This window comes from Desulfovibrio inopinatus DSM 10711 (assembly GCF_000429305.1).
In the GTDB taxonomy this organism is placed as follows: Bacteria; Desulfobacterota; Desulfovibrionia; order Desulfovibrionales; family Desulfovibrionaceae; genus Alteridesulfovibrio; species Alteridesulfovibrio inopinatus.
This window is the reverse complement of the sequence record NZ_AUBP01000021.1, coordinates 1-57671: the sequence shown is the minus strand read 5'-3', so window position 1 is coordinate 57671 and position 57671 is coordinate 1. Positions and strand designations below refer to the sequence as shown.

Genomic DNA, 57671 nt, shown 5'->3' with positions numbered 1-57671 from the left:
TCGCATCCATTGGGTTTGGTGATTTTTTTCGACAGGAATTTGCCGATCATTTTGTAAAAGCGGGCTTTTTTGAAGCCATTCTGCCCGATTATGTCGAACCGATGCACGAACAGGCAGGTATTATCGATCCGGCAGGCCACTATGTGATTTATGGCCTCACACCGTATATTTTCCTCGTCGACATGAAACGCCTCGGCGATGTTCCGCCCCCCACACAGTGGAGCGACCTCCTCGATCCTCGTTATCGGGGACATATCAATATGTGCGGAGACGGCGACGATATGGCCGATGCCGTCCTTATCAACTATTATAAAGAGTATGGTTGGGAAGGTATCGAACGCTTTGCCGAAAACGTCTACGGGCTCATGCATTCGTCGCATATGGGGAAATCCGGCGGTGTGTCGAATGCCGGTGGAATCTATATCATTCCGTATTTCTTTGCCGAAAGTTCCAAACACCCCGACCATATGCGTGTCATCTGGCCTGAGGATGGAGCCGCTGCCAGCCCGCTCTATTTTCTCGTGAAAAAAAGCGAAGCAGAGCGATTGAAACCGCTTGTGTCCTTTCTCAATAGTGGGTTCGGCCAGATTGAAAGCGCCCGCTGGTTCCTGCCGCTTTCCGGTCCCCTGCCGGAAGGACTCGACAAGAACGCCCGTATCAAGTGGGTGGGTTGGGATTTTATTGCAGAACGCGACATCACCACGGTCCGCGACGAACTCAATGACCGCTTTCGCAAACTTGTGCAGGTGAAATAATGCGACTGATTACCGTTGCCGGACCGCCTTCATGCGGCAAGACATCGGTGCTTCTCCGCACCTGTGCCGCTCTCAAAAAGAAAGGTGTTGCCTGCGCCGTCATTAAGTTCGACTGCCTCCAAACCCGCGACAATCTCGCCTATCATGACGCGGATATTCCGGCCACGGCGGTTCTGTCCGGCGGGCTTTGTCCGGACCATTTCTTTGCCACGAATCTTGAAGAAACATTCGAGTGGGCCAAGAACACCGGTGCTGAATGCTGCGTCATCGAAACAGCTGGACTCTGCAACCGCTGTTCTCCGCACCTGCGCGGTGCTTTGGGGCTGTGTGTCATCGATAATCTTATGGGGATCGATGCCCCGCAGAAAATCGGTCCCATGCTCAAACTGGCCGACCTCGTTCTTGTCACCAAAGGCGATCTTGTTTCTCAGGCAGAACGCGAAGTCTACCGACACCGCATCCGCCAGATGAATTCTCGCGCCATTATCCGGCATATCAACGGCCTGACCGGTCAAGGATGTCAGGAGCTGGCCACCGTGCTTGCCATGGCCCCGGATATTGTCTCCGTCACCGACATGCGATTGCGGTTTGCCATGCCGGCGGCCGTCTGCTCGTACTGCCTCAGCGAAACACGTATCGGCAGCCGGTACCAGAAAGGAAATGTGAAAAAAGCCGAATTTGGAGACGCCCATGTCGTCTGATATGACCACACTCGACAGCCTCACGGTGACCGCGGGCAGTGACAAATCCGGCAACTCGGCATGCCATGATATTATTTTTACTCCCGGTGAAATCACGGCGCTGCTTGGACCGACCGGGTCCGGGAAAAGCCGGTTTCTCTCGGATATCGAATCGCTTGCCGATAATGACACCCCGTCCGGCCGGAAAATCCTACTCAATGAAACCCCGCCCGACCCCGATCAACGTTTTGAACTACAAGGACGGCTCGTTGCGCAGCTGACACAGAACATGAATTTCGTCCTCGACATGGCTGTTGACGATTTCATCCTGACGCACGCCAAAAGCCGCGAGGTTCCCACCCCGGAAGAGACGACCGAAAAGGTCATTGCCGCAGCCAACGATCTGGCCGGAGAACCGTTCGCCCCAAGAACCCAACTGACACAACTCTCGGGCGGACAATCGCGCGCGCTGATGATTGCCGACGCGGCCCTGCTCAGTTGGTCGCCGGTCTTGCTCATCGACGAAATTGAAAACGCGGGCGTCGACAAACTCCGCGCGCTCGACCTCCTCGTCAAGAGCGACAAAATCGTCGTCATCGCCACCCACGACCCCGTTCTCGCTCTGTCGGCCACTCGCCGCCTCGTGTTCGAACACGGCGCGGTCCACGCCGTCCTGTCACGTACCCAGGAAGAGCAAGACATTCTTGCCCGACTCACCGACCTCGAAAACACCTTCTCCCATGTTCGAAGTCAACTGCGATTGGGGAAGCCGTTGACAATAGGAGAACGCTAAACAAGACGGATGAACGTATACTGAGCCTACGGAGAGAAAGCAGTAACCATGAACTCAGGCGATTGGGGAGCCCCCTTCCCAATCGTTTCTTTCAAGATACAGAAACATTGTTATAGCTTCCCTCGATAACCAATATTTCTTAAACTGCTCAGAATCCTGGAAGGAATTTCTTCGATGCAGTATAGAAAGGAAAAAGCAACACCTCTTAAAGCACAAATCGTCTACACGACATTCGCACTTGCCTTCTTTATCGGCATCAACACCGTTGCCCCTCTTCTTTAATGTCCAAAGACCAAAGCAACGTTGCCGAAATCTCACAACAACATTACATTATTTACCAAACAATAAAGGAGCACCTGTCCATCAAGACAAGTGCTCCTTTTTCTTTTGCAAGAGAAACAGACGTTCTGTCTTTTCTCCTTATCGCTGAAAACGATTATCCCACGTGGTCGTAGCCGGCTTGAAGGGCTTCGGAGTTTTTGGGGATGAGATGTTTGTAGTGAGCGGAGATGACATTTTCGAGGCTATCTTTGACAACATCAAGCGGCATGACATTGCTTGCCTTGATGTAGGCCCCGAGAGCGACCATGTTGGCCATGCGGGTGTTGCCGATTTTGTCGGCAATGTCGACCGCCGGCACAGCAAAAACGGAATAGCGATCTTTCTCCGCCAACGTCGGATCAACAAGCGACGAGTTGATGACAGCGACACCACCGTCTTTCAGGCTCGGACCAAATTTGTCGAGCGATGGGCGATTCATAATGATGACGGACTCAGGCGATTGAATAATGGGAGAACCGATTTCTTCGTCCGATACAACAACGGTGCAGTTCGCCGTTCCCCCACGCATTTCCGGACCATAGACCGGAATATAGGTCACATTCAGACCGTGATTCATGCCGGCGTAGGCCAGGAGATTGCCGATCAGCATTACGCCCTGGCCGCCGAAACCGGCGATGATGACGTCTTTATACAGGCTCATCAGCATCCCTCCCCTTCATTCAAACGGTCTTTGTAGATTCCCAGGGGGAAGTAGGGAATAAGTTCGCACTCAATGCGCTCATTGGCCGCAACCGGCGTCATTTTCCAGTTGGTCGGACAGGTTGCAAGCACTTCGACAAACCCGAATCCTTTGTTGTCGATCTGCGCTTGGAAAGCATGCTTGATCGCTCTTTTTGCTTTCACCAAGTTCTTCGCGTTGTTCACCGCCACGCGGGCGCTATACGCAACTCCACCAAGTCCGGCGAGAATTTCAGCCATCTTGAACGGCTGCCCTTCTCGTTCGGCACACCGGCCACCAGGACACGTCGTGGTTTTCTGGCCAATCATTGTGGTTGGAGCCATTTGTCCACCGGTCATGCCATATACCGTATTATTAACGAAGATAATGGTTACACGCTCGCCGCGGTTGGCGCAGTGCATAATTTCGGCCATACCAATGGAGGCCAAATCTCCGTCGCCCTGGTAGGCAAGAACGATATTGTCGGGTTTTGCTCGTTTGACGCCCGTTGCCACGGCAGGTGCACGACCATGCGGCGCTTCAACCGAGTCGACAAGCAAATAGTTGTAGAGAAAAACGGAGCAGCCGATGCTTGTCACGGCAATGGTTTTATCGACAACACCAAACTCTTCCAGACATTCGCCAACAAGCCTCTGGGCGACACCATGCTGGCAGCCCGGACAATAGTGCGTGGCACGATCGGCGATAACTTCAGGCCGGTCAAAAACGAGTTGTTCGGTCATGAGGCGCTCCTTTCAAGGGCCGACAGGATCGGCGCTTCAAAGTCGTCAGGACTTGGGATGGACCCGGGCATGTGGCCGTGAAAATCCGAGTCGGCCAAGCCGATCATGCTCAGTTTGACGTCCTCGACCATCTGGCCCAGATTGTGTTCGATGGTTAAGAACCGCTTTCCTTTCTGTGCCAGTTCGCGCAGTCCCTGAGCCGGAAAAGGAAACAGCGTAATGGGACGATACAGGCCAACTTTTTTCCCCTGCTTGCGCAAATTGCGAACCGCACTTTTCACAATACGACCAATGGAGCCATAGGCTACAACGACGAGTTCAGCGTCGTCGGTCTCAAACGATTCGGCTCGAATCTCGGCTTCCATGGCTTTATAGGTATCGCGCAGGCGGATATTTTGTGCGGCCAACGCACCGTCTTCAAGATACAGCGATTTAATAAGCCGCATGGGACGACCTTTGGCCCCTGTCAGTGCCCAGTCAGACGCTTCGTTGGAATCCACCGGCGCTGGCTTCCAGGGGATGACCGGTTCTTTCATTTGACCGATAATGGCATCACCAAGAATCATGACGGGATTTTGGTATTTAAACGCAAGATCAAAAGCGAGAATGGTCAAATCATATGCTTCTTGGCAGGTCGCCGGTCCAAGGACGAGCAGACGGTAATCGCCGTGCCCTCCGCCTTTGACGGATTGAAAATAATCGCCCTGTGACGGACCAATATCTCCAAGACCGGGACCTCCACGGTTCATGTTGACAATAACGCCGGGCAAGCGCGAGCCTGCCATATAGGATATTGCTTCTTGCTTGAGTGAAATCCCCGGACTCGAAGATGAAGTCATGGCCCGGGTACCTGTTGCCGCAGCACCGAGAAGCATGTTCGCCGCAGCGACTTCGCTTTCAGCCTGAACAAAACTTCCACCGGATTCGGGCATGAGCTTGGACATAAGCTCGGGAATATCGTTCTGGGGCGTGATGGGATACCCGAAATAGCAGCGGCATCCCGCAGCGAGAGCGCCGTGAACAACGGCCTCATTGCCTTTGACGAAGATACGGGATTCACTCGCCATGTGCCGCCTCCTTCTTGGCTTTTTGGGTACGCCAAACTGTAATGGCGATATCGGGACACATTTTGCCGCAAGCGGCGCAGCCGGTACATTCATCGGCCTTGTCCGGATCCACTTCGGCGACTTTGTAACCCTGCTGGTTGAACCTGTCGGCCTGACGCAAGATTTCCTTTGGACAGGCGGTGACGCAAAGTAGGCACCCTTTGCAGAGTGCCTCGTCAATTTTCACGTGGGACATGATCGCTCCTTGAAATTGCGCCCCTGGTGAGCGCGCTCTGACGACGCCTTATGGGCATTTTGTACGAAGAAGCATAGCGTCGCCGTACGAGAAAAAACGATACTTCGACGAGACGGCATGGGAATATGCTTGAAGCACCGTGTCTCGTCCGGCCAGGGCCGACACCATAATCAGCAGCGACGATCCTGGCAAATGGAAATTCGTCACGAGATTGTCAACAACATGAAACTGATAGCCTGGACGGATAAAGATATTGGTGTCCCCAGAAAAGGGGGCGATTTCCCCACATCGTGCAAACGCTCCCTCAAGGATACGCGTCGAAGTCGTTCCAATAGCCGTTATCGGGCGTCCTTCTTTCTTGGCACGGGAAAGCACACTGGCGGCTTGTTCGGATACTTCACCGTATTCGTTGTGCATGACATGTTCCCGGATATCATGGCAACGCACCGGTGAAAAGGTGCCGTAGCCGACATGGAGCGTGACGTCGACCCATTCGATACCGCGTTCCGCCAGCTTCTCACGGACATCGTGCGTCATGTGCAAACCGGCAGTTGGCGCAGCGACTGATCCCGTCTTGTCCGGTGCAGCATAGACGGTTTGATAACGAGTTTTATCATTCAACGTATCGCTTCGCCGAATATACGGGGGGAGAGGCATGTGGCCGAGGCGATCGACAATATTTTGTAGATCCCCTTGCCAATGTAATTCAACGTCACTTTTTCCGAATTCCCCACGTTCAATGACTTCGAGCCAAAAGTCAGGAGCAAAATGGATAACCTCTCCTGGGCGCGGTCCCTTGGAGGCTCTGAGCAAACCATTTGCACGTGCTTGCCACCAATTTTCAGACGTCTCAATTGGTGTCAGCCGAGAGAGAGGCGTTAATAAAAGGAGTTCAACTTTTCCCCCTGTGGATTTTGCACCCAAAAGACGTGCAGGCATAACACGAGAATTATTCGCTACAACAACTCCATTTCGCGGGAGAAATTCAGCAATATGCTCAAACACCGTCTCATGGACGACACCATGTCCTCTATCAACAACCATAAGCCGAGAGCCATCACGCTTTGTAAGAGGAGTTTGGGCAATGAGTTCTTCGGGAAGATGATACTGATACGCATTCAATTCATGTTCATTCATAACAACGATTCACTGCTCTTTTACACCCAATAGCAGCTTTTATGAACAAAAGAGGTGGGTTGGATTAAATTTCAAAGAAGATATATCCTCCCACCTTGCGTCCTTTGCATATCTGCCTTATTGATGTTGTAAATTGTAGAGATTACGACATCACAATATTGATGTCCCAATGACCGCTCTCGCAAGCGAAAAACCTTCTATATGCACAGGAGTCTCATATGATGGCATTGTTGGCTCGGCAAACAGTTTTACCGCCGGTCATAACTTTCGTTTTGGTTGCAATGTTCTTTACTCTGGCCACTCCTGCGCTGGCCGAGGAGAGTATCCCGTATTTCAAACCTGAAGGCAAATTGTCGTACAAACTCGATCTGTTGTCCCAGACACGATTTCGGAGTAAATCGCGCTCGACCCAGGCGAAGATGCTTGGGATTATGGACACGACCAAACCCACTCCCGGTGGTTTGATGCAGACCACCGATGGCAAAATTGTTGTCGACCTGTTTGTCACAGATACCGACCAAGCAACACTCGATGCAATTGCTGAAGCCGGAGCCGATATCCTGCATGTTTCAGCGCGATATGCAGTCATTACCGCTGCCGTCGCGACAAACCAACTCGACGCCATTGCAGCGCTCCCCGCAGTCAAAAATATAACGGAATCCCCTATACCAATCCGGAACCAAGCCGATTGCGCAAAAGCAACGACGACCGACGGTGATGTTCAGCTTAAAGCCGACTTGCTTCGGGATGCAATGAACATTGACGGCACCGGTGTCAAGGTTGGCGCACTGTCCGATTCTTTTGATTCCGCCACGAACAACCCGCCCACCAACGCATCCGACGATATCGGAACAGGTGATTTGCCGGGCCAGGCTAACCCATGCAACCGTCTGACAGATGTTGTCGTCCTTCAAAGCGAAGGCGGAGCGAGTTCGCCAACGGATGAAGGGAGGGCCATGTTGCAAATCGTGCACGACATCGCCCCTGGAGCGCAACTTGGATTCGCTTCGGCATACCCTTCGATATACACTTTTGCCGATAACATTCGCGCCCTGCGCGACACATTCGGAGCCGACGTCATCGTCGATGACGTCAACTACCTCTACGAGCCCATGTTCCAGGAAGGACCAGTCTCAACTGCAGCACAAGAAGTTGTCAATGATGGTGCGGTGTATTTCGCATCTGCCGGGAACTTCAATGTAGAAGTGGATGTGAACGGACAATCCCAGGCTATTGGCTCGTATGAAACGGCTAATTTCCGTACAACGCCATGTCCCGCGACGATTGCTACTTTAGGAAAGTACAACGCATGTCATGACTTTGATCCGGGAACGGATGCCGACAACACCTCGGGATTCACTTTGTCGAGTGGTGGGTATATCAGCTTCAACTTCCAGTGGAACCAACCCTGGTTTGGAGTCACCGAAGACCTCGATATATTCATGCTTGATAATAGCGGAAACATTCTGGCTCAAAGCACCAATACTCAGCTGATATACCCATACGAAGGTTTTACAATCCAAAATACTACAGATGCGGATCTCGTTGTGCGGTTTGTCGTTGCCCGAGCCAATGGAACAACATCGACCCCACGGTTCAAGTACATCATGTTCCAAAGCTCCGGCATTGAAAGTGCAGAATGGACCGGCGCCAAGAATACGACAGATATGTTTGGCCCTACACTCTTTGGACACAATTCATCGGCTGCGGTCATGAGTGTTGCCGCCATGAGCTTCCAAGAATCGCAGGTCGAGAGCTTCTCATCACGTGGCGACTCGACATTGTACTACAACCCCGTCAATGGCCAAACACCAGCGACTGCCTTGCCTGCACCTGTGACAGTACACAAGCCTGACTTTACTGCCACGGATGGAGCAAAAAACACATTCTTCGGTTCTCCGGGTAATGGCGCATACTACTTCTTCGGCACATCAGCTGCGGCTCCTCATGCCGGTGCTGTCGCCGCTCTCCTTCTTGAAGTTGCCGCAAACACAGGACAAACGCTTGACCAGGCGGGGATGGAAGAATTACTCGAAAATACGGCGACCACAATTGATGGCAACCCCAAAGCATCGGGTGCTGGATTAATCAATGCATTAGCTGCCGGGGAAAGCCTGCAATCCGGTGACCCTCTGGTTGCTCTGCTCTCAGTCTTAATCATCTTATTGAACTAAATAAGCTCATTCTCAACTATTGAATAATTCACGCCGCCGTTCCTGGTTTGCAACTGGAACGGCGGCATTTTACGCTCATCCAATGTCCTCTTGCTGTTTGCATAATGCCAAGTAGACATTGAACAATTGCCATAGCGGGCCATTCCTCTCCACACCAGCTATCCTGAGCATTGATGAATACATACGGCTCCATAAGCCATTTTCATCGGCCCATTGTATTCATTGAAGATATCATACAAAAAAATTTCTATTGCTTTTCCTTGCCCTCGTTGCATTCATCCAGCATACTTAAACCGTTGCCATGTCCCCTTTGTTGTGTGCAACAATAACCCCCTATAAAATCATGACATTCGTTTTTTTGCACGGTCTCGCCGGCGACCCCGATGATATTTTTCATGCCTCGGCCCATCTCCCGTCGCACCGATTTATTGCACCACGTATTCCGTATTTTGAGGACGAAATGGCCTCTGTCACTGACTTGGCCGATGTACTCATTCCAGAAATCAGGCGCTCCAATCCCGGGAAGACACCAATTCTCGTTGGGAACTCACTTGGTGGCATGGTCGCCCTTGCCCTTGCAGACACATTCCCCCAGGCTCACCTTACTCTGGTTGGCACGCACATGGTCACGACCAGCCGTCCAGTACACCGTACAGGAGGAGGGTTTGACCGAGAACTTGGCTTCATCTTTCACAATCGCTCCGCTCTCACGGAAACCCGAAAAGCCCGATATCGAAAAAAATGGATGGATTTCACATCGTCTCGCAAAGGTATCCGTCGTTTGCGAACGATTAAAGCCCTTGCTTCAGCATTCGATATCGCGTCCCGGTTTGAACGCTTTCAACATCGCATCACTTTAGTCTGCGGTCGAAATGATCAGATTAGTTCCCTCCATCAATTCACAGAGCTCCATCGTCACCATCGAGGCTTGCGCATACATATCATTGAAGAATGTGGGCATGCGATTCCGTTGGAACATCCTGCCTGCCTTGCCCGAATCCTTGCAGGCCAAATTCATACTGACTCTACCTCAAACGAATTTTGACTTGAAAATCAATCCGCTTTCCCCTACTTGTTCAATCTTGGAAAGGAACTCTTTCAACCAATATCCCATTGGTGCATAATTTTCAAAAACGTAAATTTTGCGAGATGGAGGGATTTCTTTTCAGACTGAGTTACGGTAGGAACTATTCCTTGTCGTACACATTAACGTATATGTATGGATTCTTGAGGAGGAAGGAAATGAAGAAAATTCTGATTGGCCTTGTCGCACTGACATTTGCCATGACAGGTCTGGCCCATGCCGCAGACGACACCATCAAACTCGGCTTTGATATTCCGCTGACCGGCGACATCCCGGATGTTGGCGAATCGGCAAAGAATTCAGCCGAAATGCTCAAAGAACAGATTAATAAAGACGGCATCAAGGTTGGCGACAAGACCTATAAGGTTGAATTCATTTACGAAGACAACGAATCCAAAGCTGAATCTGCTGTTTCCGCAGCCAACAAACTCATCACGCAGGATGAAGTCCTCGGAATGGTCGGCCCCCAGTCCTCGAAACAGGCCGTTCCTGCTGGTGAAGTGGCTAACAACCTGAAGACTCCCATGGTCTCGCCCTGGTCCACGAATCCCAACACGACCTTAGACCGTCCGTATGTCTTCCGTGGTTGCTTCCTCGATACCTTCCAAGGACCAACTGCTGCCAAATTCGCTACCCAAGAATTTGGTGCCAAGAAAGCCGCCGTGTTGTACGACATTGCCAGCGACTACCCCAAAGGGCTTGCTGAAGACTTCAAGAAAGCGTTTGAAAAAATGCATGGCGAAGGTTCAGTCGTTGCTTTTGAAACCTTCACCACCAAAGACGTCGACTTCTCCGCTCAGCTGACCAATATTGTTAAATCCGGCGCTGAAGTTCTGTTCGTTCCCCAGTATTATAACGAAGTGCCGCTTATCGTGAAACAGGCCAAAGCACTTGGCTGGGATAAGCCTATCCTTGGTTCCGACTCCTGGGGTGGCGGCGACTTGATGGGCCTGTGCGGCGACGACTGCAAAGGCTATTTCTTCGTTACGCACTACGCTGCCGCTGGCGCGAAAGGAAAAACCAAAGATTTTATCGACGCGTACAAAGCCAAATATAACAAGACTCCTGACGACGTGGCCGCGCTGACCTGGGACTCCACCAACCTTATGCTCCAGGCCATTAAGGACACGGGCGGTTTGACCGGCAAAACTGGCAAAGACCGCAAAGCCATCATGAAAGTGCTGGGAACAGTGAAAGATTTCGACGGTATCACCGGAAAAATGTCTTTCACGCCTGAAGGCGATCCCATCAAATGCGCCGTTGTTGTCAAAATCGACGATGCTGGCAACTACAGCTTCTATGAGTCGGTCTGCCCGTAACCGACATCTGCGCATGATCTCACAATGCGCCGGGGTGATTTCATCCCGGCGCATTGATTGAGAACATCAAGCGTTGACCTCAATTTTCACGTAAGGGAAACTCATGGATTTTGCCGGCATCATCCAAAATATTTTGAACGCTTTACAGTGGGGGAGTTTTTACTCTCTTATCGCACTCGGGTATTGCCTGGTGTACGGCGTTCTCCTCCTCATCAACTTCGCCCATGGCGATATTTTTATGGTTGGCGCCTACATTTCACTTTTCGTCGCCACATTACTTCTTGGCCAGTTCGGTGGTATTCCTGGTATGCCCGGCTGGCTTGTTCTGACTCTGGCCGTTCCCCTTGTTATGATCCTCACATCATGTGTAGGCGTCACCCTCGAGCGCATCGCATATCGGCCACTCAGACGAAAAGGCGCTCACCGTCTCTATGTTGTCATTACCGCACTCATGTGCGGTCTCATTCTTGAGAATGGGAACCTGGCCCTGTTCGGGGCCTCGCGGCGCAGCTTCCCGACACTTGTTGAAACACATGTTTTCGACGTTTCCGGTGTCGCCGTCACAAATATTAAGCTCGCTGTCATTCTCGTCGCGATTATCGCATTTCTCTTTTTACGATTTGTCGTGGTGAAGACCAAAATCGGTATGGCCATGCGTGCCATTTCTTACGACAAATTTGCCGTTCCGCTCATGGGTATTCCCATCGATACGGTTATCGTATTCACGTTTGTCCTTGGGTCAGGCTTTGCCGGCCTCGCCGGCCTCATGTTTGCCATGACATATCCGGTTTTGGACCCGTACATGGGAGCTATGATCGGATGGAAGGCCTTTATTGCCGCAGTTGTCGGAGGCATTGGTTCCATCCGAGGCGCTTTTGCTGGCGGTTTCCTGCTCGGGTTCGTTGAAATCATGGTGGTGGCCTTCTTCCCCTCCACTTTGCGCGACCTGATCGCCTTCAGTATCCTGCTGTTTATTTTATGGCTCAAGCCAACAGGACTGTATGGCGTGGCCCGGCGTACCAAGATCTAATTTCGGAAGATGCGAGTAACCATGAGAAAGCTCACTGTTCCTATTCTATTGACCATGTTGCTAGTTGGTCTCGGTTGGATCTCCTACAACGAAGACCTGAACCTATACTGGCAATCCGTTATCATGTTTATGGGCATCAATATTATGATGTCGTCCAGCCTCAACATCGTCAACGGCTACATGGGCGAATTTGCCTGTGGTCACGCCGGTTTCATGGCAGTTGGGGCATATGTATCATCAATTCTTTCGGTCTGGTTGTTTGCCAATGATCGAGTCCTTGGCGCTGCAGTATTACCGCCGGAATCTTCAGTGTTTCTGTTTCCGGTCGTATTACTCATTGGCGGAATTGTTGCGTCGTTTTTTGGCCTCCTCGTCGCCATCCCCTCTTTCAAAACTCGCGGCGACTATTTGGCCATCATCACTATTGCAGCCAACTATATCGTCAAAAGCACCATTGAAAACGTTGACGCGGTCGGGGGTGCACGCGGCTTCATGGGCATGGGGAAAGTCATTTCAGCGATGGAGAAGGTGGCTGAAATCCCATGGATGATGATATGGGTGTTTGTTGGCACGATATTCACCATCGTCATCATTCGCCGATTTGTCACCTCTACGTACGGTAAAGGCATCATCGCCATCAATCAGGATGAAATCGCAGCTGAAATCATGAGTGTGAACACGAACAAAATGAAAATTATCGCGTTCATGCTCTCTGCAGGCTTGGCAGGCATGGCCGGCGCCCTGTTTGCGCACGTACTGGGTTACGTCAACCCCGGCTCCTTCACCATTATGAAGTCCACAGAGGCTCTCGTTATGGTCTATCTCGGCGGTATGGGATCACTGACAGGCTCGGTCCTTTCGGCGATTCTCTTTACGGTCATGATGGAAGGCTTTCGGTTTGTTTTCCCGGTGCTCAACGACTCTTTGCACTATATCAATCTGCTTCCCGACGGGTACGACATTACTCAAGTATGGAAGTGGGTGCTCATCCCGCTCCTGCTTGTTTTGCTTATGCAATTTCGTCCCGAGGGCATCATGGGCAACCGGGAATTGTCCGATATCTTTCCCAAGCTCAAACGCTTCTATTCCTTCAAGTAAGGACTCATCATGGCGCTTTTGGAAGTTACCAAGCTCACGCAATACTTCGGTGGCCTACAAGCCGTTTCGGATTTCAATATATCCTTTGAGGGACGCGAACTCATGGCCCTCATCGGTCCGAATGGCGCGGGCAAAACCACGGTTTTCAACCTCGTCAGTGGATTTTATAAACCATCTGCCGGGTCTATCGTCTTCAATGGCACACATCTCGGAAACCTCAAGCCGCATAAAGTCACCACCCTTGGCATGGCCCGCACCTTCCAGAACATTCGTCTCTGGCACGATATGACGGTTCTGGACAATATTCGAATATCACAGCACTTCAACCTGGGATATGGGCTGCTCGATTGTTTCTCACGTAGTAAACGCTACATGAAGCGTGAAAAAGCTATCGAAGATTGGGCCATGGAAATTCTCGACGCTCTGGATTTGGCAGACGTGGCTCATGATTTTCCGAAAAACCTGCCGTACGGCGTCCAACGTCGTATCGAGATCGCTCGTGCGCTCTCGACCAAACCCAAACTGTTGCTTCTTGACGAACCCGCAGCCGGTCTCAACTCGGCCGATGTGGAAGGGCTCATCCGGCTGATCCGATGGATTCACGAAAAATTTTCTATCGCCATCTGGATGATCGAACACCAAATGGACGTCGTCATGAGCTTATGCTCCTGGATCAAGGTGATCGACTTTGGTTCTACCATTGCCGAAGGAACCCCCGAAGACATCCAGCAAAACCCGGACGTCATTAAAGCTTACCTGGGAGACGATACGATCTGATGCTGCTCCAAGTTGAAAATCTCTACGTCAAGTATGGCAATATCGAGGCGCTGCATGGCATCTCTTTCAATGTTAATGAAGGAGAAATTGTGACGCTTATCGGTTCCAACGGAGCCGGAAAGACAACATCGTTGCACACCATCATGCGTTTGCCTCCTCCGGAAGCTCCCAAAGTCGTTTCTGGAAACATCCGGTTCAAAGGACAAAGCATCCTTAAAACTGAACCTCATGACGTCGTTCGCAACCTCCATGTGGCCCTTGTTCCGGAAGGACGACATATTTTCGGCAACTTGTCCGTCATGGAAAATCTGACTTTGGCGACGTATGCCCGTAAGGACTCGACGGAAGACATCCAGCGCGATCTGGATTTTGTTTTTTCGCTGTTTCCGCGATTAGCCGAGCGCAGAAAACAACGCTCCGAATCACTGTCGGGTGGGGAACAACAAATGCTTGCCATGGGGCGGGCATTGATGTCCAAGTGCACATTCATTCTCCTTGATGAGCCATCAATGGGGTTAGCGCCACTGCTCGTCTATGAAATGTTTCGGACATTAAAGAAACTAAATGAAGAAGCCGGCATGACCATTCTTCTTGTTGAACAAAATGCGAACCTCGCCCTCAAGTTCTCACATCGCGGTTATGTCCTCGATACCGGCGAAATCCTCACGCAAGGCACGTCGGAAGAATTGATGAACGATCCAATCGTGAAAAAAGCCTACCTCGGTGGCTGATACAAAACATATCGACACTGCATCATCAAACAATGCCCGGAACTTTTCCGGGCATTGTTTTTTTTGAAGAACAAACGATACAAAGAAAACATGCTCTTTTGCTCTCCCATTCTTTCGTGCTACAGACACGGGAGGACTCCGGAGTGCCAAACACACAGGCTCCAGCTGGAATGCCATAGCACGACGAGTGTAGGTGAATTCTATATTCAAGAGAAAGCTACCCACCGTGAGACGCCTTAAAGAAAAATTATGAAAGAATATACTCAGGCTGTTGTAACAATTCTGGCTCTGATCAACCCTTTGGTATGTACAGAGATCTTTACACGTATTGCTGGGCATTTGCCTCGAAAAGATAGAATCAAGGAAGCCGTGAAAGCAACCGCGGCAATAGGTATTGTACTCTTTGCTTCATCCTTTTTTGGAATGGCGATTCTTTCAGCATTTGGGGTTTCAATTATTGCGTTTTCGTGTGCAGGTGGCGGTATTCTTGTTTGGATCGGAGCGAGTATGTTGATACCAAAGTCAAACGACACGACGAATATCCCTTCGACGGAACACAAGAGCGTATCGCTCACCCCCCTCATCCTCTTTGCAGCCAGTCCCGGGACGATTACAGCCGTCATCACCATTGCTGCAGCGCATAACAAACAATTTTTGCCGGTAACTGCCATAACCGGAGTTGCTGTTTCTCTTGTTGTTTTGGGGGCTGCGTTGCTGTTGGCAGCTAAATTTTCGAAGGGAGAGCGTCGAAGAACTGGAATGCAAAAAATGATTTCAAGCTATATGGGAGTACTCATCATCGCGATGGGAATACAATTCATGCTTACCGGAATCAGTAAATTCATCAATAAATAAACGATATAGAACCTGGAACAGACGCAAAGAATTTTTTTCCACTTCTTCACGCACAGGTGTCGTCCACATTGACCATCTCACGTATGAATTGAAAAACGACGGGGCAAAAACAAAAGGAAATAATCAAGGCCCCAATTTGATGTGGCTGGAGATAGCCATGGGATGCCGATCAGGGCAAACATTTCAGGCTGAATTGAGTTGTGCCAGAATCTCATCAACATCGTTTTGTGAAACTTTCCTACTCACTTCTTCTTGAAGCTTTTCAAGATGTTCGTCTGGTGCCATTTCTTTTGCTTTGATGATCATACCCGTGGACATATACAAATCCTGAATCATTTCACGGACTTTCCCAACAGAAGAAATGACACGTTTAATTCGCTGACCGGTCAAATCCTGAAAACTCAGGGTCGTCAATATTTCAATCATATCGTTATTCAACACATTGCACGATTGGAGAAGGGCCGCTCGGAGATTTTCATCTTCTATGGATTTAAGAGTCGTCGTGATGTTTTCAAGTACCTGAAGATTACTTTCCACGATATCCATAATGCGAAAGGTCGCCTTTTCCGTCGCTTGGATGATTTCGTCGAGCCGATCAGTCACGTCTTTAATCATGGAGCCTGCCTGCTCCACATTCTCCATATCACCTTCACCGACACCGAGCGCCATCCCCTGGATATTGGATACCTCTCGATAAATGGTACTCAATTTCTCCATAATGCCCTCATTGAGGCGTTTGAAGAAATGATTCTCCTCAATATTCGTACTTGTTATGAGCAACGCTTCTTCACGAAGTCCTTCGCGAAGTGATTGCTTAATAACCAGACCGAGTGAATCCGATACCTTCTCGATAAGGAATTCAAGATCAGCGTTGTTTGTGGGGTCAACGGACATGGAGCTTCCTTACGGTGATTACAAAAGGCAAAACAGTTTTAGGCAACCGGACCATCCACCACCAGAAGGCGGTATCCGGCAAGCGACGCGGTAAGAGTTTTTTTTGCAGAACCACATTGTATTCAAGAAAAAATATCGCCCTCACCAAAAAAAGCATACCCATTTTTGCCTGATTTTTTTGCCAAATACATGGCATCATCAGCTTTCTTTAAAAGACCTTCCGGGTCATCGTCATGCGTGGGACATACAGCAACGCCCAAACTTGCACTTACTCCAATCAAATGTTCGCCCCATTGTAAAGGCTGTGTTATTGCCTTGATGAGACGATTGGCTGTTAATCCGGCATGCAAACCATTTTTGAGTTCATTGAGCAGTATAATAAACTCATCACCACCGATGCGAGCGACCATATCACAATCTCGAATGGTTTCCTGCAATGTTTGCGCGACGCTTACAAGTACGAAGTCTCCACATTCGTGGCCGTATGTATCATTGATTGGCTTGAATTCGTCGAGGTCAATAAAGACGACAGCCATAAAAAGATTGTTTAGCTTTGCCTGGGCTATGGACTGCTTGAGGCGATCAGTCAGTTGTGCTCTGTTCGGCAGACCAGTCAAAGGGTCATGGAGTGCCTGGTGCTCCATCTCTCGATCGGCCGGCATGTCCTGCATAGGTCTCATTACAAAAAGCCTATGACGCTTATTATGGATCAGACACGCTTTGATCGCCACAGGAAGCAGACGCCCATCACATAATCGTATGTTGGACGTAACATAAATCTTGTCGGCAGCATGAAGCTGCGTTTCCAAATCACGCAAAGCTTCTGGGCCAATAATATCTTCAAAAAATACGTCGGACCCTATTTTACACATATAGCCAGTCAGGTTGCCAAATGCTTCATTGGCAAAAACTATAATTCCCCTTTCATCAATAAGACAAATTGGGTCAAAAGAGAGGTCTAGAAGCGTATCCAGAAGCATATCCCGCCCGACCATGAAAAGATTGTTCTTCTTCTCTTTTACAAAGGAAAAGAAGAGCGTCGTCCATCAACTTGTATCAATACCGTTCTGTTCACTAATACGTCGAACCAACTCTTTCAGCAAGCCCGGTTTTTCCCAACCATTAAGTTCTTCGACAATACATCAAAACAATTGCGATTTCATCTCGAAACCTTGCCGAATTCATGCTAGCAACGATTCTGACGCAAGGCTTATTCCCTTGCTCATCCAAAACGAAAGGAGACAATATGGGTATTCTGGGTTTTCTTCTCATCGGTATTGTAGCTGGCTGGCTTGCGGGAAAGCTCATGCGCGGGGGCGGTTTTGGCCTTGTGGGCAATATGATTGTCGGTATTATCGGTGCTCTGATCGGTGGATTCCTCTTTGGAATTTTGGGTCTTAAAGCGAGCGGACTCATTGGCTCTTTGGTGACGGCAACTGTCGGGGCCATCGTTTTGCTCTTTCTTATCAGTATGATGCGAAAAAGATAACACTCGATATCATTCGTGCCGACTGTGAAACGCGGGAGATGCGTCAGCAAAACCATATGCCGTCAATGAACTATGTATTGCCTGGTGCAACTGCGCAGTGACTTCATGTGTCCCATTTCGGCCTATAGAGTGGGAAGAAATAATTTTTGATGCAATCTCCCGCACCCTTTCCATACCCAACAGTGCGGCGAGTTCGTTAATATGCTGCACGGCCTCGACAAGCTCTCCCCTGTCACCGGACAATACTGCATTTTCAGCACGTTTTTCCCATTGCACAAAATGAGAAACAACCATCCTGGCTATACTGAAATCGATGGGATCCTCACCAAGGGTCTCATCGATTTTCTTTGTAAGAGTATGCCCAAGTTCGGTCTCATGAAGTTCATGCTTTTCCAAAGCCGCTTTGAATGTCTCAACATCAAAGGGCTTTGAAAGAATGACGTCAAAACCGGCTGCAAGGATATCCTGGCATTCCTCTTTCTCACTCGCTGTCAGGGCCATTACGGGAAGGTTCGGAGCAACACCCTGCACACCGCCTGCCCGGATCGTTCGAACCACTTCACGTCCATCTAAACCAGGCATGGAAATATCGAGTAGTACAGCTTGAAACGTCGTTTGTCCCAGTTTTTCAAGCGCATCATTTCCATCAACCGCTTCAATAACTTCAAACCCTGCCTCCTCAAGAAAACGGGAGGCAAAACGCCTGTTCATGGTGTCATCATCGGCAAGAAGAATGCGTCGATGCGATTCAACATTTTGAATATCTTCCTCTTGGACGCTTTCGGGTTGCAACAGGAACGGAAGATCAGCATAGCAAGATGTCCCACCACTCGTATCGCTTTCAAGCCAGAACTCTCCTGCTAATGCATGCGCTAAACAAAGAGCCGCATTGATCCACAAGCCCGGTCGACTCGGTCCCCCGAGCTCTGCGCACGCTGCATCACGCTTCTCAACCATCCCTTTCCCTGGATCGCTTACCACGAACAATATATTCACACGTGTTGCGACGTCTCCTTGCATTTTGGGTTTGGATGGAGAAAGACGCACCCCCATCTCTATCTGCCCTTTTTCCGTATATGCTATGGCGTTGTGTAAAACCAACAAGAGAAGACGACACAATAAAATATCCTGGCCGTATACGGTTCCCGGAATATCAGGGGCAAAATCAAGTTGCATCCAGAGACCTTGCGCCTCGGTGGAAGGAAGAACCATCTCGACAAGTTCCCCAACCAAAGAGGACAACATGATAGGTTGACTTTGAGCATCCGGGGAGCATGTGCCATATGGCGTCAAAGCTTGCAGAGGTTCAAGCTCATCCGCAATCTTCCGACACTCTTCAAGACAGTGCTGCATATAAATGCTTTTCAATGCATCATCTTCACAATGATCCAAGAGATACGTTGCACCACGAAACGCAACAAACGGACGATCTAGACGCTTTGCAGTTTCGCAAATTGAAATCCGGGCATAGTGATCTATTTGTGCAATACTCAAAGGAGGCTCGGAGGCAAATGCGGCGACGTTTCCCTCCGAACTGGAAATGATCTGACTGATATCACGAAATACGACGACTCGAAGCGTGCTCTCCTGGCTTTCGGGGTTCAAGACATGTATTTCAAAACGACGGCCATCAACCATTGTCCAGGACGTGCGCGTATCTTCTTGAGCATTCGCTTGCAATTGACGACGGAGCAACACAAGAAAGTCATCAGACTCAACGACTTTCCTGGACATGGCATCAAGAACTTTTTCCGCATCTCGAGTCTTCAAAAGATAGTCAGGCAAACTCCAGTAGGATGCAAAGGTCGATCCCGTATCAAGAAGTTCTTCTTCGTTAATAAAGACCATGACATTCGGACCGATATAATCAAGCAGCAAGCTCACGGTTTGACGCATACTCCGCGCTTTCGCTCTGGAGAGTGACACGTTGCGTATTGTGATCGCCCCAGGCTTCCATCGTGAATGGAAAGCTGCCCGCTCTGTAGCATCACTATTCGATCGTCTTAACAGGTATACGACAAAAACAGTTCCTCCAATCCCAATTAAACAGCCGATCAGCAACATTATTTCAAGAGAAATTGCTGGTTCTCCTGGATTTTCGGCCGCCATGGCTATCCTCGGCAAGGCAACCATCAAAGAGACGGATATCCATCGTTGATATCGATAAAACAATGCCCTGGACAAACGAACCGGGAGGGAGATGTCAGGCATGATCATCCTTTTTTTTAAAGTTCTGAATGACTCAGACATCCCTACCAACTTGTCAAGTCGTGCTCCGAGCAAAGCAAGATAAATAATACGAAACCGGACACATCTTTGGAGCGGAGCGATAACTCCAACCACAACAGAGCGCAGGCTTCCGCGCAAACATGCCCCCTCCAAAAACAAAAAATTATTCCGTCCATTCTTGCGTAGAAAGAGTGCCTTCGAATTGTTTGCGCAACCGGGAAAGCACATTCCCCCCTTTCACCGTTTGATTGAGCATCCGTCGAACCTTGCTCATAAAATCGAGGTAACCAACCATATCGTCAATACGAATTCGCCCCCCCGAACCGGCTTCCAAAAAAGACTGTTTCAAACTTTTATACCGGTTGTCAAAAGAACGATAGTGGTATTTAATTTCGGAAACCGCATATCCTTCGTGCATCGCATCGGCCTCAATCAATATAACCCTTGCCTTTTCGCGGAGCAGATCAAGTTTATCCTGCAAGGGATCATAGGGCAATGGGGGAAGTGCGGCTTCAATACGTTCTGCATCTATTGCTGCTTCGGCTGCCGCATTATAATATCGAGCAGCAAGTAAAATACGAGCAAGATCAGTAGAAGTCTCCAAAGCCATCCCTTCGTTGCTCACATGGGCAGCAAACCGCCCAATGGCATGTTGGAGTTTTCTGAGAATGTCTAAATTTCGCTCCATTTCCGAGCACGGCTTGGCGACACAATGCAATGTGGTCAAGCAAACGCGCCGTGCAAGCTCGCCAAGCCGCCCAACCTCCTTAACCAGTGCATCGGTAGCAAGGGCCGGAGTACGCATAATGTTGGCATCAAGGTAACGTGCCCGTGATTCGTCTTCATCATGCGAGCGAAAACGATTTTCAAAAAAGTGTACCAGCCGACGAGTAAATGGGGTGAGTAAACACACTCCCAGAACGTTAAAGAAAGTGTGAAAAATAGCTAAGATTGTCGTTGGCGCCGGATGTGCCCCAATGAAAGCTGTCGCGGATGAAAACACGGACATAAAAAGGGGCAAAATAAAAAACGCGACGATTCCTGTTAAAAAATTAAAGCTGACATGGAACGCCGCAACACGTTTCGCATTCGAGGTTGCTCCCAAAACAGCCACAGCAGCGGTCGATGTCGTCCCGACATTTGCGCCGATGACGGCGGCTGCGGCGGTCGTCAACGAAACCACCCCTCCGGCCGTGGCCGTCAAAATAAGCGCAATGGACGCGCTCGAGGATTGCATCATGGTGGTCAATACAAATCCGACCAAACAATACATCGCTCGACCGGCCATCCCTTGTGAAACAATAACGGAAAAATTCAATCCAGTGCCGAGACCATGTAGCGTCGATTCCATGATTTGAATCCCCAGGAAAAATAAGCCAAATCCAGCAAGAGCTTCACCAAGCCCTGCTCTGCGGGTAATTTTCCCTGTAAGCCACAGGGCGGTCCCGACAATGATCAATGGCAAAGCAAACATATCGACGTCTACTTTGAGCCCAAGAGATGCGACAATCCACGCGGTTGTCGTCGTGCCGACATTGGAGCCATACACAACCCAAATGGCCCTGAATAACGACATGAGTCCGGCATTGACAAAACCGATGACGGCCACGGTGATAGCACCCGACGATTGGACCACTGCAGTCACCAAGAAACCGGAAAACAACCCCCAAGCCGGTGTCTTCGTCCAAGACTTAAGCAGACTCCTCAATACATTACCACCAGCTAGCTTGAGTCCGTCTGTCATGAGTTTCATACCAAGTAAAATAAGCCCCACTCCACCCAAAATCGTAATTATCATATCGAAATTCATAGCTTTTATCCTTACTCAACTCCCCCAGAGGGTAAAGTAAAAAAACGTAACCCGTTTTGTCGTCGTGGCGACGTAGGAGGTAAGCCTGAGAAGACAGGTAATTTCAGCATATCCATAAAGGAGTAATGTGCTATGACAAAAAAATTGACGACACTCGTTCTTACCGGACTTCTTATCCTTTCTTCTGTTAGCCTCGCTTTTGCCCGTCCTGGCGGCCCCGGAGGACCTGGCGGAGAAGCCGGAATTGTCCGCATGATCATGCGTCTCGATTTGACCACTGAACAAAAACAATCCGTAGCCTCCATTCTCAAAGCGCAACGAGAAACCGGAGAAGCAAAAATCGTAGCTTTCCGCGACGCTATGAAAGCACTGCATGACACGAGCACGACCGATACCTTCAACGAAGAAGCGGTCCGTAAGGCATACACCAACGTCTCGAAGACAGGCGAAGAGTTGGCCATCATGCGAGCCCGTGTTTATGCCGAAGTCATGTCTGTACTGACTCCGCAACAACGAGAAACCCTGTCCAAGGAACGCAAGGAAATGGCCGAAAAGGGGAAATATCGCATCAAAAAACACATGAGTTTGCTTGATGAATGGATCGACAAGTACACCTCACAACAATAACCCGTGATGCAATGTGGTCGGGACACCGGCTCCCGGCCACGCATCATTGCGTAACGCATTCACCCGATGTATTGAATCAGGAATTGCACAAAAAAATTACTTCGAGAGTAATCGCCTCGGACAAGAATTAGGATGCCATAACCTTGCCGCCAAAACAAATTGACGAAGCCACTCTGGTGCAAAGCGCGCAAAATGGAGATGCTGCAGCCTTTACCGAGCTCGTCAAGAGCAACCAGCAGCACGTTGCTGCCGTTTGTGCAGGACATGTTCCCTTTGACAAGGTTGAAGAAGTGGCCCAGGAAGCCTTTGTCAGAGCGTATCAGTCACTGAATCGGTTTCGTGGGGATGCACCGTTCCGCAACTGGCTCTCGGTTCTTGCTGTCCGTTCTTGTCATGATTATTGGCGTAAATCATATCGTAATAAAGAGCATCCTGCGAGTACGCTGGGAAGTGACGATGAACATTTTCTCGAACGTATAGCCGATACGGGACCGACACTGGAAGAAGAGGCTGAAAAGCGGCAAGCCATTCGATTACTGCATTACGCTCTTGACGGTCTTTCACCAACTGACAGAATGGTCGTTACGCTAACGCACCTTGAAGAGTACACCGTAGCCGAAACAGCAAAAATACTGGATTTGAGTGTCGCAAATGTTAAAGTCCGTGCGTTTAGGGCCAGAAAAAAATTACGAAAATTACTTGCCGAACTTGATCCAGCGGCATGAAGACTTCACGAATGTCCAGTACACGAGTCTGTAAGAACTCCATGCTCCATCACAGAGCAGCATGGAAGATAATGCAAGATGGAGGAAGGCGCACATGAAAACACAAACAAAACGCACTGACAATATTGAGAGGACTTTGCGCCTTGTCTATTCCAACCCGGCTGTACCAGAACTTTCACCGGCGTTTGCGTCCAAAGTCCTCGCCGAAGCCGGTCGACGCGCAGGAGCCAATCTCCAGAACGGGTTTGCTCGTGCCTTTGAACGGATAAGTCTTCATTTCGCAGCGGCATCGGGCTTGGCCGCCACAGCATTCCTCGCCTATTTTTACATTGCGGGTCAGGTCTATGACCCCATTACTATGGCTTTTGCCGATGACGCCGGCCGGCTGAGCCTGCAGCTTCTCGGCTTGTAAGGAGATTTTGACATGAAACGTTGGAAAATGTGGGCTGCCATCTCTGCCGTCTTTCTTTCCGGTGCCATCATCGGTGCTGTCGCGGCAAGCCTCTTCATCGGACACCGCATTGAATCCGTCATCCGAGGGGAACAGGATTTCATCGTGACGATGACCTTGCGTCGGCTCGACACCACTCTTGATCTCACCCGTGAAGAACGAGAAAAAATTGCCCCCATTGTCAAAGATGCTGCTCGCAAGATGCATGATTTGCGACGTGAACAACGTCCAAAAGTCACGGCCATTGTCGAAGATGCGGCGGAAAAAATTAAAAAAGTCTTGCCCCCGGAAAAATCCGCGGCTGTTGATGATTTCGTTAAAAAATTCAAACAGCACAAATTACGTCCACCCCGAGGGCATCTTCCCGGCTTGCCCCCCCCACCGCCACCTCCGCTGCCGAGAGAGGAGTAGCTGTTCTGGAGGGCGTCACAAAAGAAGCAGATCGATACACATCGCACATCGTCAAAAACCGTATGAGGCATATTCCAATAGTCGGCTGAGGAGGATTGATACTTCTCAGCCGAAATCTTTTATACAAAGATTCAACACCCCTCTCCTCGTCTGTTACTCGATATGATGCTCATGGAGACGACATCGGCAAGAGAACATCAATAAAAAGCAAGTAGAGCCCGTAAAGACAGGCAACGCCGCCAAGAACGCTCGAAATAACCATAAGGGATGAGTTTGCATATGCCATAAACAAATCGTTCTTCGAATTATCCGTTGTTTTACCAACGTCCTTTTCCTCCTCTTTGAGCGCCCTCCCAAAACGAACAAGAAAGCTCACCCAAAACAACAAACTTCCGAACGTAATCCATAATGCCCATGCGTATAAGTGCAAGAATTCACCGGAATTGTTCATTTCATCTCCAATTTGGGATACGATGCGCCATCAATTTTTGCCCAACTTTGCCCATCAATATATACGTGAGACAAAAAGGATACGAGATGGTTCACAAAGACCCCCTCAAAGCGTATGAAGTGGGCAACCATAGGGAAACAGAATAGTCGACGTTGGAGGCTTGATTTCATCACGTTCCTCTAAAAAAAATCAGCGTGTTCAAAAAACAAAAGAACCGTCGTGTACGTGTTTTGGGAGCATTCTCGCTCCTTTGCCGAATCCAACACGAATGTGGTACAGAAGCGCCAGCAATTTGTTAAGTTTTTTTCCCTTTCGTATTTAGGCTATTCTCGGTATAGGCGCAAAACGTCCTATTCTTGTATCACGAATTGTATGGATACCATTACTATGAATGTACTTGTTCTTAATGCCCCGTATTTTCCTCGATTCTCCCGGCCGCAACGAAGCCCGGCCGTCACCAAAAGTGGAACCATTTATTACCCCATTTGGTTAGCGTATGCCGTTGGCGTTCTCGAACACGACAACTTCAACGTTACTTTTCTCGATGCGCCGGCTCAAGATCTCGAAATGCGCGATGTGCTCGATGCCGTCCGACAAACGTCACCGTCACTCGTTGTCATGGATGTCGCGACACCAAGTATCGACAACGACTTGGCCGTTGCGGCCGATATACGCCTTCTCGCGCCAGACACGACTATTCTCACGGTCGGAACACACGTTTCGGCACTCCCTGAAGACACCCTCACACGATCCGACGTTGTCGATGCGGTGGCCAGACGTGAATACGAAATGACGGTGCTCGATCTTGCCCGTGCGATTCGGACACACAAAGGCAAGCCCCCGGATGATGTCCTGGCCAGTATTCTGGGCCTGTCGTATCGTACGAATGATGGCACGATTGCCCACAACGAGGACCGGCCGTTTATTGAAGACCTCGATACACTCCCCTGGGTGAGCCGGGTCTACAAAAAACATCTGCGTATTGAAGACTATTTCAATCCCAATGCCATTCCTCCCATGGTGACGCTGATCACAAGTCGGGGATGTCCGTTCCGGTGTAGTTTTTGTGTCTATCCCCAAACATTGACCGGTCGAAAATACCGATTTCGCAGTTTAAGCGACGTGGTCACGGAAATTCGCTATGTCAAACAGGAATTTCCCCACGTTAAATCCATCTTTTTTGAAGATGATACGCTGACGGCGAATAAAAAACGCTGCATGGCGTTTTCACGAGAGTTGATTCGACAAAATCTTAACATTTCGTGGACCGCCAACTCTCGGGTCGATCTCGATTATGAAACCATGGCCTTAATGAAGCGCGCCGGGTGTCGTATGCTCTGCGTCGGGTTTGAAAGTGGCGACCCCAAGATACTGCGCGGCATGAAAAAAGGCATCCGCCGTGAACGCATGTTTCAATTTATGCGTGACGCTAAAAAAGCGGGGATTCTCATCCACGGCTGCTTCATTTTCGGATTTCCCGGAGAAACGCGCGAAAGTATTGAACGCACCATCGACTTGTCCATTCAACTCGATCCAGACACCGTCCAATATTATCCGGTTATGGTCTACCCCGGCACCGAAGCCTATGACGAATATCTTGAGAAAGAATGGATCACTGTTGACGATTTCAGTCGTTGGCTGACGCCGGACGGTTTACATAACTGTGTGGTACGCAACGAAAATCTGACTCCGGAAGAATTGGTCCGACTCTGCGACCGTGCTCGCCGACGCTTTTATCTGCGTCCCGAATACATGGGGAAAAAGTTTCTCCAGGTGTTGACCGATTCGTATGAAATGCGCCGCACATTCAAAGCGAGTCGCACATTCATCAAACATCTCATCTTCGGATCAAAGGTCTGAACAATGCCATCGTCTTCCCTTGCCCTGTCGGTTGTTATTCCGGCATACAATGCCGCCGCGACTCTGCCGGATCTCCTTGAGGCCTTGGCGAAGCAAACGGTACCGGCGTCGGACTTCGAAGTCCTCATTGTGGACGACGGTTCCACCGATGCCACGGCTGAAATCGCCCACAGGGCCGGGGTGCGAGTCATTTCACAGCAGAATCAAGGACCGGCATCCGCCCGCAATCACGGGGCCCGCGAAGCTCATGGGAAGATTGTTGTATTCACGGATTCGGATTGCGCTCCTGACCCGGGCTGGCTCGCCGCTATGGCGGCCCCATTCGATGATCCGGAAGTTATGGGGGTACAGGGAGCGTATCGCACTGAACAGACCGCTTTGGCCGCCCGATTCGCCCAACTTGAATTCGAAGATCGATACGATCTTATGCGGTGCTACCCGACCATCGATCTCGTGGCCACGTATGCAGCGGCGTTCCCTCGTGCAATTTTTCTCCGTATGGGGGGCTTCGACACGAGCTTTCCCAAAGCGAACAACGAAGATACGGAGTTCTCCTATCGCCTTGTCGCGGCCGGCTACAAACTCGTCTTTGCCGATGGAGCCATTGTGCGTCACCTCCATCCCGATACCGTCATGGAGTACCTGCGCATCAAATTCTCCCGAGCCTATTGGCGACTCATCGTCTATCGACGATACCCAGAAAAAGCCGTGAAGGACCGCTACACCACCAAAATGGTAAAGCTTCAGACCTTAGCCGCTGCTGCTGCTATCGGCGCACTTGTCCTCTCTCCACTTGCTCCGGAGCTGTTTTGTGCAAGCCTGGTTCTCTTTGCTGGCATCATGGCCTCAGCCACGCCCCTCGCGAAACGTGCCCAGGCTGACGCTCCCCTGGCACGCGCCTGCTTTCCACTCGTCCTCGGCCGCAGCATCGTGTTCGCTGTTGGCTCCCTTTGGGCCGTCTTCGATATGCTCCGAAAAAAGCGTTAGCCATCTCCACGTCAATGCACGCTATGCCTTCTCCCCCGGTTCGAGCGTCCCCCATCCACCACCACCAGGTGTTTCCAGACACAAGCGATCTCCCTTTCGTGCCAAGACATGAAACTTTCCGGGCATCTCTTTGGGCGTTCCCTGCTGGACAAGACGATTCCGACCGGGCTTGCCTGCTTGGCCTCCAGCCAAACCATAGGCACCATGAATGCGTCGCTCGGATTGTACGGTAATTTCAGCATCATCAAGCAGCTCGATTTCGCGAATCATACCGTCTCCCCCCGGATTTTTCCCGGTCCCTCCCGAGTCTGGACGCACGGAGACTCGTGTCACACGAAAGGGATAGGCATATTCCAAAGCCTCAACGGGCGTATTGAGGGTGTTCGTCATGTGAGAATGCACGGCTGACGCGCCTGACGAATGGGCTGACGCCCCCATCCCCCCACCGATGGTTTCATAATAGGAAAAGGGCACTTTTTTTCCCGGGCGGGTATCGATCCCCCCAATGATGACATTGTTCATCGTTCCCTGGCTGGCCGCAGGGATACGCGTCGGAGCAGCCGTGGACAACGCACCAAGAATGACATCGACGAGCCGCTGCGACGTTTCCACATTGCCACACGCCACAGCCGCCGGAAACGTGGCATCGACGAGTGAACCGGGGCGTGTCTGCACGGTCAGTGGACGCATAATACCGGCATTCGTCGGGATATCGGCGTCGACAAGACAGCGAAAGACATAGAGTACCGCCGACAACGTAATAGCCTTCACCGCATTGACCGACCCACGAACCTGGTCACCAGAGTCAGTGAAATCCAAGGTGACTTCATCCGCGGCAATGTGCATTCGTAAACGGATAGGTATATCCGTCGCGCCTTGCCCATCGTCATCCAGCACGTCCTCAAAGGTGTATGTTCCGTTGGGTAATGCAGAAATAGCTTGGCGCGTCATGGTCTCGGCATAGTCGATGAGCCGGGCTGCGTAGAACTGTACGGTCTCGCGACCATATTTCTCAAGCAGTGCAGCGGTTCGAGCAACACCCGTCGTATTGGCCATAACTTGCGCCGAAAAATCTCCTTGGCGTTCGTTCGGTGTTCGCACGTTATCGAGAAAAAACCGCATAAGATCCGTATCGATTGTCCCATGCTTCACAATGCGAACCGGAGGGATGATAATCCCTTCCTGAAAGAGCGAGGTCGATAAGGGGAGTGATCCTGGCGACATTCCTCCGACATCAGCATGATGCGCCCGGTTGGCTACATAAAAAGCGGGCGTCTCCGTGTTGTTTGCAAACACCGGCGCAACCAGCGTGATGTCGGGAAGATGTGTTCCCCCTTTGTAAGGATCATTCAGCATGACCATATCACCCGGTTCCATCGGACATTCGGCAATCGCGGCTTTGACGGAAAGCGGCATGGAGCCGAGGTGAACAGGAATATGCGCCGCCTGCGCTACCATATCGCCGGCAGCATCGAAAATGGCGCAGGACAAGTCGCGACGTTCTTTGATGTTGGGAGAAAACGCCGTCCGAATGAGCGCCATCCCCATTTCTTCGGCAATAGCCGAAAATCGATTTTTAAAGACTTCAAGCAGAATGGGATTCGTTTCCATGAGCGCCTCGACTTACGAAAAGGTGAAAAGCAGGTTGCCAAACGAGTCCATTATTCCCTGGGCTCCAGGCGGGACGACCAGTGTGGAACTGTATTCAACGAGAATCGCCGGTCCATCGATCCGGTTTCCCGGCAGTAACTGTTCACGATCGTAAATTCGTACGGCATGCCGAACTCCATCGAACACAGCCTCTCCCGTATCAAGAATGGCATTCTCATCAGGTTTTGGGGCGCCACGTTCACGCTCGAGAAATGTCGGTTTGTCCGGAACACCACGGGCTCGCAATCGAACATTGACGATTTCCATAGGTTTCCCGGGGTTGGTGTATCCATAACGGCTCTCATGCAGGCTCTCGAATGCTGCACCCACATCGCACCCTTCGGTATATGGAATCAAAATTTCAAACGACTGTCCCTGATACCGCATATCGAGAATCTTTTCGATGACGACACCATCAAGGTCAAAGCCTTCTCGGCCCAAGTCGTATTGGCCACGTCGGACCAAAGGAGCGAATGCCGCGTTGATGTCGGCATGCGCTGTTGTAGCCACATCAAACATCACCGTATGGGAATAATCTTTGATCACATCGGCCAAAACCATCCCCACGGCCGAGAGGATGCCGGGATTGTTCGGGATAAGCACTTCGGGCATGGCAAGGAGTTGCGCCAGGAAAAGGCAATGCATGCCTCCGGCACCACCAAACGAAAACAAGGTGAATTCACGTGGATCAAGACCGCGTTCAACACTGATCACTCGAATGGCGCGTTCCATATTCGCATTGGCCACGTCGAGAATGCCTTCAGCCAATGCCATCGGTTCCATTCCCGCTTTGGCAGCCAGCGCTTTCATGGCTTCGTCAACGGCTGCCGTATCAAGCACCATGTCACCACCAAGGAAATGGTCGGGGATAAGACGTCCCAAGTAGACATTGGCGTCGGTAACGGTGAGTTCGCGTCCTTTGCCATAACAAATCGGTCCTGGATCGGCACCGGCGCTTTCCGGTCCGACAACCAACGCTCCGCCCGCATCAAGGCGGGCAATGGAGCCGCCTCCGGCTCCCACCGTATGAATGTCGATCATAGGAGCCTTGACCGGATATCCGGAGATACTGGCTTCCAACGTCAATCGAGGCGCACCGTCAATTAACGAAACATCGGTGGACGTCCCTCCCATATCGAAGGTGATCAATTGGTTTCTCCCAGCCAATCGCCCCATCTCCAAAGCCCCGACAACGCCACCGGCTGGACCAGACAAAATGGTCCGAACCGATTGTTGCATAGCGGTTTCCGCTGAAATGGACCCACCATTGGATTGCATGACACGCAAAACATCGTTCGACAGAAAAGACTGGAGCCGCGTCAGATAGCGTGACATTTTCGGTGAAACATACGCATTGACCACTGTTGTCGAAGTGCGCTCGAACTCTCGAAATTCTCGGACGATTTCATGGGAGAGCGACACGGGAAGATCAAGCGGTGCCAAGAGTTCCCGCATGCGAAGTTCATGGCGAGGGTTAGCGAAAGAAAACAACAGACAGACTGCCACCGATTCCACACCAAGCGATGCGATCTGTGTCGCCACCCGCTCGGCAGTCGCATCGTCAAACGGCTCAATTTCTTCCCCATGGCAATCTATACGCCCAGGAATCCCGAAGCAGTATTCTGGCGGAACAATATGCGGTTGCTTACAGTATTGGAGATCATAAAGACGGCTCCGGTTCTGTCTGCCAATTCGGATAATATCTTCAAACCCAGCTGTCGTAATGAGCGCAGTAGGAACTCCTTTACGCTCCAATATCGCATTGGTAGAGACGGTCGACCCATGTGTGACCTGACGTTCCGTGTGGGTCTCCAGGCGTGATGCAATATGCTCAAGTCCATCAAGCACCGCCTGAGAGGGGTCAGAGGGCGTGGACAAGGTTTTATAAATACCCCATTCGCTGCCGTTTTTATAAATAAAATCGGTAAATGTTCCTCCAGTATCGACGCCGATAATATGCATGAACGTATTCCTCCCTTGGAGGCTCGGGTCATAACAGGCTCCAGCCGAAACGACCAGAGTCTGCATGCACGTTTGTCCAGATCTCCAGAGCGCTTCCTATACCAAGCAACGAAATGAAAATACCTTGCAATCACAGGTTGCGCTCCGCGCCAGTCGTGATTATGACATCCCGGCAAGTCACGGTGTTCCGTTATGAGACCGGCGGCTTTATGCGGACTCTCCAATGAAATTGAATTGTTTTTTCACGTCATATATGCGCTGTCTCAACGCGTTACGGTGTCTGGCTTCCCTGTGTTGCATTGTCATGCTGGCGAGTGTTGCCGCGCATGCAACAGCTCCATCTCAAGACGCTCTCCTAACCGGAATCCGCGAGAATCTGAAATACGTCAAACGGAAGAGCGCTTCGGCCACGGCATTTTCAACGCCCACACACACGATCACGTGGAAAGACCTGCGCATCACTTTGGAAGACCTTCTCACGACACTGCCCACGCTCCCGGCAGGCGCCGATTTACCATCTTCCCAATTTATGCTTGTCGAGGTAACCTCGAATTGCCTGGTAACCGGATATTACGAACCGCTTGTTGAAGTTTCGGCCACACGAACACAAACGTTTGCCTACCCGCTCTATCGTCTCCCAAAGGAAATCTCGGGAAATCGTCAGGGACGGCGATTTTTTTCACGCCGACAAATTGATCTCGAACATGCGTTGGCCGGTAAAGGCCTGGAAATTGCCTATGCTCGGGATCCGGTTGACGTTTTCTTTTTGCAGGTACAGGGGTCGGGACGTCTCCGATTCCGTGATGGGCACACCCAACGTCTTCGATATGCCGGCCACAACGGCTGGGGGTACACCTCCATTATCCCAGCCATGGAACGGTATGGCTATCCGCAAGATATCAAAACAACGATGCAAACGATGCGCCGATTTCTTGCCGCACATCCTGACGATGTCCCCGAAATTTTAACGGCAAATCCACGATATATCTTTTTCCAACAAACCTATGGCGGCCCTTACGGCGCAATGGGTGTCCCCCTCTCTCCGATGCTTGATGTTGCGGTGGACCCCAAAAACATTGCACTTGGATCCGTGCTTATTGTTCAAGGAAGTCTGCCCGACCCAGCCGGTGGAGCAGACATTCCTTTCACCAGTATGGCTCTGGCTCAAGATACTGGAGCAGCGATCCAAGGCGATCGGCTCGACCTGTTTTGTGGCCATGGCAGCAATGCCGCAACGCTCGCCGGGTTACTCCAGCACCCCGCCCAAATATATCTTCTTTTGAGTCGACGCGCTCCGGCTGCACAATCTTCGCAATAGTATTTATATGCAACAATCTCGGAAGCGAGACAGGCCTTCCATATCATTTTATTTATAATTTAAATACAATAGCAAAGCTCTGCCAAGTTTCATATTTGACTTCTTCTGGATTGTTTCAGACAATCACCGTAAATGTAAACTTTCTTGATTGGCAACAGCGATTGCCTTTCCCTCAGGCAACGGATTACAATTGGAGGATGCGTGCAGCCTTCCATGCTTGATATCTTATGGATTCTTATGGCTTCGGGTCTTGTTTTTATTATGCAAGCCGGTTTTATGTGTTTGGAATCCGGTCTCACAAGATCAAAGAATAGTATCAATGTCGCCGTAAAGAACTTAGCCGACTTTGCATTTTCAGTCTGTGGCTTCTGGGCTGTTGGTTTTGGATTAATGTTCGGCGCATCGTGGAATGGCCTCGTCGGAACAACAAATTTTTTTCTTCCACTGAATGACAATGCGTTCCTCGTGGCCTTTTTTGTATTCCAGGCTATGTTTTGCGGAACGGCAACAACGATTTTTTCCGGCGCAGTTGCTGAACGCATGCGATTTTCTTCGTACATTATTATCGCAACAATTCTCGCCTTCTTTATTTATCCCGTTTTCGGGCACCTGGCCTGGGGGGGGCTCAATCTCGGCAAGCCTACTGGCTTTCTTGGAGAAATGGGCTTCATCGACTTTGCCGGCTCAACGGTCGTCCATAGTGTCGGTGGTTGGGTGGCGTTGGCCGCACTTCTCGTCATCGGTCCGCGAAAAGGCAGATTCCCTGAAAATGGTCCCTCGCGAGAAATCATTGCCGGTAACCTTCCTCTTTCCGTACTGGGAGCATTTTTACTCTGGTTTGGTTGGTTCGGGTTTAACGGTGGCAGCACCTTGGCTATGAATGACTCTGTCCCTATGATCATCGCCAACACCACGTTAGCCGGAGGGGCAGGTGCCGTTTGCTGTCTTTTTGTAGGTTGGTGGCTGACCAAATTGCCGAAAGTCGGCTATCTCATCAACGGTTCTCTCGGTGGCCTCGTTGCCATCACTGCCAATTGCCACGTCGTCAACGCCAGCAGTGCCGTCATTATCGGGGCGGTGGCCGGCCCCGTCTGTCTCGCGGTCGAAATTCTGCTTGAACACAAAAAAATCGACGACGCTGTCGGAGCTGTCCCCGTCCATCTCGGATGCGGTATATGGGGAACACTCGCTGTTGCCCTTTTCGGCGACCCGAATCTCATCGGCACCGGCCTCGGCTTCGTGGACCAGCTCCTTGTCCAGGCGCTTGGTATATTGATCGCTTTCCTGATTTCATTTTGTATTCCGTTCTTGCTGATCCGAAACATTAACCGATTCTGGCCCATGCGTGTCACGGAGGAGGAGGAGCATATCGGCCTGAATGTCAGCGAACATGGGGCGCGTACAGAGTCACTGGACCTGTTTGACGCCATGGCCAAGCAAGCGGAAAACGGCGACCTCTCACTGCGTGTTCCTGTTGAGCCCTTTTCCGAGGTTGGACAAATTGCCATTCGATACAACCAGGTTATGGATGCGCTGGAAGCTGCTGTTGCCAAAACCGAAGCTGTCGTCAAAAGCGCTACTGATGCCATTGTAACATTTGGCCGCGAGAACTTTGTCATTCTCGCCACGAATCCAAGTGCTCAGCTTATGTTCAGCCTCCCCGGATGCGAGCTGGAAGGCATCCCCGTTACCGATCTGTTTTTGCCGGAGCCCGGAGGAAATCCAGAAACAGTCCGGCTCAGTCTGTTTTCGGGAGAACACGTAGAAATGTCGGGCCGTCGAGGCGATGGCACCCCATTTCCCGTGGAAGTGGTCGTCACGGAAGCATCGACAAAATCGGATGCGTTTTTTGTTGGTACGTTTCGCGATATTACCGAACGCAAAAAAGCCGCAGAAGCGCTGGAAATTCAACAAGCCTATTTTCGCCAACTTTTCGAAAGCTCACCACTCGGGATCGTCCATATCAATCGCGACGGGTCCATTATGGAAGTCAACAAGGGGTTTGAAGAACTGTTTGGCTATCCGCGTCATGAACTCATCGGTCAACTCAATCGCGAAGTGGTTGTCCCCAAAGAACTGGAAGCCGAAGCCAAGAGCTTCCGCCAAGCCGTACTCACCGGACACACGGTCGCTCGAGAGACGCGGCGACTGCATCGTGACGGTTCGTCTTTTCCTGTTTCTGTTTTGGGCTACCCGATTTTCATTAAAGAAAAGATTGAAGGGGTCTATTACCTCTACGCCGACATTTCCCAACGTAAAGCGTATGAGGAACAACTCAGCCACCAAGCTTTTCACGATTCCCTCACCGGATTGGCAAACCGCGTCTTGTTCATGGAGCGTCTCAACAGAGCCATCAAACGTTCGGAACGTCGTAAAGACTACGCGTTTGCCGCGCTCATGCTCGACCTTGATCGATTCAAATGGATCAATGATTCTCTTGGGCACTTGGCGGGTGATAAATTTCTTGTTGAAATTGCACACCGTCTCGAATCCTGTATCCGAGCAGTCGATACGGTTGCCCGCCTCGGCGGTGATGAATTCGGCATTCTCCTCGAAGAATATGGTAATCCCAGCGAAGTCGTCCTCGTCGCCAAACGTATTCAAGAGCGTCTCCAAGAGACCATTGACCTTGATGGAAACGAAGTTCACACGAGCGCCAGCATAGGAATTGTTCTCCGCACCAGCTATTATGAAAATGCGGAACGCATCATGCGTGATGCCGATATTGCCATGTATAGGGCCAAAGAAACAGGTAAAGCACGATTCAAGGTCTTCAATAGCAAAATGCATCGTCAGATTGTCGAGGAACTCAAACTCGACAGTGCACTACGCCGGGCACTGTCCAACGGCGAACTGAAACTCTATTATCAGCCGATTGTCACACTTCCCGATATCGTCGTTAAAGGCTTTGAAGCTCTCATTCGCTGGGCGAGTCCCACACAGGGGCTTATTTTGCCTGATCAATTCATCCCTCTTGCCGAAGAAAACGGATTGATTATCCCTATCGGCCAATGGGTCATAAAAGAGGCCTGTACTCAGATGGCAAAATGGATGAACGATATGCCTGAGGCAAAAAACATGACGATGAGTGTCAACTTATCAAGCAAGCAGTTTATCCAACCTGACCTTGCGGCATTCATCGAACGGGCTTTGAGCGAAGTCGGGCTCCCCCCGGAAAATCTCAAAATTGAGATCACGGAAACAGCGTTGATGAAAGACGCTAAACTCAGCGTCGATACCCTGGCTCGCCTGAAAAAGCTTGGGGTACAAATTGTTATTGATGATTTCGGCACCGGATACTCATCCTTGAGTTATCTGCACCGATTCCCCATTGACGAACTGAAGATAGACCGCTCTTTCCTCTGCGGCCCCCAAATCTCGAAAGACAATGGGGAGATCGTTCGTACGATCATTTCCATGGCGCAAAATCTCGGTGTCGGTGTCGTTGCCGAAGGCGTTGAAGAATCAAGCCAACTCGACTACCTGAACTCGGCCCAATGCAAAAGTGCACAAGGCTTCATGTTCTCTCGCCCTATTGATTCCGATCAGGCTAAAGTATTTCTCCATGAACATTTCCATCGAAACAAGGAAGACGTCACGGCCTTACCTCCTGAAAAGACAGATATTTCTGAATAGTTCCCAAGACTTTATAACTTGCGCTTCGGTCGGGAAGCCTGTAAAGATGTCTCCGACGTCAGCCGGAGGCTCTCTGGTTTTTGTAACCAACTTTGCCCCACAAGCGCTTCCATCCATACGCTGATCGTCACAACACAACCGATATCGCGTCTTATACCGGATACCGCGTCATCTTCCGGGAATGCGTTAAAGCGCCCCTTTTCGTCTGTTGAAAAAGCATCTTTGGCCTCGTGATATAATGATTCAGAGACGGTGAAAACATCCAACTTCGCTTCATTCTGAAATGCCATCAACACGTTGGTGTTGATGTATTTGAGCGAGATTACACAACGGTTCATTCAACGGTTTGCTATACGACGCTCACATGATACCAGACACTGCCAAACAAATTTCAATTTACAATGTCTTGGAAGGACTGCGTAAAGGATTAACGCATTTTGCCGGATCAAGCCGTGCGGCATTACTTATTGCAGAGAAAGACGATGGCCCCATTCATGTGCATGATCCTCAGGATCTCTTATCCGGCCACGAACCCAAACTGCGTGAAATCTACATCAATGCAAACGAGTGGCGGAGCAAGGCTCCTGCAGCCAAAACACTCAAACCTTTTGGCAGTGTTGTAGCGGCTGACGATATCGCCCTTGCCGGTTTAATTTCGTATGGCGCCTACTCCAGGTCCATTTTTTATCAACGCTGGTTTACCGAACATCAGCCCAATCTCTGCGATGTCGGCCCTACAATTCGCTGGCTTGAACACGCCACCTGGTTGCTCACTCACGACTTTGCGTCCGAAGGAGCATTTTTTACGGCCGCCTCCAAGCTCGCCCTGGAAGGATTCGAGGTCCACGCTCTCCGCAATCATCTTCAGAAGAATCTGACAACTATTCTCGGTCGTCCACCACGCCTGCAGCTTTATCCAGTACTCGAAGCGGTCCTTGGCATTTCACTGACCCGAGAAGAAGGCGATGCACCGCTTGGAGAACTCATCTTTGTCGACCCCCGACTTGTTGAAGACTGTGATTGGATCATTCGTTTTCCCAAAGAAGAAGCTCCGCTTTTGACCAACTATAAACATGTGCGCAAACTGCTGCTCGCCGTGGAGCAATCGACTCGTTGTCTTGTCAGCGATGGAGTTCGACTGCTCGGTATCGCCGCTGCCGTTTATGCTCAAGCTTCGGTCAAAGCACGATTTCTTGGTGGCGTCGGTCTCATCACTGTAGACGGCAAACCACAATGCAGCTTTGCCGACGGACGCTTTTTTGCATCGACGAGAAAGCCCAACCTTGTCCTTCTCGAAGAAGCATTGCTCGATTTCGAAATTGACTCTGAGGCTCGTCAGGAAATTTTTCGTATCACGGCCGCCATTGTCGAATCTGCCCGCAACCGGGGACATGGATGCTCCATTATCATTGATCCGATGGGATTGGTGAGCACGGTTTCGGGTCAGCGATTAGCGACCCCGTTAGACCTCGGTCACCCTGGACACCTTGACTTGGCCAAGTCTTTATCCAAAGTCGACGGTTCTCTGCATCTTGGTCCAGGGGGAAGCCTCCTCGCCTTTTCCTGCCTACTTGATGGCCGAGCCGTCCCGTCTGAAGATCGCTCGCGAGGTGCCCGCTTCAACTCGGCGTTACGTTTTACCGCCGAGCACAAGAATGTTGTTGTCGTTGTTGTTTCCGAAGACCGTCCTGTATCCATTTTTCAAGGTGGTGTTCAGATCAACGGTCGATGTGAATGGAAGCCGACCCAAGACATCGAACTCAATCCCAAGACACTTGAAGAGTGGCTTGAGAGGTAAACAATGTACGCAGTCAAAACGACATACTATATCCAACGGCCGGGCAAAGGACTGACCCCGATGAGTATTAAGCCGTGGATGCTACGTATTGTCTGGTTTATTCTCATAGTATTAACGGCAAGCGCGACCGGCTTAAGTGTTTTTCTCTGGTGTGAAACACAAGATGCCGACAGAGTGATTACCCAAACCACACTTGCACGCAAGGCGTTGGCGGAACAGACATTTACGGCCAACCATCTCAAACAGCGCATCGGTGATATTCAGAACGAAATCCAACGTGTCAAACGTTTCAATACGAAGCTTTCTAACAATCTTAATCTCAATCCGGAGGCTGTTGTCCGTGGCGAGGCCATGGGATCGATAGGCATACCGTCTATTCCAGCCGATACGGTTTCCTATCCTGCTGCCGATCCTTTTTCCCGTCGCGTTCGAGACTTCCTCGACGCACTCTCCGACGAAATCCATATTCAGGAAATACGCCAACAACGGCTAGCTTCCATCATTCAAAATAAAAAACACGAACTCGACGCACGCCCATCAATTTGGCCCGCGATGGGACGCATTACATCCGATTTCGGGGTACGCCGTTCACCCTTCTCTCGGCGATACGATTTCCACAACGGTATTGACATCAAGCTCCAACGTGGAACCCCGGTCAAAGCCACGGCTCCGGGTGTTGTTACCCATGCTGGATATCTCCGTGGCTATGGACAACTCGTTGTGCTCCAGCATGAAAACGGTATCGAGACAGCCTACGGACATTTGAAAAAATCCCTGGTCAAAGTCGGTGACACAATCAAGCGTGGTCAAACTATTGCGCTTTCCGGCAATTCCGGTCGCAGCACAGGACCACATCTTCATTATGAAGTACGTGTCGCCAATGCGCCGGTCGATCCCATGAACTTTATTCTGGACTAACAAATTGTTTTTTTTCGGGGTGATGGTCTTCCACACCCCGCACTGTACAACAAATGAAAAGGGCATTTTCTTCCGACCCTCCATTGCCAAGTTGGCGTGAGCATGACACAACGGTTTCATGAGTGCCCGAGCCCCTCTCGTTTCCATCATCATACCAGCGTTCAATAATTGGCCTTTGACTCACAGGGCCTTGTCCAGCCTTGCTGAGTACACCCCGAATAGAATTTTTGAACTTATTGTTGTCGATAACAACTCCAGCGATGACACTCCCTATGAAGCACCAGTATTGGGACGACAACTTTTTGGTGATGCTTTTACCTTTCTCCGGCAAGAGACCAACCTTAATTTCGGACCTGCCTGCAATCTCGGTGCGCTCCACGCCAAAGCAGAATTTCTTTTTTTCTTGAACAATGATGTCGAACTCATCCCCAACTGGTGGTCGCCGCTCCTTCAAGCAGCACGCGACACTCGACGTCTCGGGGGACTTGGGCCCTTGCTATTGTATCCCGACACGCAAACAGTTCAACATGCCGGCATAGCTTTTGATCCAACGTTGGCCCCTGTCCATCTTTATGCCGACTTTCCGGCCGACCACCCCACCGTTCAACGCGGCAAAAACCTTCAGGCCCTTTCCGCAGCCGCATTGTTCATCCCACGCACAATATTTATTGATGTCGGTGGCTTTTTTCCCGAATATCGTAACGGCTATGAAGACCTGGATCTCTGTGCCCGACTCCGCCGCACGAATCACAATCTGACTATTGTCCCACAAAGTCGGATCGTACATCATGAAAGTGTCAGTCCTGGCCGGTTTGAATCTGAACACCATAACATTTGCCTTCTGACAGAACGATGTTCCGGAGATTTTTTTCCGGATCTGCATCGCCATGGTTATACAGATGGTTTTCGCCCTGCCTTGACGGAATGGGGTGCGTTTACGCTGACCGATCCGCTTCCGGCAGAAAAAATTCCAACGTCATTGGGCCCCCTCACGACAGAGCTCGAAAGACACCCGCTCTCCGGAACGCTTCACGACACGCTCGTTGATCAGTTTCTCACAGCAGGAAATCTTCAACAGGGCCAAAACGCTCTCGTCCGCGCCTGTCGTCTCTGCCCCAGCCTGGAGAGATACAAGCGACTGGACGCATTGGCACAAGACAACGCTCCCGGCCTGTTTGCACACATCCATGCCCGCCTTATGCATGTGCAATCCATTCTGACAGCAAAAAATGATCTTCTTAAACGCGTCCAAGGCCTCGCCAACTGGGCGCAACACGCCGGTGAAGTTGAACTTGCTCAATTGTACCTAGGATTCGCCAACACACCGTAATTACTAATATTTCATACAGCTCAATACCATCCCATTCTACGACGTTTCCGTCGTAAGGTTCAGTACTGTTTCATATACGATACCATTACTATCTCTCCCTCATTCCCATCCATATATTGAAAAATGGAATAAGAAGATTCTCCAAGACTTTCCACATATCTTTCAATATACTTATATCATTATATAAAATAATTCTATTCCCCATCTACACCTCAGCTTATTGTCTCTGATATAAATCAGACAAAATAATAATAAAATTTTATATCAATTTTTCGCATGCCATATTATAGTTTGTTTTGATTGTATTTCATATTCTTACAGTATGAATACTAGACATACCGAACACAGACAACACAAGTACATGGAATGATAAGAATCATTCAACTTTGTATCTATAATTATTACAACAATATATGCGCCAAAGGTGTATACTGCATAAAATTATAATGGTGTATTCTATAGGCCGACAACATATCGCAAAGAAGACAAGGCAAATGAATAGACCTCATTTTTTAAAATACAATCTGTTTTGGTTATTTATCTCAACTTTACTCACTTTCCTCACTTCCGCACACCCCGCAATGGCCGTCGAAGGAGGGAGTAGTCATTACATCCAAGGTGCGTACGGTGATTTCCTCATGGGCTTTCCTATGAAAGGATTTTCCATCCGCAATGATACGCTCTACCAAGCCGGCCACATTGATGGAGTCCTCAAAGGCGGACACCTCAATGTTGGACTCGACATGTCCACCGTTATCAACCTCACCAAAATGAGTTATATATTCGATGTCCCGGCAATACACGGTGTTCTGGGATTTGGGGTCGGCGTCCCGATTATTGCTAATCTCCATTTGTCCGGGGACGCGTCTGCAACGACGTACTCCCGTTCCAACTCGGCCGGAATCCCTCTGCCGGAGCAGGTCAATTACAGCAACAGCGGCAATAGAGGAGGACTGTCCGATATATTCCTCATGCCAATCATCGCTGGTTGGAGCTTTGACGAAGTCCATATCGCTGTTATGCCGATTATCTTTTTCCCCACCGGCTATTACAACAAAAGCAAACTGACCAGTCTCGGCAAAAATTACTTTTCTTTCGATGGAAATATCGCCTTAACGTGGTTGAGCAAAAGTCAATTCGAATTCTCAATCAACACCGGCTACATGATCAATACGGAAAATCCAGCCACACACTATCTTTCTGGCAACCTTCTTCATGTCGATTGGACAGCAGCCTACCATTTCACCAAACGATTCGCCCTTGGTGCAACTGGATATCTTCTCACGCAAACGACGCCGGACACGGGTTCCGGTGCCACCATAGGTGGTTTTGAGTGCTCCGGTTCCGGTATCGGTCCCATTGCCACGTATAGCATTCCGATTGGAGACAACGATCTCGTGCTCATCGGCAAATGGATTCATGATCTCGGTGCCAATCACAGCTTTTTGACAGATACCGTGTACGCTTCCCTTGCAATCACGTTTTGACAGACAAACCGTTGCACGATGGGAACATAATACATTTTCGTGATCTGTCGTTTGGTTCGCAAGGGACGCCTTCTTTAAGGACGAGAAGCACAACGAGAGTTGACGTCTATCCTTCTCGTCAATTGGAATATCATGCTATCTACAACAAGGAGGAATTCAATTCTTTTCACACCGGACTGGGACAGGATTTTCATCGGTTTCGATACAGACAAAGCCAAAGAAAAAGAGGATCAAGGCATGAAAACAATACACCATTTCATTGTTGCCGTGACAACGGTCGTACTGTGCTTTTCTGGAGTTGCCCTGGCGGCAAAAAAACCGAATATTCTTCTTATTGTATCCGATGATACCGGCTATGGTGACCTTGGAGTATACGGAGGTGGAGAAGGCCGTGGTATGCCCACGCCCAATATAGACCGCATGGCCGATGAAGGCATGACCATGTTTTCATTTTACGCACAACCAAGCTGCACACCCGGTCGTGCCGCCATGCAAACCGGCCGTATTCCCAACCGAAGCGGCATGACAACCGTGGCGTTCCAAGGACAAGGCGGTGGCTTGCCAGCTGCTGAATGGACCCTGGCGTCGGTTCTCAAAGACGCCGGATACGAAACCTATTTTACCGGCAAATGGCATCTGGGCGAATCCGACTACGCACTGCCCAACGCCCAAGGTTACGACACCATGAAGTATACCTTTCTGTACCACCTCAACGCATACACCTACGCCGACCCCAAATGGTTCCCCGATATGGATCCCAAGTTGCGCGAGATGTTCCAGAAAGTGACCAAGGGCGCGTTGTCCGGTAAAGCAGGGGAAAAACCCAAAGAAGATTTCAAAGTCAACGGCGAATATGTCGATACCCCCGAAAAGGGCGTGGTCGGTATTCCCTTCCTGGATAAGTACGTCGAGAAGGCCACTATGGAATTCCTGGACGAAGCCGCCAAATCCGAAAAGCCCTTCTTCATAAACGTCAACTTCATGAAAGTGCACCAACCCAACCTGCCCGCTCCTGAATTCGAGCACAAATCACTGTCTAAAACCAAATATGCTGATTCGATTGTCGAGCTCGACACCCGCATTGGCAATATCATGGACAAGCTGCGCGAACTCGGTCTCGATAAAAACACGCTGGTATTTTATACGACCGACAATGGAGCCTGGCAGGATGTATACCCGGATGCTGGCTACACGCCATTCCGCGGAACGAAGGGGACGGTACGCGAAGGCGGCAACCGTGTCCCCGCCATTGCCTGGTGGCCTGGCAAGATTAAAGACCACTCCAGAAATTCCGATATTCTTGGCGGACTTGATTTGATGGCCACCTTTGCGAGTGTCGCCGGAGTGAAGCTTCCCGAAAAAGACCGTGAAGGAAAACCCATCACTTTCGACAGCTATGATATGTCTCCCGTGCTTCTTGGCACCGGAAAATGTGAACGTAATAATTGGTTCTACTTCACCGAAGATGAATTGACTCCTGGCGCAGCACGAGTTGGAAACTACAAAGCGGTCTTTAACTTGCGTGGGGACGACGGGCAGGCAACGGGTGGGCTCGCCGTTGATACGAACCTTGGTTGGAAAGGTGCGAACAAGTACGTTGCCACGGTGCCTCAAATCTTTGATCTCTGGCAAGATCCCCAAGAACGGTATGACATCTTCATGAACAATTTCACGGAACGCACCTGGACCATGGTGACCTTCAACCAGGCGATCAATGAATTGATGAAAACCTATGTGAAATATCCACCCCGAAAACTGCAAAGCGAAACCTATCAAGGCCCACTGACTCTCACGAAGTACCAGCGGTATAAGTATGTTCGCGAGGCGCTCGATAAAGAAGGGATCAGCCTCTCATTACCAACCGGCAATTAGAAACAAAAAGCTTGTTTCGCTGTAAAACAGACGAGTGACAGAATAACACGTGCCTTCGAGACGACATCATGCCTTGAAGGCACGTGTTTCTATTACATGCTCTATACTCTTTCAAAGACAACATGCGAAAAAAAGACCACACAACTCCATCGTAGTATCACCTTCAATACGATAGAGATCTAGGGTATAGCATTATCTTTTCAAGAGGATATATCTCATGAGATTGAAACAGATTTTTCTGACAATTTGCTTCATCGGTTGTATAATCTTTGTTCATCAAGTAGCTATCGCACAAAAGAGTGACCCTCTTCCCTCTTGGAACGATGGCAAAACAAAAACGGCGATAATTGACTTTGTGTCCAAGGTGACAGACGCAACGTCTCCTGACGTTGTCCCTGTTGAAGAGCGCATTGCTACCTTCGACAATGACGGAACGCTCTGGTCCGAGAAACCCTTGTATGTTCAATTATTCTTCGCTCTTGACCGGATCAAGGAACTGGCTCCGCAGCATCTGGAATGGAAAACGCAAGAACCCTTTGCTTCTGTACTTAAAGGGGATCTCAAGAAAGCATTTGAAGGTGGTGACAAGGCAATTCTTGAGATTGTCATGGCGACCCAAACAGGGATGACAACCGAAGAATTCAAAACGATTGTGGCCAATTGGATCAAAACAGCCAAGCATCCCAAGACGAACCGTCTTTACACCGAAATGGTCTACCAGCCCATGCTTGAATTGCTCGGCTATTTGCGAAACAATGGCTTCAAGACATATATTGTTTCGGGTGGTGGCATTGAATTCATGCGGCCTTGGACGGAACCCGTCTATGGTATTCCTCCAGAGCAGGTGGTTGGCAGTAGCATCGAGACCAAATTTGAAATGCGCGCCAATGGCCCGGTTTTAATGCGATTACCGAAAGTCAACTTCGTTGACGACAAAGCAGGCAAGCCGGTTGGCATCAACTCCCATATCGGCCGTCGCCCCATTGCCGCCTTCGGCAACTCAGATGGCGATCTGCAAATGCTTCAATGGACAACCGCCGGGAATGGAGCCCGTTTCGCACTGCTGGTCCACCATACCGATGCCGACCGGGAATACGCCTATAATCATGGGGCGGAAAAGGCGCTCGAAGCCGCCAAAGTAAACGGCTGGACCGTGGTGAATATGAAAGAGGATTGGAAAACCGTCTACCCTCCCGAGACCAAGTAATCCACGGAGTCACTGTTGTACAATACTCTGCACAACGAACGTTGTTGCCACTGTGCAGTGAATGAATCGCGTGGCTTCGTTCACTGCACATTTTTCACGATGCCATTTTTCGTGCACCAAACAGACGAGACGTGACAAAGGAATCGATCGTCAATACATGAAGTAAAATGACGATCAGACCGCAAACCATACACAACAATCCTCTATCCGATTCTTATAAGGGCCCTTGCATGCGGTCTTCACGACTCTCTCTTCATGATCTGATATTCCACCTTCATCCACCGAGTGTACGGTCTCAAACGCTCCGCTTCACACTGAGTTGGGGGTTGGGAGGCATGGCTGTCGTTTTGATTGGCCTTCTCATACTTTCCGGTATGTTGCTCCTCTTGTCGTACCAACCGACAACAGAATACGCGTATGCTTCTATTCTCCTTGCCATACAACACATTCCCTTTGGACGGTGGGTACGTAATATTCACTATTTAAGTGCCAATATCCTCGTTTTCGTTGCGGTTTTACATTTTGTACGTGTTGTATTCACCGGAGCATTCGGTTTGGGACGACGGTTGAATTGGATACTTGGACTCATCTTACTCGCACTTGTGCTGGCAGCCAATTTCACCGGCTATCTCCTGCCTTGGGATCAGCTTTCGTATTGGGCGGTCACGATATGTACGAGTATGCTTGGTTATATTCCACTCTGTGGCGATTGGTTACGAGAGCTGTTTCGGGGAGGAATTGACATCGGCCCAGCAACGTTATCCAATTTTTTTGTGCTCCACGTCACCGTTATTCCCGGCCTATTGTTGATAGTTATGTTTTGGCATTTCTGGCTCATCCGTCGCGCTGGCGGCCTTGTGCACTCTTCCACGCAAGAACCTTCACCCCGAATATTCACCATGCCGCATTTGATCATGCGCGAAGCCGCTGTCGGTCTGACTTTGGTTGCGTGTATCCTTGTGCTTGCGATATTCTGGAATGCCCCACTCCAAGAACAAGCCAATCCTGGTATGAGTCCGAATCCAGCCAAAGCACCATGGTATTTTCAAGGATTGCAAGAGTTACTTTTGCACCTTCACCCGATGTTTACCATTTTCATTTGGCCAGCTTTTGCGAGCCTTGCGCTCTTTCTCATCCCCTTTTGGCATGAAAGTGTCTTGCCGTCCGGACAATGGTTCGGTTCACCTCGTGGGCGCAAACTGGCGCTTTGCATAAGTGTGTTTGGCATCGTCATCACAATAGGAGCAATACTTTTCGACGATATGCTGCTCGTGTCTCACTCCACTACAGCAAACACGTGGGTCACGCGCGGTCTTCTCCCTTCTGCACTCCTCTTTGGATTGCTGATACTCGGTTACTGGCTTCTTGTACGGACATACCGGTATACCCGGGCCGAAGTGGTCATGGCAGGGTTTCTTCTCGCTTTTGCAGCAATCAGTGTGTGCACGATTATCGGTGTCTGGTTTCGCGGCCCGGAAATGCGCTTGGTTTGGCCCTGGCAGGGAGGGATATAATCGGCCATGACAAAGGAAAAAATGGTAGAGCAACATGCACCCCCCCACGTTGCCAACGAAACTATCGCTCAGCCCAGTCGCCGACGTTTTCTCAACCGATTATGGGCCATTTTGGGGCTCGCCGCTGTAGCGGAATTCTGTTGGCTCGCCGTATCGTTTCTCGATTTTCGAAAAGAACGAAACCAACACGACAAAACACAACGCATTATCACTGTAGGTGCTGTCGATCATTATAAGCCGGCGACCGTTACCGCGATACCTCAAGGTGCGTTTTATCTTTCCTGCCTATCGGATGGCAGCTTTATGGCTCTGTCGCAAACATGTACCCATCTTGGATGCTCAATCCATTGGGATGAAGAAAAACAACAATTCGCCTGCCCGTGTCACGGCTCGACATTTAATCCTGCCGGTGAACTCATCACCTCTCCGGCACCAAGACCTTTAGACTATTACCCTGTACGAATCGAAGACGGCATCATCAAAGTCGATATCTCTACTGCACTTCGCCGGGAACGCTTCGAATCGGAACAAGCCGCCCGTTTGGATCACCCAATGGACGGGAAACGGTCGTAACGCATGTCACAGCTCTCCACCGATACCGCACGCTGGGAATACATAGCCCTCATTGCAGCCATCACCATTCTCCTGTCCCCTTTCATGTACATGCTCCAATCCGGCCCGATGAAACCGTTGCCCGCGCAACAGCAGGCACAATTCGTGGGCAGCGAAAAATGTAAGGACTGTCACGAAACAGCCTATTCCAAGTGGAAAGACTCCGATCACCATAAGGCTATGGCCGTCGCCAACGACAGCACCATGCTCGGAGATTTCAATGAAGTGCGTTTTACCGATCCGTACAACCACGTTACGTCGCGATTCTACCGAAAGGATGACAAATTTTTCGTCGAAACCGAAGGACCGGATGGGAAGCTCGGAGAATTTGAAATCACGTACACTTTCGGCGTCTATCCCCTTCAGCAATACCTCGTGCCGTTTCCTGGAGGTCGCCTCCAATGCCTCAATATTGCGTGGAATGTCGACAAGAAACAGTGGTATCGCTTACCGCCCTATACGGTGTTGAACCCGAGCGATTGGCTGCACTGGACCAATAAAGGCCAAACGTGGAATGTCATGTGTGCAGAGTGTCACTCAACCAACGTCACCAAAGGCTATAACGCCCAAACTGACGAATATCATACCACATGGTCCGAAATTGATGTCGGTTGTGAAGCCTGTCACGGACCTGGATCACATCACCTCGAATGGGCTGCCAAACCGCCCTTGGCACGACGTCAAGCAAACAACTTCGGATTGGTCGTCAACACCCGCAATATGACATCCGACGAATTGATCACGCTGTGTGCCCCATGTCACTCCCGTCGATTTCAGCTTGGCGACAACACACATACCAATGAGAAGCTGCTTGATCTTATGGTGCCCGAACTGCTCAATGAAGGCCTTTATTACCCGGACGGACAAATTCTGGATGAAGTCTATGTGTACGGCTCCTTTGTCCAAAGCAAAATGTATCAGCGCGGTGTACGATGCAGTGATTGCCACGATATTCATAGTTTGAAGCTCCATAAGGAAAAAAATGCGCTGTGTACTCAGTGCCATCGAGCTGATGTGTACGACACCAAACTGCATCATTTCCATAAAACGACCTTCAACGGAAAACCGAGCGAAGGCTATCTTTGCGTCAAATGCCATATGCCCGGACGCTATTACATGGGAATTGATTATCGCCCCGATCATAGCTTGCGCATTCCACGCCCGGACGTGAGTGCAGAACTCGGAACGCCGAATGCGTGCTCGGCAAAAGGATGTCATGCAGACAAACCGTTGTCCTGGAATATCGAAAACTATACCAAGTGGTATGGAGAAACGCGAAAGCCACACTATGGTTCCGTCATTGCCGCGGGACGAGCCCGTACCCCTGGGGCAAATACAGAACTTATCCATATAGCGGACGATTCTCTCCTCCCTGCTATTGTCCGTGCGACAGCTTTGAACCTGTTACGCATTTACCCAGACGAAGCGAGTCGAACATGTCTGGCGAAGGCCTTGGATGATCCTGATGCGCTTATCCGTTGTACCGCCATCCGGAGCCTGGAATATTTCGATGCCGAAACGCGATTGCAACGCATCGCCCCGAAACTCTACGACCCTGTCAAAGCCGTGCGTATGGAAGCGGCAATCATGCTTTCCATGCTTCCGGAAGATCGACTCCGCAAAGACGATCGTGACGCCTTCAAGAAAGGGCTGTCCGAATATCGTGAAGCCATGCTCTACAACGCCGATTTAGCGCCGCAACGTTACAACTTGGGCAATCTGGCTGTGAACCAAAAAGATGATGCCAGTGCAAGCAGAGAGTATTTAAAGGCTATCGAAATCGATTCCATGTTCTATCCGGCCAAAGTCAACCTCGCCATGCTCTATAACCGGCAGGGAAGAAATCAGGAAGCTGAAAAACTTTTGCGCGAGGTGTTGCAACAGCATCCCGAAATGTATGAAGTCTCGTACTCACTCGGGTTATTGTTGGCCGAAATGCAGCACTATCAAGATGCAGCATTCTACCTTGGCAAAGCTGGAGCAGGAATGCACTATGCCCGCGCCTACTATAATCAAGGCCAGGTTCTTTTGATGCTCAATGAGCCGGAACAAGCAGAACAGGCATTTCAAAACGCCCTTTCTCTCGCCCCGCAGTCACAGGAAATATTCGGAGCCCTGGTCGGACTCTACCTCAACACAAACCAACCGGAAAAAGCCAAGATTCTGGCAGAAACCATTCTCCGCCGAAATCCGAATCATCACGCAGCACAAGAATTGCTCAAGCACCTGAACAATTGACAAGCAGGAGAGCGGGTTGCCTCCTTGCCCCCTGTAAGGTAAGACAGCGGCCAACATTATGCCCAATCGGCACTGATCACAACGAGGTCCATTATGCGTCCACTTATTCTTTTCAGCCTTCTTGCCATCATGGTATGTATCGGCGTCGGGTGCTCCAAATATGCCGCATACGAACGCAACCTGACGTTTCTCAACAATGAAACGCTACAGGACGAGATTAAAGTCCGTCAGCAACATGTCGATGAAGCCAAAAAACGTTATGTACGTATTCAACAAACCGATGACGACGCCTCTATAGAACAAGCTGAGGGTGTCCTTGAGGATGCGCAGGAACAGCTTGATATCGCGCTTGATGAAGAAGAAAGCCGACGTCCATCGAAGAGAACGCCCTTGAGCTATGTCCGCCTTGACGACTAATGAATCACTTCCATAACGATGGCACAACGGTGGAGACCGTTGTGCCATCGTTATGGTATGCTCCCTACGTTTTTCGCGAGATCAGACAAAAACTAGCACGGGCGCCGTACCGGTTCTTCACTTTGCGGTTGTTTTGATGAACGAGGAGGATCTTTTTCGAGCGTTGTCACAACGCGTTCAAGATCTTCAAGCAGCAAGTCTGCCATGTCCCGTGAGAATCCTTCACGTACAACAATACGCAAAATAGCAACATCTTCTTTGTTCGGTGGAAGCGTGTACGCGGGAACAAGCCAACCGCGATGTCGCAAAGCTTCCGATACGTCAAAAACGGTGAATCCGAGATTTCCTTTGATCTTAAAAGTAAAAACAGGGATATCCGATCCATCGGAGACAAGCTCGAACGACTTCATTTTCGCAATTGATGAAGAAAGAAACAACGCCGTATCCTGAGATGCCTGCTGAATACGGCGATACCCTTCGCGTCCAAGACGCAGGAAGTTGTAATATTGCGCCACCACCTGGTTGCCCGGTCGAGAAAAATTGAGCGCAAATGTCGGCATTTCCCCACCAAGGTAATTGACCTTGAAAACGAGGTCTTCGGGAAGTTCCTTCCAATCTCGCCAGATTACCCAGCCCACACCAGGATATACCAAACCATACTTATGCCCGGATGTATTGATGGATTTAACCCATTTGAGACGAAAGTCCCATTTCAAATCAGGCTGAATAAATGGCGCAATAAAACCACCGCTGGCGGCATCGACATGAATGGGGATTTCCCAACCGGTTTTGGCGTTGAGTTCCTCCAAAGCGGCGTCAATGGCTTCAACGGGTTCATATTGCCCGGTAAAGGTCGTCCCCATGATGGCAATGACCCCGATAGTATTTTCATCGCACATCTTGACGACATCTTCAGGATCGATCATGTAGCGATCGCCATCCATGGGAATGAGACGCGGTTCAATTTCCCAGTAGCGGCAAAACTTCTCCCAGCAGACTTGAACATCGATACCGAGAACAAGGTTGGGTTTATCCGTCGGCTTGCCCTGTGCGCGCATACGTTCCCGCCATTTCCACTTGAGAGCCATGCCCCCCAGCATGGCGGCTTCACTGGAACCAATAGTGGAGCAGCCGCACCCTTCATGCTCTTCCGGCGCATTCCAAAGCCGGGAAAGCATATTGACGCACCGCATTTCGAGTTCCGCGGTTTGCGGATATTCGTCTTTGTCGATCATGTTTTTGTCGAACGTTTCAGACATGAGCGCTCGGGCTTCCGGTTCCATCCAGGTGGTGACGAATGTGGCGAGATTGAGTCTGGAATTGCCATCAAGCATGAGTTCATCATGAACGATGTTATAGGCAGTCGTCGCCGCCATCTCATCGTCCGGAATCTCATACTTGGGAACTGGACGACTTAAGCCGCGGCGAGCATACGTAGGTTGAAGAATATCTTTCCCCGAAACAAGATCATCTTTCTTGATTTTTTTATGAATCATGCTGGTGCTCCTTGGTTTAGGGTCGGCAAACCGACCGGCGTGCGTGAGGAAGCAAGTCAATGAAGAAAAATCGGACTCTGCCAATTGTGCTTGTCAGGCGTACACTGGAATGTCAAGAAATCGGCACTTTTTTGTGCTCTCAGATCAAATTGAACGAGGATAATGAAATATCGATGACGTACATATCGAATACCCGTTTTATGATGTCTCTCTCCCGCTTTTTTCGCACAATGCACTGGCATCATGCCGTCAAAACCGCCGTAGCGGGGCTCTTTACGTGGTTCGTGACCCAAGGACTCCATCTTGACCAGGGGTATTGGGCCATTTTGACGGCAATCATTGTTATGCAATCCAATGTTGGAGGCTCACTCAAAGCGGGTTGGATACGATTTCTGGGCACAACCGTTGGGGCAACGGTCGGAGCGGCATGCGCCCTGTTTCTCGGGCATGGCGGCTGGCCGCTCTTTGTATCCATGCTGATCACCATGCTTATTTGCTCTAATGTCACTCTTCTGCGCGATAGCGTCCGTGTTGCCGCGTTGACTGCGGTCATCATTCTCTTTGTCTCCGACAACGCCAATCAACACCCTCTCTATCTCGCACTGATGCGCTTTATTGAAATATCCCTCGGCATCGCTACAGCATTGATCGTGTCCTTCTTTGTTTTTCCAGCAAAAGCACGGACCTTGCTTCGTCCCGGCATTGCTCATACGCTGAGAAAAAGCGCGCAACTCTTCGATCTCCTCTGTGAATTTCGACAAATGGAACTCTATCGTCCCGGAGAGCTCTTCCACCTCAAAGACGAAGTTGTGCGTTCCATGATGAAGAATTACGATTTGTTGGCTGAAGCCCGACGAGAACCGGGATATGATCGTGAAGCCGAAATTTTTTCCTCGTTTCTTCGTGCCCAAGATCGCATTTATGAGAGTATATTGACCATGGATCATGCTGTTCACGCCATTGAACCGGATCAACCCCATGTTGAACTCGTCGATGAACTCTCACAAATGGCTGGTACAGTTTCCGATGAGATGCGACAACTTGCCGACTGTCTCGACAAGTCCCAATGTGCACCGGATAGCGACCGACTCATTGCCGCCATGCAGGCCATGGACACTCGATTGGACAGCATGCGCAGTGAACGCGTCTTTGCCACGTTTTCACGCAATGAAGTGCTGCAGTTCTTCTCCTTTTTACATGCGGTTCAAGAAACGGCTCGTGAAGTGTCCTCGCTGGCGTTACGGACAGGAACGCTGGAAGGCCGTTCCACACAACGTAACGCCTCCTGTAGCTGGTCAGCTCGCCTTCAACACAAGTCCTTGCGCCGAACCAAGCAAGATGGCACAACCAACCGCGAAACAAATGACCATCAACCGAAAGGACAACGCGTGTGAAGCGAATTGCACTCTGGACAACGTTCCTCTTGTTGCTGATAACGATCACGGGATGCACGAAGTGGTATAACCCGGCCTTTGCCGAAGACCCGCAAAAAATGCAAAGCCGGCTCACGCTTGATAAAAAAATATGTACGGGATTTATCAACCAAACACGTGGTGTCCCAACATCGGTGGACTGGACAAATCGTGATCCTGTACCGGAATCACGGGTCATCAATGTTATGAATAACTGGGAAACCGGCGCCAGTAGAGAAATGCTGTTGCAACGATGTTTGAAGAGCCGAGGATGGGTCAGAAAATAAGCCATTCACCTATGACAAATTCGACATTGAAACGGCCACTTCTGCTCGCCGTTCCTATTATGGTCTTCGCCGCGGTATCATTGGCCTTAAGCGCAATGCGCGGCGATTATCACTTTTTGCTCAATTTTGATCCTGCCTTTGCGTATCTTTTCAACGGGCTCAATCTCCTTGAAGGAGTCTCCCCCGCGCACGTAGACCATCCTGGCACCCCGCTTCAGATGCTTGTGGCTGTCGTGATTGCAATTCTTCGTGAATTCGATTGTTTGTTTGCTCTCTGCCAAAGCCCATTCGATGTGGTCGCCGACAATCCTCAGCGTATTCTTGGCACCGTCAATATGATTCTTGTTGCAGCCGCATCACTCTCGATTTTTGGAGCAAGCTGGCGTTTTTACAAACGGAGCGAACGTTTCGGTGCCGCTATGGCGATGTGTACGTCACCATTGATTTTTACTATGATTCTCATGGCAATGACCAATGTCTCCCCGGAACCTTTGCTTGTCACTGCCGGTTTCTGTGTCTTGACCGTGATGATGCCGGCTTTTTTTCCGCGACCTGACGACACACAGAGCGTATTTACAAAAGCTGCCGTGGCAACCGGGATTGGGCTCGGTTTCGGGCTGGCCGTGAAACTGACTTTTTTCCCTTTTCTTCTCTTGCCTGTACTTTTTCGACGGCCCAAACGTCTTGTCCTGTGTTATCTCCTCTGTCTGACCTCGTTCCTCCTCTTTACAATCCCCATTTGGCATAAAATCCCCGAAATGTTCGCCTGGATCGTCTCCATCTTGACGCATACAGGACGATACGGACAAGGCGCTACAGGCTCTATCGATATCGCAACGGCCTTCTCGAATCTTGCGGTTTTACGATTTCACTTGCCGGTATTTTTCTTGCTCCTCTTTATTATTTTACCAGCTGCCGGCATTGCCTCCCGAGTGCGACCAATAGCGCAATGGGCGTCTGCCAGAACAGCGATTTGGCTCATTATTGGGGGCTGTCTCGCCCAGCTTATCGTGACGGCCAAACAACCTTCAGGCCACTACCTTGTTCCTTCCATGGTTTTATTGAGCATAGGAACGGGATTCGCCGTCATCTTCTTTACCGATATTCCGCGTCAACCCCGTCTTCGTATGGGGGTTGCCGTCGGTATTGCTGTACTCCTTGTCTTCGCCGGTTGGCGTACCATCAATTGGTCACGGCATTGGCCCACATCCTATATCGCGCAAAGTCAACACATTCTCGACCGCCTGCGTACCGATCCATCGCTGGCTGGATGTCGACTCATCGGCTATTTTCAATCTTCGCTGCCGGCGTACAGTCTTTCCTTCGGGGATCGCTACGCTGGGTTCCGGCATGGTGACGCACTCCGCGCCCGGTATCCTGGTGTCTATACGTATGATGTGTGGAGCGGACGCATCCATCACTTTGGTCAAACCATCCCCCGCGAAATCATTCGTCGTGATCTCGAAAATGGAGTGTGTTATCTGACACTCGGTATCCCTCTTGATAACTCCGCTCCGTTACGCAATCCGCGAGACCTCGAATTGACGCCATTGACATTGGGCGATATCGAAATACTTGCTCGACTTGACGGCGTCGGAGTCACGTCGATGAATCAACACATCGAAACAACGCAATAAACACCAACAAAGTACGCTGAAATCGCTTTAGTTTTTCCAGTCCCGTTTTTTCACCAACCACAGTCAAGCCCAAGACATCACCGATAAAATGGGCTAACGTGTGATGAGTAGGTGAATTGTAATCTCATATTTTTGTAAATCAGCATGGTACATATACAGCATTTATCTCACCGCTTCGGAACACGATGGGCGTTGAAAAACGTCTCCCTTGATGTCGCCAAAGGCGAATTTGTTTTTTTAACGGGACCATCAGGGGCGGGGAAAACATCTCTCTTGCGTGTCCTGCATGGCGCGTTGCCAGTGCAACAAGGTCAAGTTGCCGTCGCCGGGTTCAACCTTGTCCGCATCCCCAGACGCCGCCTTGCCTTATTGCGCCGTGAAGTCAGCGTTGTCTTCCAGGACTTCAAAATTTTGGGTGACGAAACGGTGTGGGAAAATGTTGCCATTGCATTACGTGTTCGGGCTACCCCCCGGCCGAAACTTGAGCGCCGCGTTCGAGCCGTTCTCGCCGCCCTTCAACTAACAGAACTCGCACATATTACCTGTCGGGAACTGTCCGGCGGAGAGCAACAACGCGTTGCCGTTGCGCGTGCTGTTGTTGTTGGCCCCAAAATGATTCTTGCCGATGAACCGACAGGCAACCTCGACCGTACCCTTGGCTTGCGTCTTATGAATGTCTTCAAACAATTTTACGCCCACGGCACGACCATTGTCATGGCCACCCACAACAGCGAGCTTGTCCACTTTATTCCCGAAGCCACGGTTTACCGGTTGGAAGGTGGATCAATCGAACAGTTGCCCCCCACGTCATGGGAACCCAACGACCGGAGGCACGCATGATCGGATACCTGTTGGGACAATGTGTGCGGCAAATGGTACGACATCCCTGGCCGCAGCTTTTGACGCTGGCAGCAGTGACCTTGACGGCATTTCTCTCCGGTTTGTTTGTTCTGTTTCTGTATAATCTTGATGCCAAGCTCATCAAAGATCAGGGGACGACGCAATTTCAAGTTTACTGGAAGACCGATGCCTCAATGGAAACCGTACTTGATCAATGGGCAGCCATGCGGCAATACGATAATATCGTCGATGTCATTACGTTTACACCGGAAGCGGCATTTGAAACGCTTGAAGAGAGCCTTGGCGAAAAATTGAAGGAAGGCTGGATAGGCGATAAATCCCCACTGCCCCCAACGGCATTGCTTAATTTCAAGATTGGAGAAAGTAGCCGCGAGTGGAGCCGGGGCATGTATGAAAAGCTCAAATCTCTTCCAGGCGTGGAGACCGTCCGCTTCAATCCCATGCAGCTCGACCTGGCGAATTCTCTCATGGGGATCAGTCAGACGATCATTATGCCGCTTATCGGCTTTCTCGTTTTGTTGACCGCCCTTGTCGTCGGAAACACAGTCCGCCTCTCCCTGGTAAGCCGGGCAGACGAAGTGGAAATTTTACATTTAATCGGTGCCCGTGATTTCTTCATTCAACTCCCCTTGCTCGCCGGGGGAGCTGTGCTCGGATTTATCGGCGGGAGCTTGGCGTTAATCCTTCTCAAAATTCTTCAACATGCTGTCCAGGATATGCTGTATATCCCCCCACTGTGGATACGCATCGACTTCATTCCCTTACCACATGCGGCCATCATGGTCGGGCTGATGACGGCTGTCGCATTACTCAGCAGTTACGTCGCCGTGCGTCGATAGGGCCTCTGTTCGCTCTAGTCCAGACACAACAACCTGAAACAACTCACTTTGTCTTTGCACGAGCCCAAGTTGGACGATGCATGTCAACCGTTTTTACCGTGCCACGTTTATATATTCAAACCAGGTAAAAACGATCGCACTCCTCTGCGCTAATACGCAGAATTCCAAAAGACGAGGAGATTGCCATGACACGTCTGTCGGTTTTTCCATCCCCACGACATATTGGGAGAGGGTTGCTCTTTGCATTCATCGTGCTTTGTCTTGCCTCCCCCCTCCGCGCTGAATTTGTCGATACAGGACAAAATGCATGTTACGACACCAATGCTGAAATTCTTTGTCCAGAACCGAAACAGTCCTTTTATGGGCAAGATGCACAGTACGATTCCGCAGCCATGCGATATCTCGATAACGGAGATGGAACAGTGACGGACCTCGTGACCGGACTGATGTGGCAGCAAACCCCGGAGCAAATGACATGGAGTGAAGCCCTTGCAGCGGCCGACACGTACACGTTGGCCAACTATGAAGACTGGCGTCTCCCTACCATCAAAGAACTCTATTCGTTGATTGATTTCCGCGGGCATGTACAGCAAAACGAAACAAACTCCACGCCTTTTATCAATACACAATATTTCAATTTCTCCTATGGAGATACGACCCAGGGCGAACGCCTTATCGATGCGCAATACTGGTCAAGTACCCACTACGTCTCCACAACAATGGGTGGCGGTGACACAGCATTCGGCGTCAATTTTGCCGATGGTCGTATCAAAGGATATCCCACAAACAAAACCAATGAAGTCTTATTTGTCCGTGGTTCGACGGGCTGGGGAGTCAATGCCTTTGTTGATAATGGCGATGGGACGATCACCGACACAACCACCGGCCTGATGTGGTTGCAACAAGATTCCGGTGCATTTGAAATCGGACCGGAAACAAACGGTGCCGTCAACTGGGAAGATGCACTCGCGTTTGCCGAAGGGCTTGCGTACGCCGGATATGATGATTGGCGATTACCGAATGCCAAAGAACTGCAAAGCCTTGTCGACTATACGCGCTCTCCGGATACGACAGACTCGGCCGCTATTGATCCAATCTTCGAATCCACGGCAATCGTTAATGAAGGTGGGCAACGCGACTTTGGATATTATTGGACATCCACCACACACATGGATGGTCCAATCGTGGGGATACGAGGGGCATACCTCTGTTTCGGACGCTGTCTTGGCTTCATGACCAATCCGATAACTCAAGAAGTACAATTACTTGACGTCCATGGTGCCGGGGCACAACGAAGCGATCCCAAGAACGGAAACCCCGACGATTACCCAACGGGATTTGGTCCACAAGGTGATGTCATTCGAATTTTCAATTATGCTCGCCCTGTACGCACAGTAATGACATCTATCGAAAAACCTTCATCGGATTTGACAGCCTCCATGTTGGCCGCACTCTTCATTCTGCTTCAGTAATACACGCGTTTGTCAGGGACAATCTCGCGTTGACATCCTCCCCGGCCTGAAGGCCGAGGATTCCAAACAGAGTCGTTAAACGGCTCTTTTGGCGGGTTCCTGCTTCAACGTGGGCGCTTGAGCCTTTCCCACTCCACAGGCTGACACGGCTTGCCCAGCCGTCAAAATATTCAAAGCGCCCACAAAATCTGAATTCGCAGTGTAGTCGCATTCAACACAAGCGAAGTTCGCTTGAGTCTTTCTGTTGTTTTTTGATGTGTGTCCGCATTTCGGGCACGTTCTTGACGTATTTTGGG

51 protein-coding genes (1 of these 51 running past the window's edge) are annotated in these 57671 nt (G+C 50.1%); 36 read left to right on the top strand and 15 right to left on the bottom strand.

What is annotated here, in order from left to right; translation table 11 throughout:
* The 3 genes in view from G451_RS29380 to G451_RS29375 are tightly spaced (each overlapping or abutting the next) and all read left to right on the top strand, a layout consistent with a single transcriptional unit that may run on beyond the window.
* Positions 1-755 carry the 3' portion of an ABC transporter substrate-binding protein gene (locus tag G451_RS29380; protein ID WP_034642276.1) on the top strand. 259 nt of this gene lie to the left of the window's left edge, so the window shows 755 of its 1014 coding nt (coding positions 260-1014); the start codon falls outside the window, past its left edge; its stop codon occupies positions 753-755.
* Positions 755-1456, top strand: coding sequence for a GTP-binding protein (locus G451_RS0113370; protein ID WP_027184654.1), 702 nt, complete (start codon positions 755-757; stop codon positions 1454-1456). Before G451_RS29380 ends, G451_RS0113370 begins: the two co-directional genes overlap by 1 nt.
* Positions 1446-2228, top strand: a complete 783-nt coding sequence (locus tag G451_RS29375; protein ID WP_051261480.1) for an ATP-binding cassette domain-containing protein — start codon at positions 1446-1448, stop codon at positions 2226-2228. Before G451_RS0113370 ends, G451_RS29375 begins: the two co-directional genes overlap by 11 nt.
* Before the next feature lie 436 nt (positions 2229-2664).
* Here the strand turns inward: G451_RS29375 and G451_RS0113355 are convergent, their stop codons facing one another.
* The 5 genes from G451_RS0113355 to queA are packed head-to-tail and all read right to left on the bottom strand — an operon-like array spanning position 2665 to position 6410.
* Positions 2665-3210: a 2-oxoacid:ferredoxin oxidoreductase subunit gamma family protein gene (locus G451_RS0113355; RefSeq protein WP_027184653.1), complete on the bottom strand. Its 546-nt coding sequence runs from the start codon at positions 3208-3210 to the stop codon at positions 2665-2667.
* Positions 3210-3971 (bottom strand): thiamine pyrophosphate-dependent enzyme, encoded by a 762-nt coding sequence (locus G451_RS0113350; RefSeq protein WP_027184652.1) that lies wholly within the window; start codon positions 3969-3971, stop codon positions 3210-3212. Before G451_RS0113350 ends, G451_RS0113355 begins: the two co-directional genes overlap by 1 nt.
* The gene (locus G451_RS0113345; RefSeq protein WP_027184651.1) at positions 3968-5038 is read right to left on the bottom strand and encodes a 3-methyl-2-oxobutanoate dehydrogenase subunit VorB; all 1071 of its coding nucleotides are present in this window, start codon (positions 5036-5038) and stop codon (positions 3968-3970) included. Before G451_RS0113345 ends, G451_RS0113350 begins: the two co-directional genes overlap by 4 nt.
* Positions 5028-5273: a 4Fe-4S dicluster domain-containing protein gene (locus G451_RS0113340; protein ID WP_027184650.1), complete on the bottom strand. Its 246-nt coding sequence runs from the start codon at positions 5271-5273 to the stop codon at positions 5028-5030. The genes G451_RS0113345 and G451_RS0113340 overlap by 11 nt, the downstream gene beginning before the upstream one ends.
* Before the next feature lie 48 nt (positions 5274-5321).
* Entirely contained in the window at positions 5322-6410 is a 1089-nt protein-coding gene (gene queA, locus G451_RS0113335; RefSeq protein ID WP_034642238.1) for a tRNA preQ1(34) S-adenosylmethionine ribosyltransferase-isomerase QueA, read from the bottom strand.
* Positions 6411-6628: 218 nt separating this feature from the next.
* Here queA and G451_RS0113330 point away from each other — a divergent pair, with 218 nt between their 5' ends.
* From G451_RS0113330 to G451_RS0113295, 8 genes are all read left to right on the top strand, one after another.
* Positions 6629-8584 carry a S8 family peptidase gene (locus G451_RS0113330; protein ID WP_027184648.1) on the top strand — a complete coding sequence of 652 codons (1956 nt, stop codon included), beginning with the start codon at positions 6629-6631 and terminating at the stop codon, positions 8582-8584.
* 343 nt (positions 8585-8927) lie between these two features.
* Complete coding sequence (locus G451_RS32810) at positions 8928-9629, top strand: alpha/beta fold hydrolase (RefSeq protein WP_027184647.1); 702 nt, start codon at positions 8928-8930, stop codon at positions 9627-9629.
* 239 nt (positions 9630-9868) lie between these two features.
* Complete coding sequence (locus tag G451_RS0113320) at positions 9869-10987, top strand: ABC transporter substrate-binding protein (RefSeq protein ID WP_425387502.1); 1119 nt, start codon at positions 9869-9871, stop codon at positions 10985-10987.
* A 103-nt stretch (positions 10988-11090) separates the two neighbouring features.
* The gene (locus G451_RS0113315) at positions 11091-12017 is read left to right on the top strand and encodes a branched-chain amino acid ABC transporter permease (RefSeq protein WP_027184645.1); all 927 of its coding nucleotides are present in this window, start codon (positions 11091-11093) and stop codon (positions 12015-12017) included.
* Positions 12018-12038: 21 nt separating this feature from the next.
* Complete coding sequence (locus G451_RS0113310) at positions 12039-13115, top strand: branched-chain amino acid ABC transporter permease (RefSeq protein ID WP_027184644.1); 1077 nt, start codon at positions 12039-12041, stop codon at positions 13113-13115.
* Between the two features lie 9 nt (positions 13116-13124).
* Positions 13125-13892, top strand: a complete 768-nt coding sequence (locus G451_RS0113305) for an ABC transporter ATP-binding protein (protein WP_027184643.1) — start codon at positions 13125-13127, stop codon at positions 13890-13892.
* A complete protein-coding gene (locus G451_RS0113300; protein WP_027184642.1) occupies positions 13892-14623 on the top strand; it encodes an ABC transporter ATP-binding protein in 732 nt (243 codons plus the stop codon). Before G451_RS0113305 ends, G451_RS0113300 begins: the two co-directional genes overlap by 1 nt.
* A gap of 249 nt (positions 14624-14872) precedes the next feature.
* Positions 14873-15478 carry a MarC family protein gene (locus tag G451_RS0113295; RefSeq protein WP_027184641.1) on the top strand — a complete coding sequence of 202 codons (606 nt, stop codon included), beginning with the start codon at positions 14873-14875 and terminating at the stop codon, positions 15476-15478.
* A gap of 183 nt (positions 15479-15661) precedes the next feature.
* Here G451_RS0113295 and G451_RS0113290 read toward each other — a convergent pair whose 3' ends face one another.
* Together G451_RS0113290 and G451_RS32805 are read right to left on the bottom strand one after the other, a co-directional pair.
* On the bottom strand, positions 15662-16372 hold the full coding sequence (locus tag G451_RS0113290) for a protein phosphatase CheZ (RefSeq protein WP_027184640.1): 711 nt from the start codon (positions 16370-16372) through the stop codon (positions 15662-15664).
* A gap of 122 nt (positions 16373-16494) precedes the next feature.
* The gene (locus tag G451_RS32805) at positions 16495-17352 is read right to left on the bottom strand and encodes a diguanylate cyclase domain-containing protein (protein ID WP_169727878.1); all 858 of its coding nucleotides are present in this window, start codon (positions 17350-17352) and stop codon (positions 16495-16497) included.
* Positions 17353-17618: 266 nt separating this feature from the next.
* Here G451_RS32805 and G451_RS0113280 point away from each other — a divergent pair, with 266 nt between their 5' ends.
* Positions 17619-17861, top strand: coding sequence for a GlsB/YeaQ/YmgE family stress response membrane protein (locus tag G451_RS0113280; protein ID WP_027184639.1), 243 nt, complete (start codon positions 17619-17621; stop codon positions 17859-17861).
* Between the two features lie 9 nt (positions 17862-17870).
* On the opposite strand, the gene G451_RS0113275 is transcribed toward G451_RS0113280, so the two are convergent.
* Complete coding sequence (locus G451_RS0113275; RefSeq protein WP_211236351.1) at positions 17871-20072, bottom strand: response regulator; 2202 nt, start codon at positions 20070-20072, stop codon at positions 17871-17873.
* Between the two features lie 181 nt (positions 20073-20253).
* Complete coding sequence (locus G451_RS29360) at positions 20254-21900, bottom strand: Na/Pi cotransporter family protein (protein ID WP_051261478.1); 1647 nt, start codon at positions 21898-21900, stop codon at positions 20254-20256.
* Positions 21901-22032: 132 nt separating this feature from the next.
* On the opposite strand from G451_RS29360, the gene G451_RS29355 reads away from it, so the two are divergent.
* From G451_RS29355 to G451_RS0113245, 4 genes are all read left to right on the top strand, one after another.
* On the top strand, positions 22033-22527 hold the full coding sequence (locus G451_RS29355) for a Spy/CpxP family protein refolding chaperone (protein ID WP_051261477.1): 495 nt from the start codon (positions 22033-22035) through the stop codon (positions 22525-22527).
* 143 nt (positions 22528-22670) lie between these two features.
* Positions 22671-23252, top strand: coding sequence for an RNA polymerase sigma factor (locus G451_RS0113255; protein WP_034642235.1), 582 nt, complete (start codon positions 22671-22673; stop codon positions 23250-23252).
* A 94-nt stretch (positions 23253-23346) separates the two neighbouring features.
* Positions 23347-23664 carry a hypothetical protein gene (locus tag G451_RS0113250; protein WP_027184635.1) on the top strand — a complete coding sequence of 106 codons (318 nt, stop codon included), beginning with the start codon at positions 23347-23349 and terminating at the stop codon, positions 23662-23664.
* A gap of 12 nt (positions 23665-23676) precedes the next feature.
* Positions 23677-24114 (top strand): hypothetical protein, encoded by a 438-nt coding sequence (locus G451_RS0113245; protein WP_027184634.1) that lies wholly within the window; start codon positions 23677-23679, stop codon positions 24112-24114.
* A 169-nt stretch (positions 24115-24283) separates the two neighbouring features.
* On the opposite strand, the gene G451_RS0113240 is transcribed toward G451_RS0113245, so the two are convergent.
* Positions 24284-24565, bottom strand: coding sequence for a hypothetical protein (locus G451_RS0113240; protein ID WP_027184633.1), 282 nt, complete (start codon positions 24563-24565; stop codon positions 24284-24286).
* 372 nt (positions 24566-24937) lie between these two features.
* Here G451_RS0113240 and G451_RS0113230 point away from each other — a divergent pair, with 372 nt between their 5' ends.
* Both G451_RS0113230 and G451_RS0113225 read left to right on the top strand, forming a co-directional pair.
* Entirely contained in the window at positions 24938-26425 is a 1488-nt protein-coding gene (locus G451_RS0113230) for a B12-binding domain-containing radical SAM protein (RefSeq protein ID WP_245587820.1), read from the top strand.
* 3 nt (positions 26426-26428) lie between these two features.
* Complete coding sequence (locus G451_RS0113225; protein ID WP_027184631.1) at positions 26429-27412, top strand: glycosyltransferase family 2 protein; 984 nt, start codon at positions 26429-26431, stop codon at positions 27410-27412.
* A 21-nt stretch (positions 27413-27433) separates the two neighbouring features.
* Here G451_RS0113225 and G451_RS0113220 read toward each other — a convergent pair whose 3' ends face one another.
* Positions 27434-29023, bottom strand: a complete 1590-nt coding sequence (locus tag G451_RS0113220; RefSeq protein WP_027184630.1) for a hydantoinase B/oxoprolinase family protein — start codon at positions 29021-29023, stop codon at positions 27434-27436.
* A gap of 12 nt (positions 29024-29035) precedes the next feature.
* On the bottom strand, positions 29036-31024 hold the full coding sequence (locus G451_RS0113215) for a hydantoinase/oxoprolinase family protein (protein WP_027184629.1): 1989 nt from the start codon (positions 31022-31024) through the stop codon (positions 29036-29038).
* A gap of 223 nt (positions 31025-31247) precedes the next feature.
* Here G451_RS0113215 and G451_RS29350 point away from each other — a divergent pair, with 223 nt between their 5' ends.
* The gene (locus tag G451_RS29350; RefSeq protein WP_051261476.1) at positions 31248-32342 is read left to right on the top strand and encodes an MltA domain-containing protein; all 1095 of its coding nucleotides are present in this window, start codon (positions 31248-31250) and stop codon (positions 32340-32342) included.
* 201 nt (positions 32343-32543) lie between these two features.
* Complete coding sequence (gene amt / locus G451_RS29345; protein WP_245587819.1) at positions 32544-35978, top strand: ammonium transporter; 3435 nt, start codon at positions 32544-32546, stop codon at positions 35976-35978.
* An 11-nt stretch (positions 35979-35989) separates the two neighbouring features.
* On the opposite strand, the gene G451_RS0113200 is transcribed toward amt, so the two are convergent.
* Positions 35990-36316 (bottom strand): hypothetical protein, encoded by a 327-nt coding sequence (locus tag G451_RS0113200; protein ID WP_027184628.1) that lies wholly within the window; start codon positions 36314-36316, stop codon positions 35990-35992.
* Positions 36317-36342: 26 nt separating this feature from the next.
* Here G451_RS0113200 and G451_RS0113195 point away from each other — a divergent pair, with 26 nt between their 5' ends.
* The 10 genes from G451_RS0113195 (at position 36343) to G451_RS0113145 (ending at position 49371) form a co-directional block, all read left to right on the top strand.
* Positions 36343-37776, top strand: a complete 1434-nt coding sequence (locus tag G451_RS0113195) for a diadenylate cyclase (RefSeq protein ID WP_027184627.1) — start codon at positions 36343-36345, stop codon at positions 37774-37776.
* 3 nt (positions 37777-37779) lie between these two features.
* Positions 37780-38694 (top strand): M23 family metallopeptidase, encoded by a 915-nt coding sequence (locus tag G451_RS0113190; protein WP_027184626.1) that lies wholly within the window; start codon positions 37780-37782, stop codon positions 38692-38694.
* A gap of 118 nt (positions 38695-38812) precedes the next feature.
* On the top strand, positions 38813-40024 hold the full coding sequence (locus G451_RS0113185; protein ID WP_027184625.1) for a glycosyltransferase family 2 protein: 1212 nt from the start codon (positions 38813-38815) through the stop codon (positions 40022-40024).
* A 638-nt stretch (positions 40025-40662) separates the two neighbouring features.
* Positions 40663-41511 carry a SphA family protein gene (locus tag G451_RS29340; RefSeq protein WP_051261475.1) on the top strand — a complete coding sequence of 283 codons (849 nt, stop codon included), beginning with the start codon at positions 40663-40665 and terminating at the stop codon, positions 41509-41511.
* Positions 41512-41748: 237 nt separating this feature from the next.
* Positions 41749-43383, top strand: a complete 1635-nt coding sequence (locus tag G451_RS0113175) for an arylsulfatase (protein ID WP_027184624.1) — start codon at positions 41749-41751, stop codon at positions 43381-43383.
* Between the two features lie 217 nt (positions 43384-43600).
* Positions 43601-44590: an HAD family hydrolase gene (locus G451_RS0113170; RefSeq protein WP_027184623.1), complete on the top strand. Its 990-nt coding sequence runs from the start codon at positions 43601-43603 to the stop codon at positions 44588-44590.
* A gap of 230 nt (positions 44591-44820) precedes the next feature.
* Entirely contained in the window at positions 44821-46104 is a 1284-nt protein-coding gene (locus tag G451_RS0113160; protein ID WP_027184622.1) for a cytochrome b N-terminal domain-containing protein, read from the top strand.
* Positions 46105-46110: 6 nt separating this feature from the next.
* Complete coding sequence (locus tag G451_RS0113155) at positions 46111-46677, top strand: QcrA and Rieske domain-containing protein (RefSeq protein WP_245587817.1); 567 nt, start codon at positions 46111-46113, stop codon at positions 46675-46677.
* Positions 46678-46680: 3 nt separating this feature from the next.
* The gene (locus G451_RS0113150) at positions 46681-48954 is read left to right on the top strand and encodes a tetratricopeptide repeat protein (protein WP_027184620.1); all 2274 of its coding nucleotides are present in this window, start codon (positions 46681-46683) and stop codon (positions 48952-48954) included.
* 93 nt (positions 48955-49047) lie between these two features.
* Complete coding sequence (locus G451_RS0113145; protein WP_027184619.1) at positions 49048-49371, top strand: hypothetical protein; 324 nt, start codon at positions 49048-49050, stop codon at positions 49369-49371.
* 92 nt (positions 49372-49463) lie between these two features.
* Here the strand turns inward: G451_RS0113145 and gad are convergent, their stop codons facing one another.
* Positions 49464-50867: a glutamate decarboxylase gene (gene gad / locus G451_RS29335; protein ID WP_051261474.1), complete on the bottom strand. Its 1404-nt coding sequence runs from the start codon at positions 50865-50867 to the stop codon at positions 49464-49466.
* A gap of 173 nt (positions 50868-51040) precedes the next feature.
* Between gad and G451_RS0113135 the strand changes: the two genes are divergently transcribed.
* The 6 genes from G451_RS0113135 (at position 51041) to G451_RS29325 (ending at position 57375) form a co-directional block, all read left to right on the top strand.
* Positions 51041-52261: an FUSC family protein gene (locus tag G451_RS0113135; RefSeq protein WP_169727877.1), complete on the top strand. Its 1221-nt coding sequence runs from the start codon at positions 51041-51043 to the stop codon at positions 52259-52261.
* Positions 52258-52566: a hypothetical protein gene (locus G451_RS0113130; protein ID WP_027184617.1), complete on the top strand. Its 309-nt coding sequence runs from the start codon at positions 52258-52260 to the stop codon at positions 52564-52566. Before G451_RS0113135 ends, G451_RS0113130 begins: the two co-directional genes overlap by 4 nt.
* Positions 52551-54203, top strand: coding sequence for a hypothetical protein (locus G451_RS0113125; protein ID WP_027184616.1), 1653 nt, complete (start codon positions 52551-52553; stop codon positions 54201-54203). Before G451_RS0113130 ends, G451_RS0113125 begins: the two co-directional genes overlap by 16 nt.
* Before the next feature lie 192 nt (positions 54204-54395).
* Positions 54396-55043 carry a cell division ATP-binding protein FtsE gene (locus G451_RS29330; RefSeq protein ID WP_342663762.1) on the top strand — a complete coding sequence of 216 codons (648 nt, stop codon included), beginning with the start codon at positions 54396-54398 and terminating at the stop codon, positions 55041-55043.
* Complete coding sequence (locus G451_RS0113115) at positions 55040-55903, top strand: cell division protein FtsX (protein WP_027184615.1); 864 nt, start codon at positions 55040-55042, stop codon at positions 55901-55903. The genes G451_RS29330 and G451_RS0113115 overlap by 4 nt, the downstream gene beginning before the upstream one ends.
* Before the next feature lie 185 nt (positions 55904-56088).
* Entirely contained in the window at positions 56089-57375 is a 1287-nt protein-coding gene (locus tag G451_RS29325) for an Lcl C-terminal domain-containing protein (protein ID WP_084448566.1), read from the top strand.
* A gap of 75 nt (positions 57376-57450) precedes the next feature.
* Here the strand turns inward: G451_RS29325 and G451_RS35335 are convergent.
* A partial coding sequence (locus G451_RS35335; protein WP_211236350.1) for a zinc ribbon domain-containing protein occupies positions 57451-57671 on the bottom strand: 221 nt, incomplete at its 5' end.

Bases quoted from the DNA above. Each gene is read 5' to 3' on its own strand.
- G451_RS0113240 (WP_027184633.1), bottom strand. From the start codon at position 24,565: ATGAACAATTCCGGTGAATTCTTGCACTTATACGCATGGGCATTATGG.
- G451_RS0113215 (WP_027184629.1), bottom strand. From the start codon at position 31,024: ATGCATATTATCGGCGTCGATACTGGAGGAACATTTACCGATTTTATT.
- G451_RS0113155 (WP_245587817.1), top strand. From the start codon at position 46,111: ATGACAAAGGAAAAAATGGTAGAGCAACATGCACCCCCCCACGTTGCC.
- G451_RS0113340 (WP_027184650.1), bottom strand. From the start codon at position 5,273: ATGTCCCACGTGAAAATTGACGAGGCACTCTGCAAAGGGTGCCTACTT.
- G451_RS0113350 (WP_027184652.1), bottom strand. From the start codon at position 3,971: ATGACCGAACAACTCGTTTTTGACCGGCCTGAAGTTATCGCCGATCGT.
- G451_RS29360 (WP_051261478.1), bottom strand. From the start codon at position 21,900: ATGAATTTCGATATGATAATTACGATTTTGGGTGGAGTGGGGCTTATT.
- G451_RS29325 (WP_084448566.1), top strand. From the start codon at position 56,089: ATGACACGTCTGTCGGTTTTTCCATCCCCACGACATATTGGGAGAGGG.
- G451_RS0113355 (WP_027184653.1), bottom strand. From the start codon at position 3,210: ATGAGCCTGTATAAAGACGTCATCATCGCCGGTTTCGGCGGCCAGGGC.
- G451_RS29355 (WP_051261477.1), top strand. From the start codon at position 22,033: ATGACAAAAAAATTGACGACACTCGTTCTTACCGGACTTCTTATCCTT.
- G451_RS0113160 (WP_027184622.1), top strand. From the start codon at position 44,821: ATGCGGTCTTCACGACTCTCTCTTCATGATCTGATATTCCACCTTCAT.
- G451_RS0113115 (WP_027184615.1), top strand. From the start codon at position 55,040: ATGATCGGATACCTGTTGGGACAATGTGTGCGGCAAATGGTACGACAT.
- G451_RS0113320 (WP_425387502.1), top strand. From the start codon at position 9,869: ATGACAGGTCTGGCCCATGCCGCAGACGACACCATCAAACTCGGCTTT.
- G451_RS0113195 (WP_027184627.1), top strand. From the start codon at position 36,343: ATGATACCAGACACTGCCAAACAAATTTCAATTTACAATGTCTTGGAA.
- G451_RS0113175 (WP_027184624.1), top strand. From the start codon at position 41,749: ATGAAAACAATACACCATTTCATTGTTGCCGTGACAACGGTCGTACTG.
- G451_RS29375 (WP_051261480.1), top strand. From the start codon at position 1,446: ATGTCGTCTGATATGACCACACTCGACAGCCTCACGGTGACCGCGGGC.
- G451_RS0113135 (WP_169727877.1), top strand. From the start codon at position 51,041: ATGACGTACATATCGAATACCCGTTTTATGATGTCTCTCTCCCGCTTT.
- G451_RS0113290 (WP_027184640.1), bottom strand. From the start codon at position 16,372: ATGTCCGTTGACCCCACAAACAACGCTGATCTTGAATTCCTTATCGAG.
- G451_RS0113315 (WP_027184645.1), top strand. From the start codon at position 11,091: ATGGATTTTGCCGGCATCATCCAAAATATTTTGAACGCTTTACAGTGG.
- G451_RS0113295 (WP_027184641.1), top strand. From the start codon at position 14,873: ATGAAAGAATATACTCAGGCTGTTGTAACAATTCTGGCTCTGATCAAC.
- G451_RS29340 (WP_051261475.1), top strand. From the start codon at position 40,663: ATGGGCTTTCCTATGAAAGGATTTTCCATCCGCAATGATACGCTCTAC.
- G451_RS0113250 (WP_027184635.1), top strand. From the start codon at position 23,347: ATGAAAACACAAACAAAACGCACTGACAATATTGAGAGGACTTTGCGC.
- G451_RS0113230 (WP_245587820.1), top strand. From the start codon at position 24,938: ATGGATACCATTACTATGAATGTACTTGTTCTTAATGCCCCGTATTTT.
- G451_RS0113150 (WP_027184620.1), top strand. From the start codon at position 46,681: ATGTCACAGCTCTCCACCGATACCGCACGCTGGGAATACATAGCCCTC.
- G451_RS0113185 (WP_027184625.1), top strand. From the start codon at position 38,813: ATGAGTGCCCGAGCCCCTCTCGTTTCCATCATCATACCAGCGTTCAAT.
- G451_RS0113370 (WP_027184654.1), top strand. From the start codon at position 755: ATGCGACTGATTACCGTTGCCGGACCGCCTTCATGCGGCAAGACATCG.
- G451_RS0113280 (WP_027184639.1), top strand. From the start codon at position 17,619: ATGGGTATTCTGGGTTTTCTTCTCATCGGTATTGTAGCTGGCTGGCTT.
- G451_RS0113225 (WP_027184631.1), top strand. From the start codon at position 26,429: ATGCCATCGTCTTCCCTTGCCCTGTCGGTTGTTATTCCGGCATACAAT.
- G451_RS0113200 (WP_027184628.1), bottom strand. From the start codon at position 36,316: ATGAACCGTTGTGTAATCTCGCTCAAATACATCAACACCAACGTGTTG.
- G451_RS0113220 (WP_027184630.1), bottom strand. From the start codon at position 29,023: ATGGAAACGAATCCCATTCTGCTTGAAGTCTTTAAAAATCGATTTTCG.
- gad (WP_051261474.1), bottom strand. From the start codon at position 50,867: ATGATTCATAAAAAAATCAAGAAAGATGATCTTGTTTCGGGGAAAGAT.
- G451_RS0113125 (WP_027184616.1), top strand. From the start codon at position 52,551: ATGGGTCAGAAAATAAGCCATTCACCTATGACAAATTCGACATTGAAA.
- G451_RS0113345 (WP_027184651.1), bottom strand. From the start codon at position 5,038: ATGGCGAGTGAATCCCGTATCTTCGTCAAAGGCAATGAGGCCGTTGTT.
- G451_RS0113245 (WP_027184634.1), top strand. From the start codon at position 23,677: ATGAAACGTTGGAAAATGTGGGCTGCCATCTCTGCCGTCTTTCTTTCC.
- G451_RS32810 (WP_027184647.1), top strand. From the start codon at position 8,928: ATGACATTCGTTTTTTTGCACGGTCTCGCCGGCGACCCCGATGATATT.
- G451_RS0113190 (WP_027184626.1), top strand. From the start codon at position 37,780: ATGTACGCAGTCAAAACGACATACTATATCCAACGGCCGGGCAAAGGA.
- G451_RS29350 (WP_051261476.1), top strand. From the start codon at position 31,248: ATGAAATTGAATTGTTTTTTCACGTCATATATGCGCTGTCTCAACGCG.
- G451_RS0113275 (WP_211236351.1), bottom strand. From the start codon at position 20,072: ATGCCTGACATCTCCCTCCCGGTTCGTTTGTCCAGGGCATTGTTTTAT.
- G451_RS0113170 (WP_027184623.1), top strand. From the start codon at position 43,601: ATGAGATTGAAACAGATTTTTCTGACAATTTGCTTCATCGGTTGTATA.
- G451_RS0113145 (WP_027184619.1), top strand. From the start codon at position 49,048: ATGCGTCCACTTATTCTTTTCAGCCTTCTTGCCATCATGGTATGTATC.
- G451_RS32805 (WP_169727878.1), bottom strand. From the start codon at position 17,352: ATGCTTCTGGATACGCTTCTAGACCTCTCTTTTGACCCAATTTGTCTT.
- G451_RS0113310 (WP_027184644.1), top strand. From the start codon at position 12,039: ATGAGAAAGCTCACTGTTCCTATTCTATTGACCATGTTGCTAGTTGGT.
- G451_RS0113330 (WP_027184648.1), top strand. From the start codon at position 6,629: ATGATGGCATTGTTGGCTCGGCAAACAGTTTTACCGCCGGTCATAACT.
- G451_RS0113305 (WP_027184643.1), top strand. From the start codon at position 13,125: ATGGCGCTTTTGGAAGTTACCAAGCTCACGCAATACTTCGGTGGCCTA.
- G451_RS0113300 (WP_027184642.1), top strand. From the start codon at position 13,892: ATGCTGCTCCAAGTTGAAAATCTCTACGTCAAGTATGGCAATATCGAG.
- queA (WP_034642238.1), bottom strand. From the start codon at position 6,410: ATGAATGAACATGAATTGAATGCGTATCAGTATCATCTTCCCGAAGAA.